Origin of the sequence: Amycolatopsis sp. NBC_00438 (assembly GCF_036026695.1) — a bacterium.
GTDB lineage: Bacteria > Actinomycetota > Actinomycetes > Mycobacteriales > Pseudonocardiaceae > Amycolatopsis.
On record NZ_CP107923.1, the window covers coordinates 6,317,596 to 6,373,332 of the forward strand.

General features: G+C 70.1%; 54 protein-coding genes and 1 pseudogene (2 of these 55 cut by a window edge). 21 read left to right on the forward strand and 34 right to left on the reverse strand.

Annotated elements, in window-relative coordinates; all coding sequences use genetic code 11:
- Nucleotides 1–1,490, forward strand: partial view of a dihydroxy-acid dehydratase gene (gene ilvD, locus OG494_RS28175; protein WP_328443720.1) — the 3' portion only. Its footprint begins 355 nt before the window's first position; the window shows 1,490 of its 1,845 coding nt (coding positions 356–1,845); its start codon lies off the left edge, out of view; its stop codon occupies nt 1,488–1,490.
- A 34-nt stretch (nt 1,491–1,524) separates the two neighbouring features.
- The gene (locus tag OG494_RS28180) at nt 1,525–1,668 is read left to right on the forward strand and encodes a hypothetical protein (protein ID WP_328443722.1); all 144 of its coding nucleotides are present in this window, start codon (nt 1,525–1,527) and stop codon (nt 1,666–1,668) included.
- Nucleotides 1,669–2,293: 625 nt separating this feature from the next.
- Here OG494_RS28180 and OG494_RS28185 read toward each other — a convergent pair.
- Both OG494_RS28185 and OG494_RS28190 read right to left on the reverse strand, forming a co-directional pair.
- Nucleotides 2,294–2,872 (reverse strand): DoxX family protein, encoded by a 579-nt coding sequence (locus tag OG494_RS28185; RefSeq protein ID WP_328443724.1) that lies wholly within the window; start codon nt 2,870–2,872, stop codon nt 2,294–2,296.
- Nucleotides 2,873–2,922: 50 nt separating this feature from the next.
- Nucleotides 2,923–3,831 carry a 2-hydroxyacid dehydrogenase gene (locus tag OG494_RS28190; RefSeq protein ID WP_328443726.1) on the reverse strand — a complete coding sequence of 303 codons (909 nt, stop codon included), beginning with the start codon at nt 3,829–3,831 and terminating at the stop codon, nt 2,923–2,925.
- A gap of 65 nt (nt 3,832–3,896) precedes the next feature.
- Here OG494_RS28190 and OG494_RS28195 point away from each other — a divergent pair, with 65 nt between their 5' ends.
- Nucleotides 3,897–5,105, forward strand: coding sequence for a PQQ-dependent sugar dehydrogenase (locus OG494_RS28195; RefSeq protein ID WP_328443728.1), 1,209 nt, complete (start codon nt 3,897–3,899; stop codon nt 5,103–5,105).
- A gap of 427 nt (nt 5,106–5,532) precedes the next feature.
- Here the strand turns inward: OG494_RS28195 and OG494_RS28200 are convergent, their stop codons facing one another.
- The 8 genes from OG494_RS28200 to gatC all read right to left on the reverse strand — a co-directional run bounded on the left by OG494_RS28200 (nt 5,533) and on the right by gatC (nt 13,810).
- On the reverse strand, nt 5,533–6,672 hold the full coding sequence (locus tag OG494_RS28200; protein WP_328443730.1) for a Gfo/Idh/MocA family protein: 1,140 nt from the start codon (nt 6,670–6,672) through the stop codon (nt 5,533–5,535).
- Nucleotides 6,672–7,424: a cupin domain-containing protein gene (locus tag OG494_RS28205; protein ID WP_328443732.1), complete on the reverse strand. Its 753-nt coding sequence runs from the start codon at nt 7,422–7,424 to the stop codon at nt 6,672–6,674. Before OG494_RS28205 ends, OG494_RS28200 begins: the two co-directional genes overlap by 1 nt.
- Before the next feature lie 10 nt (nt 7,425–7,434).
- On the reverse strand, nt 7,435–8,352 hold the full coding sequence (locus OG494_RS28210; protein WP_328443734.1) for a PmoA family protein: 918 nt from the start codon (nt 8,350–8,352) through the stop codon (nt 7,435–7,437).
- On the reverse strand, nt 8,349–9,446 hold the full coding sequence (locus tag OG494_RS28215; protein ID WP_328443736.1) for a Gfo/Idh/MocA family protein: 1,098 nt from the start codon (nt 9,444–9,446) through the stop codon (nt 8,349–8,351). The genes OG494_RS28210 and OG494_RS28215 overlap by 4 nt, the downstream gene beginning before the upstream one ends.
- 503 nt (nt 9,447–9,949) lie before the next feature.
- The gene (locus tag OG494_RS28220; RefSeq protein WP_328443738.1) at nt 9,950–10,486 is read right to left on the reverse strand and encodes a hypothetical protein; all 537 of its coding nucleotides are present in this window, start codon (nt 10,484–10,486) and stop codon (nt 9,950–9,952) included.
- A gap of 8 nt (nt 10,487–10,494) precedes the next feature.
- Entirely contained in the window at nt 10,495–12,000 is a 1,506-nt protein-coding gene (gatB, locus tag OG494_RS28225) for an Asp-tRNA(Asn)/Glu-tRNA(Gln) amidotransferase subunit GatB (RefSeq protein WP_328443740.1), read from the reverse strand.
- Nucleotides 11,997–13,514, reverse strand: a complete 1,518-nt coding sequence (gatA, locus tag OG494_RS28230) for an Asp-tRNA(Asn)/Glu-tRNA(Gln) amidotransferase subunit GatA (RefSeq protein WP_328443742.1) — start codon at nt 13,512–13,514, stop codon at nt 11,997–11,999. The genes gatB and gatA overlap by 4 nt, the downstream gene beginning before the upstream one ends.
- Nucleotides 13,511–13,810: an Asp-tRNA(Asn)/Glu-tRNA(Gln) amidotransferase subunit GatC gene (gatC, locus tag OG494_RS28235; RefSeq protein ID WP_247061885.1), complete on the reverse strand. Its 300-nt coding sequence runs from the start codon at nt 13,808–13,810 to the stop codon at nt 13,511–13,513. Before gatC ends, gatA begins: the two co-directional genes overlap by 4 nt.
- 236 nt (nt 13,811–14,046) lie before the next feature.
- Between gatC and OG494_RS28240 the strand changes: the two genes are divergently transcribed.
- Entirely contained in the window at nt 14,047–14,700 is a 654-nt protein-coding gene (locus OG494_RS28240; protein ID WP_328443744.1) for an amino acid-binding protein, read from the forward strand.
- A gap of 245 nt (nt 14,701–14,945) precedes the next feature.
- Here the strand turns inward: OG494_RS28240 and OG494_RS28245 are convergent, their stop codons facing one another.
- From OG494_RS28245 to OG494_RS28260, 4 genes are all read right to left on the reverse strand, one after another.
- Nucleotides 14,946–15,440, reverse strand: a complete 495-nt coding sequence (locus tag OG494_RS28245; protein ID WP_328443746.1) for a GNAT family N-acetyltransferase — start codon at nt 15,438–15,440, stop codon at nt 14,946–14,948.
- Nucleotides 15,433–17,613, reverse strand: coding sequence for an NAD-dependent DNA ligase LigA (gene ligA / locus OG494_RS28250; protein ID WP_328443751.1), 2,181 nt, complete (start codon nt 17,611–17,613; stop codon nt 15,433–15,435). Before ligA ends, OG494_RS28245 begins: the two co-directional genes overlap by 8 nt.
- A gap of 11 nt (nt 17,614–17,624) precedes the next feature.
- Entirely contained in the window at nt 17,625–18,323 is a 699-nt protein-coding gene (locus OG494_RS28255; RefSeq protein ID WP_328443753.1) for a hypothetical protein, read from the reverse strand.
- Nucleotides 18,324–18,407: 84 nt separating this feature from the next.
- Nucleotides 18,408–19,445 (reverse strand): methionine synthase, encoded by a 1,038-nt coding sequence (locus OG494_RS28260; RefSeq protein WP_328443755.1) that lies wholly within the window; start codon nt 19,443–19,445, stop codon nt 18,408–18,410.
- A 134-nt stretch (nt 19,446–19,579) separates the two neighbouring features.
- Here OG494_RS28260 and OG494_RS28265 point away from each other — a divergent pair, with 134 nt between their 5' ends.
- From OG494_RS28265 to OG494_RS28285, 5 genes are all read left to right on the forward strand, one after another.
- Nucleotides 19,580–20,404: a phospholipid scramblase-related protein gene (locus OG494_RS28265; protein ID WP_328443757.1), complete on the forward strand. Its 825-nt coding sequence runs from the start codon at nt 19,580–19,582 to the stop codon at nt 20,402–20,404.
- Nucleotides 20,405–20,508: 104 nt separating this feature from the next.
- The gene (locus tag OG494_RS28270; RefSeq protein ID WP_328443759.1) at nt 20,509–21,552 is read left to right on the forward strand and encodes an MBL fold metallo-hydrolase; all 1,044 of its coding nucleotides are present in this window, start codon (nt 20,509–20,511) and stop codon (nt 21,550–21,552) included.
- Nucleotides 21,553–21,575: 23 nt separating this feature from the next.
- Nucleotides 21,576–21,977 (forward strand): GNAT family N-acetyltransferase, encoded by a 402-nt coding sequence (locus OG494_RS28275; protein ID WP_328443761.1) that lies wholly within the window; start codon nt 21,576–21,578, stop codon nt 21,975–21,977.
- Between the two features lie 10 nt (nt 21,978–21,987).
- A complete protein-coding gene (locus OG494_RS28280) occupies nt 21,988–22,440 on the forward strand; it encodes a GNAT family N-acetyltransferase (protein WP_328443763.1) in 453 nt (150 codons plus the stop codon).
- Between the two features lie 265 nt (nt 22,441–22,705).
- Entirely contained in the window at nt 22,706–23,911 is a 1,206-nt protein-coding gene (locus OG494_RS28285) for a DUF222 domain-containing protein (protein ID WP_328443765.1), read from the forward strand.
- A gap of 5 nt (nt 23,912–23,916) precedes the next feature.
- On the opposite strand, the gene mnmA is transcribed toward OG494_RS28285, so the two are convergent.
- From mnmA to OG494_RS28305, 4 genes are all read right to left on the reverse strand, one after another.
- A complete protein-coding gene (gene mnmA, locus OG494_RS28290; RefSeq protein WP_328443767.1) occupies nt 23,917–25,008 on the reverse strand; it encodes a tRNA 2-thiouridine(34) synthase MnmA in 1,092 nt (363 codons plus the stop codon).
- A 4-nt stretch (nt 25,009–25,012) separates the two neighbouring features.
- Nucleotides 25,013–26,206: a cysteine desulfurase family protein gene (locus OG494_RS28295; protein ID WP_328443769.1), complete on the reverse strand. Its 1,194-nt coding sequence runs from the start codon at nt 26,204–26,206 to the stop codon at nt 25,013–25,015.
- Nucleotides 26,207–26,270: 64 nt separating this feature from the next.
- The gene (locus tag OG494_RS28300; RefSeq protein ID WP_328443771.1) at nt 26,271–27,638 is read right to left on the reverse strand and encodes an MFS transporter; all 1,368 of its coding nucleotides are present in this window, start codon (nt 27,636–27,638) and stop codon (nt 26,271–26,273) included.
- 45 nt (nt 27,639–27,683) lie between these two features.
- Nucleotides 27,684–28,967 carry a response regulator transcription factor gene (locus tag OG494_RS28305; protein ID WP_328443773.1) on the reverse strand — a complete coding sequence of 428 codons (1,284 nt, stop codon included), beginning with the start codon at nt 28,965–28,967 and terminating at the stop codon, nt 27,684–27,686.
- 158 nt (nt 28,968–29,125) lie between these two features.
- On the opposite strand from OG494_RS28305, the gene OG494_RS28310 reads away from it, so the two are divergent.
- Nucleotides 29,126–30,028 (forward strand): NADP-dependent oxidoreductase, encoded by a 903-nt coding sequence (locus OG494_RS28310; protein WP_328443775.1) that lies wholly within the window; start codon nt 29,126–29,128, stop codon nt 30,026–30,028.
- A 507-nt stretch (nt 30,029–30,535) separates the two neighbouring features.
- Here the strand turns inward: OG494_RS28310 and OG494_RS28315 are convergent.
- The 4 genes and pseudogenes from OG494_RS28315 to OG494_RS28330 form a co-directional block, all read right to left on the reverse strand.
- Nucleotides 30,536–31,414 (reverse strand): annotated as a pseudogene (locus OG494_RS28315) (lysophospholipid acyltransferase family protein); the annotation flags it as partial.
- Complete coding sequence (locus OG494_RS28320; RefSeq protein WP_328443777.1) at nt 31,411–32,193, reverse strand: GNAT family N-acetyltransferase; 783 nt, start codon at nt 32,191–32,193, stop codon at nt 31,411–31,413. The gene OG494_RS28320 and the pseudogene OG494_RS28315, both read right to left, overlap by 4 nt.
- Before the next feature lie 159 nt (nt 32,194–32,352).
- Nucleotides 32,353–33,312, reverse strand: a complete 960-nt coding sequence (locus OG494_RS28325) for an electron transfer flavoprotein subunit alpha/FixB family protein (RefSeq protein WP_328443779.1) — start codon at nt 33,310–33,312, stop codon at nt 32,353–32,355.
- Between the two features lie 29 nt (nt 33,313–33,341).
- Nucleotides 33,342–34,127, reverse strand: coding sequence for an electron transfer flavoprotein subunit beta/FixA family protein (locus OG494_RS28330; RefSeq protein WP_328443781.1), 786 nt, complete (start codon nt 34,125–34,127; stop codon nt 33,342–33,344).
- Between the two features lie 243 nt (nt 34,128–34,370).
- Here OG494_RS28330 and OG494_RS28335 point away from each other — a divergent pair, with 243 nt between their 5' ends.
- Entirely contained in the window at nt 34,371–35,216 is an 846-nt protein-coding gene (locus OG494_RS28335) for a DegV family protein (protein WP_328443783.1), read from the forward strand.
- Here the strand turns inward: OG494_RS28335 and OG494_RS28340 are convergent.
- Nucleotides 35,194–35,619 carry a hypothetical protein gene (locus tag OG494_RS28340; RefSeq protein ID WP_328443785.1) on the reverse strand — a complete coding sequence of 142 codons (426 nt, stop codon included), beginning with the start codon at nt 35,617–35,619 and terminating at the stop codon, nt 35,194–35,196. The two genes, OG494_RS28335 and OG494_RS28340, sit on opposite strands and share 23 nt — an antisense overlap.
- Nucleotides 35,620–35,671: 52 nt before the next feature.
- On the opposite strand from OG494_RS28340, the gene OG494_RS28345 reads away from it, so the two are divergent.
- The 4 genes from OG494_RS28345 (at nt 35,672) to OG494_RS28360 (ending at nt 38,905) form a co-directional block, all read left to right on the forward strand.
- Complete coding sequence (locus OG494_RS28345; protein WP_328443787.1) at nt 35,672–36,445, forward strand: class I SAM-dependent methyltransferase; 774 nt, start codon at nt 35,672–35,674, stop codon at nt 36,443–36,445.
- A complete protein-coding gene (locus OG494_RS28350) occupies nt 36,442–37,953 on the forward strand; it encodes a glycoside hydrolase family 57 protein (RefSeq protein WP_328443789.1) in 1,512 nt (503 codons plus the stop codon). Before OG494_RS28345 ends, OG494_RS28350 begins: the two co-directional genes overlap by 4 nt.
- A gap of 16 nt (nt 37,954–37,969) precedes the next feature.
- On the forward strand, nt 37,970–38,458 hold the full coding sequence (locus OG494_RS28355) for a glutathione peroxidase (RefSeq protein ID WP_328443791.1): 489 nt from the start codon (nt 37,970–37,972) through the stop codon (nt 38,456–38,458).
- Nucleotides 38,459–38,674: 216 nt separating this feature from the next.
- A complete protein-coding gene (locus tag OG494_RS28360) occupies nt 38,675–38,905 on the forward strand; it encodes a hypothetical protein (protein ID WP_328443793.1) in 231 nt (76 codons plus the stop codon).
- Nucleotides 38,906–38,953: 48 nt separating this feature from the next.
- Here the strand turns inward: OG494_RS28360 and OG494_RS28365 are convergent, their stop codons facing one another.
- Complete coding sequence (locus OG494_RS28365) at nt 38,954–40,183, reverse strand: YbiU family protein (RefSeq protein WP_328443795.1); 1,230 nt, start codon at nt 40,181–40,183, stop codon at nt 38,954–38,956.
- Between the two features lie 89 nt (nt 40,184–40,272).
- On the opposite strand from OG494_RS28365, the gene OG494_RS28370 reads away from it, so the two are divergent.
- Entirely contained in the window at nt 40,273–41,391 is a 1,119-nt protein-coding gene (locus OG494_RS28370) for an ROK family transcriptional regulator (RefSeq protein WP_328443797.1), read from the forward strand.
- A gap of 174 nt (nt 41,392–41,565) precedes the next feature.
- Here the strand turns inward: OG494_RS28370 and OG494_RS28375 are convergent, their stop codons facing one another.
- Nucleotides 41,566–43,329, reverse strand: a complete 1,764-nt coding sequence (locus OG494_RS28375) for a glycoside hydrolase family 2 protein (protein ID WP_328443799.1) — start codon at nt 43,327–43,329, stop codon at nt 41,566–41,568.
- A 123-nt stretch (nt 43,330–43,452) separates the two neighbouring features.
- On the opposite strand from OG494_RS28375, the gene OG494_RS28380 reads away from it, so the two are divergent.
- Nucleotides 43,453–44,730 (forward strand): glycosyltransferase family 4 protein, encoded by a 1,278-nt coding sequence (locus OG494_RS28380; RefSeq protein ID WP_328443801.1) that lies wholly within the window; start codon nt 43,453–43,455, stop codon nt 44,728–44,730.
- A gap of 12 nt (nt 44,731–44,742) precedes the next feature.
- Here the strand turns inward: OG494_RS28380 and OG494_RS28385 are convergent, their stop codons facing one another.
- The 3 genes from OG494_RS28385 to OG494_RS28395 all read right to left on the reverse strand — a co-directional run bounded on the left by OG494_RS28385 (nt 44,743) and on the right by OG494_RS28395 (nt 46,306).
- A complete protein-coding gene (locus OG494_RS28385) occupies nt 44,743–44,868 on the reverse strand; it encodes a hypothetical protein (protein WP_328443803.1) in 126 nt (41 codons plus the stop codon).
- A gap of 126 nt (nt 44,869–44,994) precedes the next feature.
- Nucleotides 44,995–45,774: a class I SAM-dependent methyltransferase gene (locus OG494_RS28390; protein ID WP_328443805.1), complete on the reverse strand. Its 780-nt coding sequence runs from the start codon at nt 45,772–45,774 to the stop codon at nt 44,995–44,997.
- 73 nt (nt 45,775–45,847) lie between these two features.
- Nucleotides 45,848–46,306, reverse strand: coding sequence for a nuclear transport factor 2 family protein (locus tag OG494_RS28395; protein WP_328443807.1), 459 nt, complete (start codon nt 46,304–46,306; stop codon nt 45,848–45,850).
- 98 nt (nt 46,307–46,404) lie between these two features.
- Between OG494_RS28395 and OG494_RS28400 the strand changes: the two genes are divergently transcribed.
- On the forward strand, nt 46,405–46,938 hold the full coding sequence (locus tag OG494_RS28400; RefSeq protein WP_328443809.1) for a TetR/AcrR family transcriptional regulator: 534 nt from the start codon (nt 46,405–46,407) through the stop codon (nt 46,936–46,938).
- Here the strand turns inward: OG494_RS28400 and OG494_RS28405 are convergent.
- The 6 genes from OG494_RS28405 to aceA all read right to left on the reverse strand — a co-directional run bounded on the left by OG494_RS28405 (nt 46,929) and on the right by aceA (nt 52,326).
- Entirely contained in the window at nt 46,929–47,795 is an 867-nt protein-coding gene (locus OG494_RS28405) for a hypothetical protein (protein ID WP_328443812.1), read from the reverse strand. The genes OG494_RS28400 and OG494_RS28405 overlap by 10 nt on opposite strands.
- A gap of 10 nt (nt 47,796–47,805) precedes the next feature.
- Nucleotides 47,806–48,297 carry a SigE family RNA polymerase sigma factor gene (locus OG494_RS28410; RefSeq protein WP_328443814.1) on the reverse strand — a complete coding sequence of 164 codons (492 nt, stop codon included), beginning with the start codon at nt 48,295–48,297 and terminating at the stop codon, nt 47,806–47,808.
- A 164-nt stretch (nt 48,298–48,461) separates the two neighbouring features.
- Nucleotides 48,462–49,007, reverse strand: coding sequence for a DUF899 family protein (locus OG494_RS28415; RefSeq protein WP_328443816.1), 546 nt, complete (start codon nt 49,005–49,007; stop codon nt 48,462–48,464).
- Between the two features lie 5 nt (nt 49,008–49,012).
- The gene (locus tag OG494_RS28420; RefSeq protein ID WP_328443818.1) at nt 49,013–49,210 is read right to left on the reverse strand and encodes a DUF899 family protein; all 198 of its coding nucleotides are present in this window, start codon (nt 49,208–49,210) and stop codon (nt 49,013–49,015) included.
- Between the two features lie 140 nt (nt 49,211–49,350).
- Nucleotides 49,351–50,958 (reverse strand): malate synthase A, encoded by a 1,608-nt coding sequence (gene aceB, locus OG494_RS28425; protein ID WP_328443820.1) that lies wholly within the window; start codon nt 50,956–50,958, stop codon nt 49,351–49,353.
- Nucleotides 50,959–51,048: 90 nt separating this feature from the next.
- On the reverse strand, nt 51,049–52,326 hold the full coding sequence (gene aceA / locus OG494_RS28430) for an isocitrate lyase (protein WP_328443822.1): 1,278 nt from the start codon (nt 52,324–52,326) through the stop codon (nt 51,049–51,051).
- Nucleotides 52,327–52,555: 229 nt separating this feature from the next.
- Here aceA and OG494_RS28435 point away from each other — a divergent pair, with 229 nt between their 5' ends.
- The 3 genes in view from OG494_RS28435 to OG494_RS28445 are tightly spaced (at most 44 nt apart) and all read left to right on the forward strand, a layout consistent with a single transcriptional unit that may run on beyond the window.
- Nucleotides 52,556–53,980, forward strand: coding sequence for a short-chain fatty acyl-CoA regulator family protein (locus tag OG494_RS28435; protein ID WP_328443824.1), 1,425 nt, complete (start codon nt 52,556–52,558; stop codon nt 53,978–53,980).
- 44 nt (nt 53,981–54,024) lie between these two features.
- Nucleotides 54,025–55,281, forward strand: coding sequence for a threonine ammonia-lyase IlvA (gene ilvA / locus OG494_RS28440; protein ID WP_328443826.1), 1,257 nt, complete (start codon nt 54,025–54,027; stop codon nt 55,279–55,281).
- Nucleotides 55,282–55,302: 21 nt separating this feature from the next.
- Nucleotides 55,303–55,737, forward strand: the 5' portion of a protein-coding gene (locus OG494_RS28445; RefSeq protein WP_328443828.1) for an NADAR family protein. 135 nt of this gene lie beyond the right edge of the window; the window shows 435 of its 570 coding nt (coding positions 1–435); it begins with the start codon at nt 55,303–55,305; its stop codon lies beyond the right edge, outside the window.

Below are 55,737 nucleotides of genomic sequence, written 5' to 3' on the forward strand. Positions count from 1 at the left end.
TCTCCAACTGCGACAAGATCACCCCGGGCATGCTCAACGCCGCGATGCGGCTGAACATCCCGGTCGTGTTCGTCTCCGGCGGGCCGATGGAGGCCGGCAAGGCCGTGGTCGTGGGCGGCGTCGCGCAGGCCCCGACCGACCTGATCACCGCGATCGCCGCGTCGGCGAGCCCCGAGGTGGACGAGGAAGGCCTCGACATCGTCGAGCGTTCCGCGTGCCCGACGTGTGGTTCGTGCTCCGGCATGTTCACGGCGAACTCGATGAACTGCCTCACCGAGGCCCTGGGCTTGTCCCTGCCGGGCAACGGCTCGACGCTGGCCACGCACGCCGCGCGTCGCGCGCTGTTCGAGGAAGCCGGCCGGACGGTCGTCGAGCTCTGCAAGCGCTGGTACGAGCAGGACGACGACTCTGCGCTGCCGCGCTCGATCGCGTCGAAGGCGGCGTTCGAAAACGCGATGGCCCTCGACATGGCGATGGGCGGCTCGACGAACACGGTGCTGCACATCCTCGCCGCCGCCCAGGAGGGCGAGGTCGACTTCACGATCGCCGACATCGACGCGATCGGCCGCCGGGTGCCCTGCCTGTCCAAGGTGGCGCCGAACTCCGACTACCACATGGAAGACGTCCACCGCGCCGGCGGAATCCCGGCGATCCTGGGCGAGCTGTACCGCGGCGGGCTGCTCAACACCGGCGTCCACTCGGTGCACTCCCCCGACATCGAGTCCTGGCTTTCCGCCTGGGACATCCGCGCGTCGTCGCCTTCCGACACCGCGGTCGAGCTGTTCCACGCGGCACCGGGCGGCGTCCGCACGACACAGGCGTTCTCGACGTCGAACCGGTGGTCGTCGCTGGACACGGACGCCGCGGGTGGCTGCATCCGCGACGTCGAGCACGCGTACACGAAGGACGGCGGCCTGGCGATCCTGCGCGGCAACCTCGCCGAGAACGGCGCGGTGATCAAGTCCGCGGGCATCGACGAGGAGCTGTGGCGCTTCGAAGGCCCGGCGCGGGTGCTGGAGAGCCAGGAGGAGGCCGTGTCGGCGATCCTCAAGAAGGAGATTCAGCCGGGCGAGGTCCTGGTCATCCGCTACGAGGGTCCCGCGGGCGGCCCGGGCATGCAGGAAATGCTGCACCCGACGGCGTTCCTCAAGGGTTCGGGCCTGGGCAAGAAGTGCGCCCTGATCACCGACGGCCGCTTCTCCGGAGGTTCGTCGGGCATCTCGGTGGGCCACATCTCCCCGGAAGCGGCGGCGGGCGGCCTGATCGCGTTGGTCGAAAACGGCGACCGGATCCTGCTGGACGTCCACGAACGCCGGCTGGAACTGCTGGTGGACCCGGAGATCCTGGCGGAGCGCCGGTCGAAGATGGAGACGTCCGAGCGCCCGTGGCAGCCGAAGGACCGCGAACGCCCGATCACGGCGGCCTTGCGCGCGTACGCCCGCATGGCGACATCGGCCGACACGGGCGCGGTCCGCGACCCGAACAAGTAACCGCGCCGAGCGCGAGCCGGCGGAGGCGCGGAGCGTGATCGCCATCCTGCGCAAGAAGGCCAAGACCGGCGCGGAAGAGCGGGATCGCGCGGCGCGCGAAGTGAAGGCGCTGCACGGCCGCATCGAGGAGCTGTCGACGGTCGACGTCGCCTGCCTGCAGGAGCCTGGCTTGAGCTAACGAAGGCCGCTCCCGTTCCGTCAGGGCGGTCGACGTCGCCTGCCTGGCTTAAGCCAACGAAGGCCGCCCCCGTTTCGTCGGGGGCGGTCGACGTCGCCTGCCTGCCTGGCTTGAGCCAACGAAGGCCGCCCCTGTTTCGTCGGGGGCGGCCTTCGCGCTGCCGCAGTGTCGCCTTCGCCGTTCACCTGGCCGGCCTTCGCCCGTCGGCTACGCCTTTGCGGAACCCCGGAGATGGCCTTCGCATTGGCGAAAGCGTTCTTCACCGCTCCCGGCGGCAACTTTCGCGCTGTCGCGGACGGCTTCAGCCATTCCCGGCGGCCGGCCTTCGCGCGATCAGGCACTTGCCCAGTCGGTCACCGCAAATTCGAACCGGCGGCCACCGCTCCCAGCCGACCGTCGCCGATGCCGGGGTGTCTTCCTATCCACCGGAGCCGACCTCCGCGGAACCGCCCCCGTCGCAAGATCGCGTTGAGCTCCCCCGCCTGCGGGGGTACCCCCGTTTTCCACGCTACCGGCGACCACTGACAACTCCCGGCGCACGCAGCCAAGTTGTCCACAGCCCGCAAACCGGATCAGCAGTTGTCCACAGTCCGCGATCCAGGCCAGGACGTTGTCCCCAGGGTCCTCAGCGGGTCAGCACGATGACCACGACCGAGGCCGCCGCGGCCAGCAGTAGCGAGACCAGCCCGAGCGGCAGCGGCCGCCGTCGCCACGGGGTGTTCCGCTCCAGCGAAATCGGCCCGGCCCCGGTGAACAGCAGGCTCAACGCGGAAAGACCGAGTACCAGCTCGAACTCGAAGCCCTGGCCCTGCCCCTCGAAGAACCCGCCGTGGAACTTCGCGTAGACCGCGTTCGCGGCCACCCCCAGCAGCCCCGCCGCGGCCAGCGGCGTGAACAACCCGACGACCACGAGCGCACCGCCGGCGAGCTCCGTGACGCCGGTGATCCACGACAGCAGCGTCGTCTGCTTGTGGTAGCCGAACGTCTCCAGCACCCGCGCGAACCCGCCGATACCGGGCCCGCCGAACAGGCCGAACAGGTGCTGCAGGCCGTGCGCCCCCATGGTCACGCCGAGCGCCAGCCGCAGGATCAGCAGGCCGAGCCCGAGCCCGCCCTGGCGGGGGCCGTCGTCGGCCGGCCCGTTGTCCTCGACACCCGACAGGACGCTGGTGGGCTGCTGCGAGAAGTCGTCTGCACTGGTCACGCGCGAAGGGTAGGGGATCCGCGCGGGCCTGGCGAGGCAGCGCGCCGCGCTCAGTACTCCCCGTGCACCAGGTTGTCCGGCAGCTCGCCCCCGGCGTAGCGCGCGATCTCGGCCGCGGCGACGGCGTACGACCGCCCGCGCACGCCGCGCACGGTCCCGCCGACGTGCGGGGTCAGCAGCAGCCCCGGCGCGGTCCACAGCGGATGACCGGCAGGCGGCGGCTCGGGATCGGTGACGTCGAGCGCGGCCCGCAACCGGCCCGTGGTCAGTTCGGCGACCAGGGCGTCGGTGTCCACGACGCTGCCGCGCGCCACGTTGACCAGCACCGCGCCGTCCCGCATCTCAGCCAGGAACTCCGCGTCGACCATCCCGCGGGTACGCGAGGTCAGCGGCACCATCAACACGACGGCGTCGTGCAGGCCGAGCAGTCCGGGCAGTTCCTGCACGCCGTGCACGCCGTCCCGGGCGGTCAGCCCGACCATGGTGCAGCGCGCGTCGAACGGTTCGAGTCGCCGCCGCAGGTGCTGCCCGAGGTCGCCGGCCCCGATCACGAGGACGCGCTTGCCCTGCAGCGTGTCGGCGGTCTGCCGCGCCCAGCGGCCCTCGCGGCGCGCGTCGGCGAAGACGTCGAGTTTGCGATAAATCGACAACAGCACGGCGACGACCCACTCGGCGGTGCTGCCGCCGTGCGCGCCGCGGCAGGTGGAGAGCAGGACGCCGTCGGGCACCTTGCCGACCCAGTCCTCGGCGCCGGCGGACAGCAGCTGGATCAGCTTCAGGTTCGGCAGCGCACGCCACAGCTCGTCGCCGGCGCGGTGTTTGCCGGGGATGAGCACCTCGGCCTTCGCGGCCTCGGGCGGCACCGGCTCGCCCGCCTGGTAGCGCACCGGGAGCACCCGCGGCACCTCGGCCAGCACGGACAGCCCTTCGTCGTCGGGCACCAGCACGGTCAGCGTCATGATCGCCACGGTAATGGAGGAGTACTCACCCATGGTTCACGTACCGGCCCCTAGGCTGGGGGATCATGCGAACCCGGTACCGGTCGGCTCTGCTGGCGATCCTGGCCTGCGGCGTCGTGCTGCCCGCCGGCTGCGCGCGGTTCGACGACACCGCGGCGGGCCAGACGTTCAGCCCCGCACCCGTGGCCAGCCCCGAATCCCCGCCCGAGATCCAAGGCCCCGGCTCGGACTCCGGCGGCGACGGCCAGCAGAGCCGCCCAGGTCAGCAGGCCACGACGATCCCGCCGCCGCAGGGTTGCAAGGATTTCGACCAGACGGTGATCGCGACCTGCCTCGACACAGTGGCCGCGGTCGCCGGCCTGCCGGGCGACGGCTCCACGCCGAGCGCGCTCGCGGGCGAGCGCAAGAGCGGCCGCGTCCTGCTGGCCACGGCGGGCAAGGACGCCACGGAGTTCGCGAAGCTCGACGTCCAGGCGGCCGGCGACGGCGGCCTGACCGGCCTCGCGCTGTCGCCGTCGTACGTCGAGGACCAGCTCGTGTTCGCGTACGTGACGACGGCGACGGACAACCGGGTCGTCCGCTTCGCGAAGGGCCAGACGCCGAAGCCGGTGCTCACGGGCATCCCGAAGGGCGCGACCGGCAACCGTGGCGCGCTGGGCACGGACAACCGCGGCGCGCTCCTGGTCGCGACGGGCGACGCGGGCAACCCGAACGCGGCGGCCGACCCGTCGTCGCTGGCGGGCAAGGTGCTGCGGATCGACACGTCCGGCAAGGCCGCGGCGGGCAACCCGAACGGCGCCATGGCGGTGGCATCCGGCCTCCACGCCCCGGGCGGCCTGTGCGCCTCGGCCGACGGCGGCCGCGTCTGGGTCACCGACCGGCTGGCCGACAAGGACGCGCTGTACCGGATCCAGACCGGCCGACCACTCACGGCTCCGGCGTGGACCTGGCCGGACAAGCCGGGCGTAGCGGGTTGCGCGGATTTCGTCGACGCCAACGGCTCGGTCTCGGTGGGCACGTCCTTGGCCGGAAACCTGCAGAACCTCCCGGTCACGGCGGAGGGCGCGGTCAGCGGCAAGCCGACGGTCAGCCTAGACGGCAAGACAGGCAAGCCCCCGATCACGTACGGCCGCCTCGCGGGGATCAGCATGATCAACCCGCAGCTGGCGGTCGCGGGAACGGTCAACAAGGACGGCGGCACCCCGGTCTCGAGCGACGACCGAGTGGTCCTGATCACCCCAGCCACCTCCGGCGGCGGCAACGGCAAGGACTGACCAATCCCGCTGACCTGACCACTTCTCAACTGGAGCCGCGGTCGTTGTCGCTCCCGCTACAACACCACCTGGACCGCGCCCGGCAATCCGCTGACCTCGAGTTCAGCCGCCCAGCCGACTACGTCCCCAATACCCGCGCCCACCCACCTCAGCCAACGCCCACCGGATCCCAGCCCAGCCGCCTTGTCGCCCAACCGACCACATCATCGGTAGCGGTCCACTCACCTCGGCCGACGACCCGCCAGGTCGAGGTCAGCCGCATTGTCGCCAACCGACCACATCACCAGCAGCGCCCCCCGCCTCGGCCGGCGACCTGCCGCTACAGATCAGCCACGTCGTCGCCCCACAAGCCACATCGCCGGCACCCCCGCCACTCAACTCAGCCGGCCGTCGTCAATTCACCGCCCACAATCCCCGCAGCATCCGGTCAGGTCAGTGGCTTCAACTCGACCCGCCGTCCCTCCGCGGACGACGCCAGTCCAGCCTCCGCGAGCTGCAGTCCCCGCGCGGCCGAGAAGAAGTCGTAGCGGTGTTGCCGTCCGGCGACCACGTCCCGGACGAACTCCTCCCACTGCGCCTTGAACCCGTTGTCGAACTCGGCGTTGTCCGGCACCTCCGCCCACTGGTCCCGGAACGCCTCGGTCGCCGGCAGGTCCGGGTTCCACACCGGCTTGGGCGTCGCCGACCGGTGTTGCACCCGGCACCGCCGCAGGCCGGCCACCGCGCTGCCCTCGGTGCCGTCGACCTGGAACTCGACCAATTCGTCGCGAAAGACCCGCACCGACCACGACGAGTTGATCTGCGCGATCGCCCCCGACTCGAGCTCGAAGATGCCGTACGCGGCGTCGTCCGCCGTTGCCGCGTACGCCTCTCCCTGCTCGTCCCAGCGGCGCGGAATGTGCGTTGTCGCTTTCGCGGTCACTGCCGAAACCCGGCCGAAAAGTTTCTCCAGCACGTAGTTCCAGTGGCAGAACATGTCCAGCACGATTCCGCCACCGTCCTCCGCACGGTAGTTCCAGCTCGGCCTCTGCGCATCCTGCCAGTCGCCCTCGAAGACCCAGTAGCCGAATTCGCCGCGAACGGACAGGATCCGCCCGAAAAAGCCGCCTTCCACCAGTCGCCGCAGTTTTCGCAGGCCGGGCAGGAACAGTTTGTCGTGCACGACGCCGTGACAGATCCCGGCGTCCCGAGCGAGACCCGCCAGTTCCAGCGCCGCCGTCAACGTGTCGGCCAGCGGCTTCTCGGCGTAGACGTGCTTGCCCGCGGCGATCGCCGCCCGCACCGCCGGCTCGCGCGCCGACGTCAGCTGCGCGTCGAAGTAGATCTGCACGTCCTCCAACGCCGTGTCGACGTCGGTGGTCCACGACGTCAGGCCGTGCCGCTCGGCGAGCTCTTTGAGCTTGACAGCGTTGCGCCCGGCGAGGATCGGCTCGAGCTGCGCGCAGGTGCCGTCCGGCAATGCCACTCCGCCCTGTTCGCGGATCGCCAACACCGACCGCAGCAGGTGCTGGCGGTAGCCCATCCGGCCGGTGACCCCGTTGAGCAGCACTCCGATGGTCTGGTTCATCAACTACCGGCCTTCCACGTCGAGATTTCGTCCCCGCCGTACGGCGCGGTCACCCCGGGGATGTCGTATTCGGCGCGCCGACCGCACATGCCGTAGCCGTCGGGGTTCGACGGCGTCGCGACCCGCACTCCCGACCGCTCGAGATGACTCCCATCGCCGTCGGCGAGCGCCTTGAGGTGGGCGCCGGTCAGTTCGGCGGCTTTGAGCGCCCCCGCTTGCCACCGCGGCACCCACTCCCCGACCTTCGGGGCGACGAGCGCGACCGCCGCCCGGTGGAACGCCCGCAGTGGCTCCGGGTCGCCGTCGAGCAGCGCCTCCCGAAGCGGCAGGTAGCCGCGAATCGCCAGGTCACGACGCTGCCGGGCGGCGTCGTCGGTTTTCGGCGACGCCGCGGCCTCGGCGTACGCGGCAGGGTAGTCGAGCACCGTGGGCGGAAAAGTGAACACGGCGTCACCGGCCTCGGGCAGGCCACTGTTCTGCATGAGCACGGTGACGCGCAGGTCGCCGCCCCGCACCATCCGGTGCACGGTGCCCGGCGCGAACCACACGATGACCCCGGCCTCCAACGGCGTCTCGGCATAGCCGCCGACACTCAACGTCTGCACCGCGCCGCGCCCACCTGTGACGACGTACGCCTCGGTGCAAGCGAGGTGCAGGTGCGGGCTGCCACCGCAGACGCCGTCCTCGGCCGCCCAGTCGTAAGCGCGCAGGTGGGAGACACCAATGCCACCCGGAAGAGGGAATTCGTCCATGGCTTGCCTTTCAGAACCCGTGCGTGCCGAGGTAGGCGGTGACGCGCTCGCGGTCCCAGGCCCCATCGGCGACGACCACCCGGTAGCGGTAGGAGAAGCTCTCCCCCGGTGGCAGGGAGAATTCTTCGAAGAACGCCCACGAGATCGCCACGGTCGGTGTGTCCCGGGAACGGACGAACCAGTGCGACTCGTGGATCGCGCCGTCGTTCTCCGGCGCGTGCGCGAACACGAGCGTCGAATGCGCGTCGACGTCGTCGTGTTCGCCGACAAAGGCCAGCCAGGGCGCCTGCCGGCCCATCATCTCCTCGCCGCCCAGCTCACCGGGCCCGAGGATGCGGCCACCGCTGAACTCGCGCGGCCCACGCCAGTGCAGCCCGGTGTACCCGGCCATCTCGCGGCCGGCGGTGGTCGGGCTGCCGAACGCGAGCGGGGTGTCACGGATGTTGGTCAGCTCGATCGCCCAGTCGATGGCCCAGGCGCCTTCGTCCGGCTCGACCGAGTGGACGACGATGTCGCGCCGCTCCCGAGCCCACTCCTCACCACTGTTGGCGACCCAGGTGAGCTGCTCGGTGAAGGTCAGCCGGTCACCGTCGACGGTGAATCCGGCGAACGCGTCGTGCCGCATCGAGCCGACACGATCGGGCAGGTCCTGGTACCAATCGCCGGGTACGTAGGTGTGGCCGCCCCAGAAGTTCTGGCCGGACAGGTGGCTCGACGTCATCTGCAGGCCCTTGTGCCAACGGTGGTCGGCGGGGCGGTACCCGCTGACGCGCCGCCCACCGAGGGTGCGCAGCGGGTGGGTGTAGGGCTTGCGGGACTCGTAGGCCACCGGGTCGGGCTTGTACACATAGGACATCAACTGGACTCCGCCGGCCTCGACGGCGACGTGGTCGCCGTGCCGGTGGGTGACGGTGATCGCCGCGCTCATTTCGTCTCCACTCCCTGGCTGACGCCGGCCATCGACCGGTAGTAGTCGTCACCTGGCCCGATCTCGCCCCGGCGCACCCCGGTCCCGGTGGAGGCCGACTTGTAGAGCGCCGCGACGAGTTCCAGCACACGCCGCCCGTCATCCCCGCTGCACGGCGGCCGCCGACCGGCCCGGTACGCGGCCAGGACGGGCGCGAACGCGGCGGTGTGCGAACTGGCGACGTCGCCGGGCGGGCTGGACCAGCGCGTCGTCCGATCGGCGACCACGTGCGGCGCCGGGGTGTAGCGCCAGTCCTTGCCGCTGTAGCCGTAGAGGTGGGTGAGCTCGACGGTCGCGTTTTCGCAGTCGATCCGGATCCGGCTCACTTCGTCCGGGGACAGCACGCTGTTGACGACGGTCGCCAGCGCGCCCGACTCGAACCGGACGAGCGCGGTGGAGACGTCCTCGGTCTCGACGTCGTGCACCAGCCGCGCGGTCATCGCCCGCACCTCGGCCCAGTCGCCGAGCAGGTGGAGCAGCAGATCCATCTGGTGGATCCCGTGCCCCATGGCCGGACCGCCGCCCTCGCTCGCCCACTTCCCCCGCCACGGAACGGCGTAGTAGTCGGCGTCGCGGTACCAGGTCGTCTGGCAGTGCGCGACGAGCGGACGACCGAGCTCCCCGTCCGCGAGAAACGTCCGGAAGCGCCCGGCGGCCGAACCGGACCGGTGCTGGAAGACGAAGGAGGCATACGGCCCGCCATCCCGTTCGACGGCGGCGATCTCGTCGTACTCGGCGAGCGACCGGCAGGGCGGCTTCTCGCACCACGCCCAGGCGCCGCTCTCGAGAACCTTCCTGACCTGCTCGACGTGCAGTCCGGGCGGAGTACAGATCGAGACGAGGTCAGGTTCCTGCTCAGCTAGCAGTGTGTCGAGGTCTTGATACGGCTTGGCGCTCGCGGCCTCGGCACAGAACGCGGCGGCGCGCGTTTCATCGACGTCCGCGACGGCCACCACTTCGACGTCATCGCGATGGGCTTCGTATGCGGCCCAGTGACTTTTCGCGATCCCGCCGGCTCCGACGACGGCCACCCGTAAGCGCTTTCCGCTGCGCAAACCCGGACCCCCTCCGCTCGCCGGCGATGTCCAAAAGACGACCTCCGCGCGCGCCGATGCCCCGAGCGCGACTCTTCGACCGTCGCAGAAAGCGCTTTCTCACGCAACAGGCCGCCGCACTGTCAACGTTGTCAGCGCCGGGGGCTCAACCGGAACGGACGAGATCTCGCACAGAGGCGGACAACCCGGCCACTGCACGTAGACTCTTGCCACCGCAGGCAGCATCGCGAACCAAGACCAGCAGGCTTTGCTGTCACGCATCGCGTCGAGCAGGCCTGCGGACTTGGGCCACAAACCGACGTCGGTCAGACCAGCGAACCTCGCCGCCACAGGCCGACTGCAGACAGATCAGCGACCTCATCACTGCAGACTAAGTCAGGCAGATCAGCTGATCTTGCACTCGCCGACCGCCCGACGTCTCGGCGTTCAGGGCCGCGACAGCCAACTCGTGAGCGGCAGGACCGAGCCGACGAGGCGATGTCACCGGTCGGCCTTCCAGCAAGTCAGCGGCTCTTGTCTCGCAGACTGCGCTTCCGCGGCTGCTTGCCTTCGGCGCGCATCGCCCGCACGTCCAGGAAAGCGACCACCCCGGATGCGAGCGCGGCGAACATCCCCAGGAACCGGCCGAAGCCCGGGCCGATGGCGATGCCGGCAGCTTCGAAGATGCCGCGCTGGTCGGCGTCGAACTCCCAGTCGAGCGTTAGCCAGCCGATCACCATCAACAGCACCGACGCCGCGGCGACCACCAGCCACAGGTGCGGCAGGCCACTGACCCGCACGGTCCGGACTCGCCCGAAAACGACCACGACCAGTCCGGCCAGCAGCAACGGCAGCGGCGGGCACCAGGCGAAGAAGCTCGAGTCCCACGCGTCGCGGACGACCTGGTCGTGCGGCAGCTGCGAAAGGATGACCTCGATGTCCGGCTTGTTGGTGCTGAGCGTGGTCCACGGCAGGAACGTCGAACCCAGCGCGAGCAGCCCGGCCACCAGGCCGAGCCACTCGCGCCAGGTGACGCTCTTGACGAAAAACGGCTGTGTCATGAAAGCGGTCAGGAACCGACGCGTTCGATGATCAGCTCGCGGACCCGCTTCGCGTCGGCCTGCCCCTTGGTCGCCTTCATGACCGCGCCGACGATTGCGCCCGCCGCCGCCACCTTGCCGCCGCGGATCTTCTCCGCGACGTCCGGCTGCGACGCCAGGGCCTCGTCGATCGCCGCGAGCAGAGCCGAGTCGTCCGAGACGACCTTCAGCCCACGCTTCTCGACGACCTCGCGCGGCGAGCCCTCGCCGGCCAGCACTCCCTGGACGACTTCCTTGGCCAGCTTGTTCGTCAGCTCGCCGGACGTCACCAGCCCGATGACCTCGGCCACCTGGGCCGGACTGATCGCCAGGTCGGCCAGTTCGACCTCGCGGGCGTTGGCCTCCTGGGCGAGGGTGTTGACCCACCAGCCACGCGCCTCGTCCGGCTTCGCGCCGGCCTCGACCGTGGCCGCGACGAGGTCGACCGCACCGACGTTCAGCAGGTCACGCAGGGCTTCGTCGGAAAGCGACCACTCCTGCTGGATCCGCTTGCGACGCTCGGACGGCATCTCCGGCAGCGTCCCGCGCAGCTCCTCGACCCATTCGCGCGAAGGCGCGATCGGGACCAGGTCGGGCTCCGGGAAGTACCGGTAGTCCTCCGCGGTCTCCTTGGTGCGGCCGGGCGACGTCGAGCCGTCGGCCTCCTGGAAGTGCCGGGTTTCCTGCTTGATCGTGCCGCCGTCGGCGAGGATCGCCGCCTGCCGGGTCATCTCGTACCGCACGGCGCGCTCGACGCTGCGCAGCGAGTTGACGTTCTTCGTCTCGGTGCGGGTGCCGAACTCGGTCGCGTCCTTCGCCATCAGCGAGATGTTCGCGTCGCAGCGCAGCGAGCCCTGGTCCATCCGGACGTCGGACACGTCGAGCGCGCGCAGCAGATCGCGCAGCGCCGACACGTACGCCCGCGCGACCTCGGGAGCCCGCTCGCCGGTGCCCTCGATCGTCTTGGTGACGATCTCGATCAGCGGCACGCCGGCCCGGTTGTAGTCGAGCAGCGAGTGCTCGGCACCGTGGATCCGGCCGGTGGCGCCACCGACGTGCAGCGACTTGCCGGTGTCCTCTTCCATGTGTGCGCGCTCGATCTCGACGCGCACGACCTCGCCGTCGTCGAGCGTGACGTCGAGGTAGCCGTTGAAGGCGATCGGCTCGTCGTACTGCGAGGTCTGGAAGTTCTTCGGCATGTCCGGGTAGAAGTAGTTCTTCCGGGCGAACCGGCACCACTCGGCGATCTCGCAGTTCAGCGCGAGGCCGATCCGGATCGCGCTCTCGACGGCCTTGCCGTTCACCACCGGCAGCGCGCCCGGCATGCCGAGGCAGGTCGGGCAGACCTTCGTGTTCGGCTCGCCGCCGAACTCGTTGGCGCACCCGCAGAACATCTTGGTGTTCGTGCTGAGCTCGACGTGGACCTCGAGCCCGAGCACGGGGTCGAAGCGCTCGATGACGTCGGCGTAGTCCATCAACTCGGCCACGGCAGTCACTTCGTTCCTCCCAGCTCCGGGACCTTGTGGACCAGCGAGCCACCGGCAGCGGCGTCGCGGGCGGCCTCGTACGCGGCGCCGACCCGGTAGAGCCGGTCGTCGGCGAGCGCCGGGGCCATGATCTGCAGGCCGACCGGCAAGCCGTCCTCGTCGGACAGGCCGCTCGGCACGCTCATCGCGGCGTTGCCGGCCAGGTTCGACGGGATCGTGCACAGGTCGGCGAGGTACATCGCCATCGGGTCGTCGACGCGCTCGCCGATCTTGAACGCCGTGGTCGGCGTGGTCGGCGAAACGAGGACGTCGACCTTCTCGAAGGCCGAAGCGAAGTCGCGCGTGATCAGCGTGCGGACCTTCTGCGCCGAGCCGTAGTAGGCGTCGTAGTAGCCGGACGACAACGCGTACGTGCCCAGCATGATCCGCCGCTTGACCTCGGCGCCGAAGCCCTTTTCACGCGTCAGCGACATGACCTCTTCGGCGCTGTGCGTGCCGTCGTCGGCGACGCGCAGGCCGTAGCGCATGGCGTCGAACCGGGCGAGGTTCGACGAGCACTCGCTCGGCGCGATCAGGTAGTACGCCGGCAGCGCGTAGGTGAAGTTCGGGCAGGAAACCTCGACGACCTCGGCGCCAAGCGCACGCAGCTGGTCGACCGCGGCCTGGAAGGACCGCAGCACACCCGGCTGGTAGCCGTCGCCGCCGAACTCCTTCACCACGCCGACGCGGACGCCGGACAGGTCGCCGTTCGCACCCTGGCGGGCCGCCGCGACGACCGGCGGGACCGGCGCGTCGATGGACGTCGAGTCCATCGGGTCGTACCCGGCGATGACCTCGTGCAGCAGCGCGGCGTCGAGCACCGTGCGGGCGCACGGCCCGGCCTGGTCGAGCGACGACGAAAACGCGACGAGGCCGTAACGCGACACGCCACCGTAGGTCGGCTTGACGCCGACGGTGCCGGTGACCGAGCCGGGCTGCCGGATCGAGCCGCCGGTGTCGGTGCCGATCGCCAGCGCGGCTTCGAAGGCCGCGATGGACGCCGACGAGCCACCGCCGGAACCGCCCGGGATGCGGGCGTGGTCCCACGGGTTGTGCGTCGGGCCGTACGCCGAGTTCTCGGTCGACGACCCCATGGCGAACTCGTCCATGTTGGTCTTGCCGAGGATGACGACACCGGCCTCGCGCAGCTTGCGCGTCACCGTCGCGTCGTACGGCGGGATCCAGCCCTCGAGGGTCTTCGACCCGCACGTCGTCGGGATGCCCTCGGTGGTGAGGACGTCCTTCAGCGCGAGCGGCACGCCGGCCAGCGGCGACACGGGCGCCTGGCCTGCGGCGATGCCCTCGTCGACGGCCTTGGCCGCGGCCAGCGCGCCCTCGGTGTCGACGTGCAGGAACGCGTGGACGTGGTCGTCCACCTCGGCGATCCGGTCCAGGTGGGCCTGGGTGACCTCGACCGCGGACACCTCGCGCGTGTGGATCTTCTCCGCCAGTTCCGCGGCGGTCAGCTTGATCAGCTCGGTCACTGCTCTTCCCCCAGAATCCGCGGCACCCGGAACCGGCCCTCTTCGGCGGCCGGCGCACCGGCCAAGGCCTGCTGCTGGGTGAGCCCGGGACGGACGACGTCCTGCCGGAAGACGTTCGTCAGCGGCACGGCGTGCGACGTCGGCGGCACGTCCTCGGCGGCGACCTCGCTCACCTTGGCCACCGAGTCCAGGATCTGGTCGAGCTGGCCGGCGAAGACGTCGATCTCGTCATCGGTCACGGCCAGCCTGGCCAGCTTCGCGAGGTGCGCGACCTCGTCTCGGGAAATGTTGGGCACGCGGGTGACTCCCGGGTTGTGCTGTGCGGGTTGTCTCGGAAGCTGCAAGTCTATGGTGGCGGCGTGGGCGGACTCGACTGGGTTACGCCCGGCGCAAACCGAGTGCCGTCCGGCGACACCGACGTCCCGCCCGGCGGACAGTGGGTCCCGCGAGCCGGGTGGGTCTGTCACAATCGGCGACCGGCATCGAGCGTCCCACGGCAAGGCTGGGACGCCAGAGGTGAGAGGGGCGCGTGGTGTCGTTCCTGATCCGGGTCCTCCTTCCGGACAGCCCGGGAACCCTCGGCGCGGTCGCCACGGCGCTCGGCACGGTAGGCGCCGACATACTCAGCGTGGACGTCGTCGAACGCGGCACCGGAGTGGCGGTGGACGACCTGGTCGTCGAGCTCCCCTCGGGCCGTCTCCCCGATGCGCTGATCACAGCGGCGGAGAGTGTCGAAGGCGTCGAAGTCGACGCGGTCCGCCCGTATGCGGGCGTGCTCGACACCCACCGCGAGCTCGAACTCGTCGAAGAGATAGCCGCGCGGCCGAAGACCGGTCTCGACATCCTGGCCGAGGGCGTGCCCCGCATCGTGCGCGCGGGCTGGGCGATGGTCGTCGAATACGCCGAGACCGGCGCCGTCCGGCTGGCGTCGTCGAGTGCCGCCCCGGAGACCCCCATCACAGACCTGCCCTGGCTGCCGCTCGGGCGCGCGACGGTGCTCGACAGCGAGGAAGCCTGGATCCCGGAAACGTGGAAGGAACTGGGCACCGAGCTGGCCGCGACCCCACTGGGCAAGCCGGGCCGGGCGCTGCTGGTGGCCCGCCCCGGCGGACCGAACTTCCGCGCCGCCGAAGTCGCCCGGCTGGCTCACCTGGCCGGAATCGTCGCGGTCGTCCTCGACGGCTGACCGCGTAGTCCGAAATCCGACGACGGCATCCCACCCGGCCGGGTGGTCTTGCTCTGCCGTCGACAGCCGGCGGCCTGATCGCCGTTCGGCCGATTTCGGCGACGGCATTCCGTGCCGGATCCTCGCGGCGATCCCATACCGGGCCGACCGCGCAATTGTCGAAAAGGGGCGACGTCTCCCTCGAGACGTCGCCCCTTTTCGGCAACGGACCCGCGTCGCCCACGACCTAGCGGACGAACGCCCGGTCAGACGTCGATCTGGTACGCGATCAACGTGATGTGCGGGAACGGCCGCCAGTCGCGTTCGGGCAGGCGTGTGAACCCGAGGCGTTCATAGAGCCGGTGCGCCGCGCGCATCCTGTCCAGACTGCTCAGCACCACCCTGCGGAGCCCCAGCGTCCGCGCGCGATCGAGCACGGCCCGCGTGAGCGCCTCCCCCACACCGCGGCCACGCGCCGACGCCGCGACGGCGAGCATCCGGAACTCCAGCTCGCCGGGGCGCGCAATCTCCGCATACGCCGAGCCCGGCTGAACGATCGTCACGCAGCCGAGGACGTCCCCGGCCTCACCGACGGCGACGAGCACTTCGGCCAGCTCGACCCGGCGCGCGATGTCACGCAGTTCCGCGTCGTAGCCGACGTCGCCGGCCAGATGACCATCCACGTCGTAGGCCTGGACCGTGACCTCGCCCGCCGCGAAGTACTCCTCCGGCCGCGGCGGCCGGATTTCGACGTCACCCATCCGTCTCCCCAGACTCGTCCTCGGCGGTTTCGTCGCCCACCGGCAGCGCCACCTCCCGCGCCGCCTCGGGCCCCTGCGCCAGCAGGACGCGGAAGCCGGCCTCGTCGAGCACGGGCACCTTCAGTTGGACCGCCTTGTCGTATTTCGAACCAGGCGAGTCCCCGACGACGACGAACGCCGTCTTCTTCGACACCGACCCGGCCGCCTTGCCGCCGCGGGCCATGAGGACCTCCTTGGCCTCGTCGCGGGAGAACCCGTCGAGCGAGCCCGTCACCACGATCGACAAGCCTTCGAGGTTGCGCGGGATCGACTCGTCGCGCTCCTCTTCCATCCGCACGCCGGAACGTCGCCACTTTTCGACGATCTCGCGGTGCCAGTCGACTTCGAACCACTCCTGGGTCGCGCGCGCGATGGTCGGGCCGACGCCGTCGACCTCCGACAGCTCCTCTTCGGTGGCCTCTTCGATCCGCTCGACCGAGCCGAACTCGCGAGCCAGCGCCTGCGCGGCGGTCGGTCCGACATGCCGGATCGACAGCGCGACGAGCACCTTCCACAGCGGCCGGTCCTTCGCCGCGTCGAGGTTGGCGAGCAGCTTTCGCGCATTGGCGGACAGCTCGCCCGCCTTGGTGCGGAAGAGCTCGACCTCGGACAGGCTGTCCTCGTTCAGGTCGAAGATGTCACCCTCGTCGGCGACCACCCTCGCGTCCAGCAGCGCGACCGCCGCCTCGTAGCCGAGGACCTCGATGTCGAAGCCGCCGCGGCCGGCCAGGTGGAAGAGCCGCTCCCGCAGCTGCGCGGGGCAGAACCGGGTGTTCGGACAGCGGATGTCCTTGTCGCCTTCCTTCTGGTAGGCGAGCTCGGTGCCGCATTCCGGGCAATGGGTGGGCATGACGAACTCGCGCTCGTCGCCCGTGCGCGCGTCCACCACGGGCCCGAGGACCTCGGGGATGACGTCGCCGGCCTTGCGGATGACGATCCGATCGCCGATCAGCACACCCTTGCGTTTGACCTCTTCCCCGTTGTGGAGGGTGGCGCGCGCGACGGTCGACCCCGCGACCGTGACCGGCTCGGTGACCGCGAACGGCGTCACGCGCCCGGTGCGGCCGACGCCGACCTGGATGTCCAGCAACGTGGTGATCGCCTCTTCGGGCGGGTATTTGTACGCGATCGCCCACCGCGGTGCCCGCGACGTCGTGCCCAGCCGCCGCTGCAGCGACACCTGGTCGACTTTGATGACGACGCCGTCGATCTCGTGCTCGGCGTCGTGCCGGTGTTCGCCCCAGTAGGCGATGTGCTCGGTGAGCTCCTCGGCCGTCGTCAGGACCATGCTGTGCGGCGACACCGGCAGGCCCCACGCGGCCAGCGCGTCGTACGCCTCGGACTGGCGCCGCGGCTCGAACCCCTGGCGTTTGCCGAGCCCGTGGCAGATCAGCCGAAGCCGGCGCTCCTTCGTGATCTTGGGGTCCTTCTGCCGCAGCGACCCGGCCGCGGTATTGCGCGGATTCGCGTACGGCGGCTTGCCTGCTTCGACCATCTTCGCGTTCAGCTCGAGGAAGTCCTCGACGCGGAAGAAGACCTCGCCACGCACCTCGACCAGCGCGGGCACCGGGAACTGGTCGGTGCCCGTGAGCGTCTCGGGAACCTGCTCGAGCGTGCGCATGTTCAGCGTCACGTCCTCGCCCGTGCGGCCGTCACCCCGGGTGAGCGCCCGGGTGAGGTGGCCGTTTTCGTACAACAGGTTGATCGCCAGGCCGTCGATCTTCAGCTCGGCCAGGAACTCGGTGCGCCCGACCTCCTTCTCGACGCGTTCGACCCACGCCAGGAACTCGTCCCGGTCGAACACGTTGTCCAGGCTGAGCATGCGCTCGAGGTGGTCGTACGCGGTGAACTCGGTCGAGAACGTGCCCCCGACCCGCTGGGTCGGCGATTCGGGCGTGACCAGCGCCGGGTGCGCGTCTTCGATCGCCTGCAGCTCGCCGAGCAGCTCGTCGAACTGCCCGTCGGAGACGATCGGCGAGTCCAGGACGTAATAGCGGAACTGGTGGTTGCGAAGTTCTTCCGCGAGCGCGCTGTGGCGTTCGCGCACGTCGGCCGGGACGTCGGTGACGTCCTCGGCGGCCTCCGGGGCGTCCACCGCCGCGATCTGGTCCTGGGGAAGGTCTGTGCTGCTCACGGGTGGTGAGCCTAGTCGGCGGCACCGACATTTCCGGACGTCCCGGCGCCGAGCCCGCGAACCAGTTCACGGAACTCCAAAAGAGTGATCGCGCCCGCCGGCTCGGTCTCCGCAGTCTCGACACGCCGTAGTCGTTCAGCCGCCAGCCGTTCACCCAATGTGGCGTCGAGGGGCAAGAACGTCATGGTCAGCCGGGCGGCCTCGTCGAGATCCCGGAACCCGGGGTGGAAGACGGCGACGTCGACGACGTCCTCGTCCACCTGCGCGACGACCCGGACGTCGGCCAGCGAGATCCGGTGCTCGCCGAGGTTGACGGTGACCTCGGTCGGATCGGGCACAGGCGGGACCGAGTCGTGGTACTCCCAGATGGCGTCGTCCGGCGGCGCGGCGGCCCGCCACGCGTCGGTGTACGGCCGCACTTCCGGGTCCTCCTGACCCGTCACGACCAGGGCGTAGATCGACCGGCGACCACGTTCGAGCGAGAAGTGCAGCCGCGGGTGCAGGGCCTCGACCAACTGGCAGAGCTCGTGTTCGACCCGGTGCGGCTCGCCCTCGCCGAGCGCCGCGCTGACCATCGGGAGCAGGTCGTACCAGCCCTGCCAGAACGTCTCCGCGGCGACCGCCGGGTCCTCCGGCACGTGCTGCTCCGGCCACGCGGTGCGCGGGTCGGGCGGATCGGCGGTGGTGCTTTTGCGGCGGAACAGGCGCATGGCTATCGGTGGTCCTCGTTCGGTCGGCTTCCCCGACACGCTACTTGGCGTGCCGCGCCGACGTCGGCGAGTTGCCGGATTCCGTCACCACCCTTCCGGTGGCTCCACGAAGGCCTTGCCCAGGTCGCGCGACAGCGCGAGAGCCCGGCGCATCCAGTCCGGTGTCGCGCCGGCGAGACCGCAAGCGGGGGTCGGCACGGCGCGTTCGGCCAGGACGCTGTGGTTGAAGCCGAGCCGGCTCGCCAGCCGGAACGGCGCTTCACCGACGTCCTTCAGGCTCAGCGGCGCGGAGGGGGCGGTGGTCGGGATCGCGCCCATGAACAGCGTCGCCCCGCCGTCCCACACCTCGCCGATCTCGTCGAGGAACGCGGCGGACGAGCCGTCGAGAGCCCGGAGGTCGAACGCCAAGGCGTCCGCGCCGGCCTCGCGCAGCAGCCCGAGCGGTGGTTTCGGGGCGCAGCAATGCACGATCACGGGCTGACCAGTGATCGTGCGCGCGCCTTCGATGACAGTGGCGAGCAGGTCACGGGCTTCGGGTTCCGGCACAGCCGCGACGTTCCCGTAGCCGGACGGCGTCGACAGCCCACCGGCCAGCACCGTGGGCAGCGACGGCTCGTCGAACTGCACGACCACGGGCGCGCCGGTCCTGGACCGGACCTCCGCGACGTGCTCGGCGAGGCCGTCGAGCAGGGAAGACGTGAAGTCCCGCAGCGCGCCGCGATCCGTGAGCACCCGGTGGCCGCGGGGCAGCTCGATCCCGGCACCGAGCGTCCACGGCCCGGCGACCTGGACTTTGAAGACCGGTGGCGTGACACCGGCCTTCTCCTTGGCTTCCTGCACCGCGTCCAAGTCCCAGCGGAGCAGGTCGACGGCCCGGCGGTGTTCGTGCCCCGGCCGAGCCGCGACGCGGTAGCCGCTGGGCACGACCTCGACGGCCAGGTCCACCAGCAGCGCCGCCGTCCGGCCGAGCATGTCCGCCCCGACGCCGCGGGCCGGCAATTCCGGCAGGTGCGGGAAGTCCGGCAGCTCGCCGAACACGACCGCCGCTGCCTCCACGGGGTCCGTGCCGGGCATGGAGCCGATCGCCGTCGCGGCACCGCTGGGCCAAACTCGTTCGCTCACAACCTCGGATTGTGGTCGACCATCGGCCGCCGACGCCGACCGGGCCACCGCACAGCACCCCGCGGAGGCAGACATACGCCGCATTTCCCGTTACCTGGCCCGTGGGCGCGTCCGCGCGGATAGGCTGCCCGGTCATGACGAGTTCGCCACCGCAACCGGGTTGGTACCCCGACGCGCGGGACCCGCGGCTGCACCGCTGGTGGGACGGTCAGGCCTGGACCGCCAACACACGTCCGGCCCACCAGCCACTGCCAAGCGACTCCGAGCCGATCGAGCTGGACATCGAACGCGCGCACGACCCGTCGCGAATCCAGAACCAGGTCAACCGCGCCACCCGCGGCCGCGACGGCAGCACGCGCAACGGCGGCGGGACGTTGTTCACCGAGCCGGTCTTGGTCGTGAACCAGCGCGCCAAGCTGATCGAGATGGCCAACGAGTTCGGCGTCTTCGACCAGAACGGCACCCGGATCGGCGGCGTCGTCGAGGTCGGTCAGAGCACGCTGAAGAAGGCGATCCGGCTCCTGACCAACTACGACCAGTTCCTGACCCACAAGTTCGAAGTCCGCGACGCCAATCACAGCACGGTGCTGAAGGTGACGCGGCCGGCCAAGGTGTTCAAGTCCCGATTCCTCGTCACCCGGGCCGACGAGTCCCCGATCGGCGAGATCGTCCAGGAGAACGTCTTCGGGAAGATCCGTTTCGGCTTTGTCGTCGACGGACGTTCGGTCGGCGGGATCTTCGCCGAGAACTGGCGGGCCTGGAACTTCTCGATCCGGGACCACGCCGGCACCGAGGTCGCCCGGGTGACCAAGACCTGGGGTGGCTTCATCAAGGCCGCCTTCACCACCGCCGACAACTACGTGGTCGAGATCCCTCATCCGTTACCGGATCCCCTGGCCAGCATGGTGGTCGCCGCGGCCCTCACGATCGACACCGCCCTGAAGCAGGACACCAACTGATCTAGTGACCGGCGTCTCATCTTCTCCAGGTGGACAGCGGGCCCGGCACAGCTCAGGGTGAAGAAAGGCCGGGACGCCGGAGTCTCGCCGGGACGGAGGTCACCGTGGAACCGTTGCCGGAAAGCAGCGACCGGATCTGGACCGAACCCGGGATCTACGAGGTGTCTTCGGGCGTCTACCGAATCCCGCTGCCGCTGCCCAACGACGGTCTGCGCGCAGTGAACGTCTACGCGGTCACCGACGGCAAGAAGCTGGTCCTGGTCGACTCCGGCTGGGCCCTCGACGTCGCCCGCCAACAGCTGACGGACGCCCTCGGCGGGATCGGCGCCGAACTCGCCGACGTCAGCGAGTTCCTCGTGACCCACATCCACCGCGACCACTACTCGCAAGCGGTAGTACTCCGCCGTGAGTTCGGTTCGAAGATCGCGCTCGGCCAAGACGAAGAGCCATCGCTGAAGGTTTCGGGCAACCCCGACCGGCTGCCGATGGAAGCCCAGGTCGACCTCCTGTTCAAGGCCGGCGCCGGCGAGGTCGTCGAAGCACTGGGCCGCGAGTTCGGCACCAACCGGCGCCACCGGGAAGCCGATCTCTGGGAAGCGCCTGACGAGTGGCTGACGCCGGGACGTCGATCGATCATGCCGGGGCGCGAATTCGACATCGTCGCCACACCGGGACACACGAGCGGACACGTCGTCTTCGTCGACGACACGGCCGATCTGCTGTTCTCCGGTGACCACGTCCTGCCGCACATCACCCCGTCCATCGGATTCCAGCCGGTGCCGGCCGAGTTACCTCTGAACGACTTCATGGATTCGCTGCGTCTGGTGCGTTCCATGCCTGACCGCCGCATGCTTCCCGCTCATGGCCCGGTGTCGGAGAGCGTGCACACTCGCGTCGACGAACTGCTGGAACACCATCGTGAACGCCTCGAAACCATGGGCGGGCAGATTGCTGCCGGCGCGAGCACGGCGTTCGAGGCCGCGCACCGAGTCGGCTGGACCCGCCGAAAGCGCAAGCTGTCCGAAATGGACTCGTTCAACCAGATGCTCGCGGTCCTGGAAACCGCGGCACATCTCGACCTGCTGGCTTCGCAGGGCAAATTGACCGCACAGACCATCGACGGAGTCCTGCACTACAAGGTGCTCTGAGGACTTCCTGCACACTGGGTGCAATGGATGTCATCAGACGTGCCAGGGCGGCGGACATCGAGGCGCTCGCGCGCTTGTTCGACGCACCAGGCGGACCGCTGGCAACCGCACTCCACGAGCTCACGAGCACCCCGCACGTCACGCTGGTCGTCGCCGAGGACGACAAGGGCATCGTTGGATCTGCGCAACTGACGGTGATGCGTGGTCTGGCCTGGGACGGCGCCACCCGTGGTCTGCTGGAAGGCATCCGCGCCTCCCGGCGAGGGGTGACGAGCGCGCTTCTGAGCTGGGGTGTCGACGAGGCCCGCCGACGTGGTTGCACCCGCCTCCACCTGGACTCCGGGCTCGCCCGCGCCGACCTGCGAGAGTTCTACGCGCGTTTCGGGTTCGAACACAGCTATCAAGGGTTCACGCGCGCACTGTGATACTGGCGGCGTGACCGACTACACCATCCGCACAGCACGGCGTGACGACGTCGAAGCGATAGTGCACATGCTGGCGGACGACCAGCTCGGCGCGACCCGCGACGACCCAGCCGATCTTGCCCCGTACCTGCAGGCATTCGACGCTATCGATGAGGACCCCAGCCAGCTCCTGGTCGTTGTCGTGGCCGATGACGAGGCTGTCGGAACCCTGCAGCTGACCGTCATTCCCGGCCTGGCGAGGCGCGGAGCACTTCGTGGCCAAGTCGAGGCCGTCCGGGTCCGGGCCGATCATCGGGGCTCCGGCCTCGGTGCCGACCTTCTTCGCTGGGCGATCGACGAGTCGCGGCGGCGCGGGTGCGCCCTTGTGCAGCTCACGTCGGACACCTCCAGAACGCAGGCACACCGGTTCTACGAGCGCCTCGGTTTCGAGCCGAGCCACACGGGGTTCAAGTTGAAACTCTGAAAACCGGACGACTCGACCATCCACATAGGACAAAGTGCGGGTCACTGCTCCTTCGACACCGGCACACCATAGGTCAACATACGTCGACCATTCCCGAATCCCTCTCGGCAAGTCAAGCCACGGAGGGCACGAACGGCCCGTTCGTGCCCTCCGCCGCAATTTCGCCGAAAACTGCCGTACGGTCACGCTCATGTCACCTTCGCGCCCACTTCGCAAACTCGACCCTGCAAACGATTCCCGGAATGCCCAGGACAAGCCTCCCTTCATGCTGCAGTCGGTTCGTGCGAACCCGGATACGTTGCAGTGCTTGAAAGACGACCAGGTCGTCGACCTGATACGCGACACCGATGCCGAGATCTCCAAGCTGCAAGCACTTCAACTGAGAGCGATCGCGGACCTCAGCGTGCGCCGGAGACGGGCACCCAGCACGGCTTCCGAAGTGGCCTTGGCCCTGTCCATAACGGAACACCGTGCCGGCACCATTGTTTCCGCGGCCAACGCGCTGATCGCCCGGCTTCCCCGCATGCTCAACCTCATGGACGACGGCAGGCTGGACCTCTATCGCGCCATGAAGGTCACGGACGCGACCGCTTGGGTTTCCGGTGACTACGTGCGCATCGTCGACGAAGCACTCGAAGACCGGGTTCCCGGACGGAACGCCACCCAGGTCCGTCGGGCGGCTGCCTATGCCGCTGCGAAAGCCGACCCGGTAGGTGCTGCGAGCCGCACCGAGCAGAAACTCACCGAACGACGGTTCGCCCTGCACCACCAAGACGCCGCGGTGACCCATCTGTCGATCAACAACGCTCCAACCGAGAAGGCGACCGCAGCCTACGCCCGCATCGATCGGGCGGCTCGCGCTCTGAAGACCCCCGAAGAAGCACGAACGCTGGACCAGCTCCGAGCTGACGTCGCGATGGATCTGCTGCTGAGCGGTACAGGTGGGCCGAGCGTGCGAGCCGAGGTGTTCTTGCACATCGACCTGGCCACCTATCTGAGCTTGAACGATCTCCCGGCGACCTTGGCCGGCCGGGGCCCGATCGCCCCCGCGGTCGCCCGCAACATCATCAGCGGGCCCGACACGACGTTGCGGCGAGTTCTCACCGACCCGCGCACTGGCCAAGTGGTCGAGCTCTCGCCGACGCGTTATCCGCTCGACCAAGCGCAGGACGAGTTCATCCGCGTCCGCGATCAGGAATGCCGACAGCCCGGGTGCACGCGGCCTGCCCAGAGTTGCGGGATCGAACCGACTCGCGCGTCAGGCAAGGCTGAAGCGGTCGCGCACCAGCCAGTCACTTTCTGCTCTCGCCACCGCAAGCTGAAGAGCCAGCCGGGGTGGGCCTACGAGGTAGCTCCCGACGGGACCGTGAATGTTGCGACGCCGACCGGCAGGGTTCGCTCGACAACACCGCCATCAATGCATCCGATCCACCGACGAGCGAACCGGTCCTCGAAAAAGCCGCGGAAATGACGAGGTCAGCGCGTGCCTGAGATCTTCGCACTACCCAAGACGATATCGCCGCCGTCAGAGTCCGGCCGGTAAAGCACGACGACCTGACCAGGGGCGACTCCACGCAAAGGTTCACGCAGCTGCACCGACATGGTGTCCGAGTCCACCTCGGCGACCGCGTCGACGATTCCGCCGTGAGCCCGAACCTGGACCACACACTCAGTCGGCTCCGTCAGCGGACGACCACTGGGCCAGATCGCGCGGTCGGCGTCGATCACGTCGATCCCGAGGTCGGCCACGGAACCGACCTTGACGGAACCGGACACCGGCTCCAGGGACAGGACGTAGCGAGGACGCCCGTCAGGCGCCGGAGCTTCGATACCAAGACCCTTGCGTTGCCCCACAGTGAAACCGTGTACGCCGGTGTGCCGGCCGAGTACCGCGCCGGTTTCCGCGTCGACGAGCTCGCCCGGACGCTGCCCCAGCCGGTTCTCGAGGAATTTCTTCGTGTCGCCGTCCGGAATGAAGCAGATGTCGTGACTGTCCGGCTTGTTCGCGACGGACAATCCTCGCTGTTCTGCCTCGGCCCGCACCTCGGTCTTCCAAGAGTCGCCGAGCGGGAACATCGCGTGGCTGAGCTGCTCCGCAGTAAGGGAGGCAAGTACGTAGGACTGGTCCTTACCGCTGTCCGCGCTGCGGCGCAGCTCCGGCACACCATCAGCTACGGACAAACGTGCGTAATGGCCGGTTGCGACCGCGTCGAAGCCGAGTGCCATCGCCTTTTCGAGGAGAGCTTCGAACTTGATCTTCTCGTTGCAGGTGACACAGGGGTTCGGCGTGCGGCCGGCGGCGTACTCGCCGACAAACGTCTCCACGACTTCTTCGGTGAATCGCTCGGCGAAGTCCCAGATGTAGAACGGGATACCGAGGATGTCAGCGGCTCGCCGGGCATCGTGCGAGTCTTCGATCGTGCAGCAGCCGCGCGAACCGGTGCGCAGGGTGCCAGGTTTGGCCGACAGGGCCAAGTGCACGCCGACGACATCGTGCCCGGCATCAACCGCGCGCGCCGCGGCGACCGCCGAATCCACTCCTCCGCTCATCGCGGCCAAAACCCGCATTGCCCTACACCTCTTGCTTCTGGGTCTGCTTGCGCATTCCGGCAAGTCCGGCTTGCCTCGCGCGTGTAACTACTCCGCCGATCTCGGCTGCGACTGCATCGACGTCGGCGGCGGTGGACGTGTGGCCGAGAGAGAATCTGAGCGAACCGCGAGCAGCGGCCGGGTCAGCGCCCATAGCGAGAAGCACGTGGCTCGGCTGGGCAACGCCTGCAGTGCACGCGGATCCTGTCGAGCACTCGATGCCCTTGGCGTCGAGCAGCATCAGCAGGCTGTCGCCGGCGCATCCGGGGAACGTGAAATGGACATGGCTAGGGAGCCGTTCGCCCTTTTCGCCGTTGAGGACGGCGTCGGGCACCTCTCGGCGGACCGCTTCAATGAGCCCGTCGCGCAGTTCCTCGACGCGCTTCGCGTATTCGGTCCGGGCGGAGATGCTGGTCCGGACAGCAGTCGCGAACCCCACGATCGCCGGGACATCCAAGGTGCCGGAGCGGACGCTGCGTTCCTGGCCGCCACCGTGCAGCAGAGGCACGCATGTCACGTCGCGACCGAGCAGGAGGGCTCCCACACCGAACGGGCCACCGAGCTTGTGGCCCGTGAACGTGAGCGCAGCTGCGCCGCTGGCGGCGAAGTCGACCGGCACAGCGCCGACCGCCTGGACCGCGTCTGTGTGCAGCGGGATGTCGAACTCGGCGCACACGGCGGCCAGTTCGGCGATCGGGTTGATCGTGCCGACCTCGTTGTTGGCCCACATCACCGTCACCAGCGCGACACTTTCGGGATCCGCGGCGATGGCGGCGCGCAGGACGTCGGGCGACACCCGGCCCTGGCTGTCCACATCCAGCAAGGTGATCTCGGCATCGCGGGATTCGAGCCACTCGACAGTGTCGAGCACCGCGTGGTGTTCGGCGGCACCGCACAAGATGCGCCGGCGCTGCTTCTGCTCGTCGTGACGAGCCCAGTAGATGCCCTTGAGTGCGAGATTGTCGCTCTCGGTGCCGCCGCCGGTGAAGATCACTTCGGATGGGCGGGCGCCCAGTGCGTCGGCGATGGTCTCTCGGGCTTCCTCGACCATCCGGCGGGCTCGGCGGCCCGAGGAATGCAGCGCTGAGGCGTTGCCCACGGTGGACAGCGCCTCGGTCATCGCCGCTATGGCTTCGGGCAACATCGGTGTGGTCGCCGCGTGGTCGAGATAGGTCATCGCCCCTTCAGGGTAGTCCGCTCCAGCGCGTGACGAAGCGCACCCTGACCCTCGAAGTGGGCTGTCACACCTTCGACGGCCAGCGCCCGGTCAGCCGGACGCCCAGGAGGGCGAGCCCTACCGAGGCGACCGTGAGCAGGGCCATCGCCGGCGACGGGTCGAGAACGGAGCCGACCACGCCGAGAAGGACGCCACCCAGGCCGATGAGCAGTGCCGAGCCGACCCAGTCCGCGAGCTGCATCGCCGAGGTGTTGAACCCCCGCTCGCCCTCGGGCGAGTAGCGGAGCAGGAGGACCGAGGTCGCGGGCATCGCGATCCCCATTCCCGCGCCGCCGACCGCGCAGGCCACGAAGGCTGTCCAGCCGGGGAACCAGGGCTGTGAGACCAACCCGAAGCAGATCAAGCCGGCCGTGACGAGCCAGAATCCGGTGCGTAGGGATGCCTCCCTCGACCAGTTGACGTAGCGGCCCTGGGCGGCAGATGCCGCGGACCAGCCCAGTGCCGTGATCGTCAGGGGCAAGCCGGCGAGGGCCGGGCTGTAGCCGTGGACCGCGCTCATCGTCAGGGGCAGGTATGCCTCCATCCCGGCGTATGCGCCCGCGATCAACGCGCGGGAGGCGACGACCGTGGGGAGGCCTCGGCGAGAGGTCAGTGTCCCCGTCGGGAGCAGTTTGCGGAGGGCGTAGCCGAGGGCTACCAGCCCGACTGTGCCGTAGCCGAGGGCGAGGAGGGACTGGTGCTGCGCGGCCCAGGTCAGGGCGGCAATGCCCAGGGCGGCGATGAGCGCTTGGAAAACGCCTGCGCGGGGGCCGCCCGCGGCGGGGACGTGCGCGGGCAGGCGGCGGACGACCACCAGCAACATGGCCACGCCCACGACCACGAGCGGGACCAAGCCCAGGAACACCCAGCGCCAGCCGACGCTGATGGTCAGGAATCCGGCCACGGACGGGCCGATGACCGCGGGCAGGACCCAGGCGGCGGCGTTCGCGGCGTAGATCACCGGGCGCTCATGATCGGTGAACGTCAAGGCGATCAGGAGCGAGACCGAAACCAGGAGCAGTCCCGATCCGAAGCCCTGCAGGGCGCGGCCGAGCAGGAGGGTCGGCATACCCGTCGCCGTTCCTGCGACGAGCAGGCCGGCTGCGAACAATGCCGGGCCTGCGAGCAGGGCCGGTGCTGGGCCGCGGCGGTCGCCGATGCGGCCCGACAACACCGTGGCGACGACGCTGGAGATCAGGAAGATCGTGAACGGCCATGAGTACAGGGACAGCCCGTGCAGGTCGGCGACCAGGGTCGGCATCGCCGTCGCGACGCCCATGTTCTCGAAAGCGACCAGGGTGACCACGAGCAGCAGCGCGATCGTCGTCAGCCGGTGTTCCGGGCTCCAGAGCACACTGCGGCGGACGGGCGCGGGGTCGATGGTCGAGGTCATGATCAGCAGCGTGCAACCTCCAGCCCGCTGGAGGTCAAGCCGATTTCACGCGGAGTGGCGCGTCGCCGGCTCCAGGCGCAGGTCGCGAGCGAGGGCGGCGGCCTCGCCGCGGGAGGTCACGTCCAGCTTGTCGAGGATGTTGCGGACGTGGAACTTCACCGTGTGCTCGCTGAGCTGCAACTGCTCGGCGATCTGCCGGTTGCGCAGGCCCTGGGAGATTCCCGACAACACCTCGATCTCGCGCGGGTTGAGCCGGTCGAGCGGGCGCAGTTCCGGCGGTTCGGCCACGCCGAGGGGCAGGACGGCGGTGACCGTCGTCCCCCAGCCCGGGACGGCGTCGACCTCCCAGTGACCACCCAGCGTGGTGAGCCGTTCGGTCAGGCCGCCCGCCGGGACAGCCGCGGCGACCTCGGGGCTGTCGTCGCGGACCGTGATGCGGACGACCGAGCCGTCCAGGCGCCAGGACGCCCGCAGGCGCGTGGTCGCCGGGCGGTTTAGGGCGGCGAGCACCAGGCCGCGGGTCAACGTCCGGGCCGTGTGGGCGATGTCTTGCGCGAGCGAGCCCTCGCCGACCGGACCGACCAGGTCGACGTGGACGTCCGTGTGCCGCGCCAGGTCGGCGAGCTGGTCCTTGAGCACGGCGAACGCCGCGCCCGCCGACTCCACGGACATGGCCTGGTCGCGGTCGACGACGCCCTTGAGCTCGAGCAGGGCGTCGGCGGCCAGGTCGACCGCCGTCCGGCGCGCGGCGGCGTCCGGGAGCCGGCCGGATCGAAGCACCGCCAGGAGGGTCGACAGGGTCGTCGTGTGGGTCTGGCCGAGGTCGGTGATCGCCTGGGCCCGCGCGGTCGCCGCGGCGAGGTTGCTGGCCAGGACCTCCGGACCCGGGTCGGTCGCACGCTGGCCCGCGTCCGTGCTGAGGATGTGCCACAGCCGGGCGGCCAGCTCCAGCTCGGCGGCCGGCGGCTCCGGGGCCGAGAGCACCACGGCCAGCACCGCGCCCTTGCCGACCGGTGGTGACGACGCGAGCAGGACGAGAGGGCGTTCGATGCCGCCCAGGACGCCCTCGACAACCAGCGCGGTGCCCGGCTCGCTGCGGTCGACCAGCCGTTGCAGCTCGACGCTCGTCACCGCTTGGGCGACTGCCGGGTCGCCGACGACCTTGAGCGGGCTGCGCGGGCAGTCGCCCGTCTGCATCGCCGCGGCGCGGTGCGGGATCAGCACCCCCAGCTCGATGGAGAACTGGGTGAGCAGCTGGGGGCGCGGCGCCGACAACAGCCGTTCGACGACGTCGAGCACGTGTCGCGGATCCGACCAGGAAGCGTCCATGGTTCCAAAGTAGGCGCGCTCGTACGCCGACGGACTGCTCGTCCGGCTAGTGAACACTGCTCGTCCGAGTGGTTCGGTGTGCCCGACGGGCGAGTTGACTCGGTGACGAGGACATTCGAGCATCGAAGGTCCCGAAAACGAGGAGCGCAGACGACACCATGCGAGCGATCACCTTCGCCGGGTACGGCGGACCGGACGTCCTGAAGCTGTCCGAGGTTCCGGTGCCGGAGCCCGGTCACGGGCAGGTGCGGCTGGCTGTGCGGGCCGCCGGGATCAACCCGATCGACTGGAAGATCCGCAGTGGCGGGATGGCGCAGAACTTCCCGGTCGACTTCCCCCACACCCCCGGGCTTGAGGTGGCCGGGGTCGTCGACGCCGTCGGCGAGGGCGCCGCCTTCTCCGTGGGCGACGAGGTCTTCGGCTGGTCCGAGACGGGCGCCTACGCCGAATACGCCTTGGCGAAAACGCTTGCGCCTAAGCCCACGGGCCTCTCGTGGGCAGACGCCGCGGCGTTGCCGGTCGCTGGTGAGACAGCCCTTCGCGTCCTGAACCTGCTCGATGTCCGCGAGGGCGAGACGCTGCTCATCCACGGCGCCAGTGGCACAGTGGGCCGGTTCGCGGCGCAGGCCGCCCTCGCGAAGGGGCTGACCGTCATCGGCACCGGCGGCAGCCGGAGCCTCGACGATCTGAAGTCGCTCGGCGTCATCCCTGTCCTGTACGGCGACGGCTGGGTGGAGCGGGTCCGCGAAGCCGCGTCGGGCTCGGTCGACGCCGTTTTCGACACCTCCGGGCACGGCGTCCTGCCGGGCTCGGTCGAGCTGCGGGGTTCGCAGGAGCGGATCGTCACGATCGCCGACGCCGCGGCGTTCGAGCTGGGGCTGACCTTCTCCAGCGGCGGCGAGCAGTCGCGCGAGGTCCTGGAGGGGATCGCCGGCTGGGTGACCGACCGCGGGGTGACCATCGCGCAGGGCAAGAGTTACCCGCTCGCCGATGCGGCGGCGGCCCAGATCGAGAGCGAAGGCGGGCACCCGGGCGGGAAACTGACGCTCGCCGTCAGCTGACGGCGAAACGGGCCTGTCGCCGGACATCGGCAGCAGACCCGTTCGTGAGCCGACCAGGGCCTGTCGCCGGATCGCGGCGACAGGCCCGGATCACTTCGCGGGAGACGAAGCCGGGGAGAGCGCGACCTGACCAGGCACCGCCCGAGTGGCCACTTCATCGTGTTCCGCACCGGCGGGCCGATGAGCCGGCGCGCGCTCGTCGGCAGCTCGGGCCGGCACGGTCTGCGTGGACACGGCTCGCGTGGGCCCAGCCTTGGCCGCCGCCTCGGCAGACACGGCCCGAGTGGCCACGGCCTGCGCGGCCACAGCATGGACAGACACCGCTCGAGCAGGCGCAGCCTGGACAGACGACACAGCCTGCGCGGCCGCAGCAGACACGACCGGCGTGGTCACAACCTGACCAGACGTGGACCGAGCAGGCCCGGCTTGGGTGCCCATCGCCCGGGACGCCGTCACGTCGAACGGCGTGACCACGACTCCGGGGGACGCCACGTCGAATGCCGTGGCCTGCGCCGATGCGGCGAGGACCGGCACAACCTGCGGGCGAGAAGCCCGTCGCCGCTGAGCCGGGATCTGCACCGTTCCCAGCGCGGAATGGACCGCCGCTTCGGCCAGCTCGGCCAGCTCGCGGCGCGTCTCCGCGCGGCCCGGCGCGATTTCCGGGCAGATGTGGATTTCGAGCACCAGGCCCCGCAGCGCCGCGACCCGGCGCAGGGACGCGATCAGCGACTCCGGGCCGATGAACGCCGGGTGGCTGGTCTCGCGGCCGTCGGCCAGGCGGTAGCGCAGGGCGATCGGGCGGACCGGGACGCCGCCGTCGATGGCTGCCTGGAACGTCGCGGTCGTGAACCGGCCGGACGCCAGGCCGCACCACGTCGTGCCTTCGGGGGTGACGCTCACGAGCGAGCCCGAGCGCAGCGCGTCGGCCAGCTCGGCCATCGTGGCGGGCAGCGTCTTGAGCCGCTCGCGGTCGAGGAAGATGCTGCCGCCGCGACGGACCAGCCCGCCGAGCACCGGCCAGCCCGCGATCTCCTTCTTGGCCAGCGCGCGCATCGGCCGCAGCGCGTTGATCGCGACGATGTCCAGCCAGGAGATGTGGTTGTTGACCACCAGCGCACCACGGCCGGCGGGCGCGGTGCGGAAGTCGTCGCCGCCCCGGATGTCCAGGCGGACGCCGAACGCGCGCAGCACGCCCCGGAAGATCAGGCGGACCAGGCGCTCGCGGCCGCGGGCGACCAGGAGCAGCGGCGAAGCCAGCATTGCCGCGCCAACGACCACGATCGCCGCGGCGAACCGCAGCACCCGGCGCGGGAGGCCGACCACCGGGTCGCCCTCGGTGAGGCAGCCGTCGCCACACGGCGACGTCGGCATCCAGGCGTGGCTCATGCCTGGGCTCCGAGGAAGAACTTCAGGTAGCGCTCGTCGACGTTGTGCAGGTCGAGCACGACGAAGAAGTCCGCGACACCGAAGTCCGCGTCGAGCGCCGGCGGGCCGTGGACCTTGGCGCCGAGCCGGATGTAGCCCTTGATCAACGGCGGCAGCGTGGCCCGCGCCGGGCGCTCGATCGCGGAGGTGTCCCACGGGATCAGCGGCGAGACGCGCGTCGCCTCGTCCGAGTAGTGCTTGGTGCGCAGGACGTCCCAGACGCCGGCCGCGAACGAGCCGCCGTCCACCAGCGGGACCGACGCGCAACCGGCGAGGTAGCGATGGCCGGACAGCAGCATGTACCGGGCGATCCCGGCCCAGACCAGGCTGACAACGGCGCCGCTGCGGTGGTCGGGGTGCACGCACGAACGGCCGGTTTCGACCAGGGAGGGCCGCCGTTCGTCGAGCGCGCTCAGGTCGAACTCGCTGTCGGCGTAGAGCTTCCCGGCCTGGACGGCGCGGTCCGGCGGCAGCATCCGGTAGCAGCCGACGATGTCGCCCGTGTTGTCGTCCCGGACGACGAGGTGGTCGCAGAACTCGTCGAACTCGTCGACGTCGAGGCCGGGGCGCGGGGAATGCAGCCGCGCGCCCATCTCCTCGGCGAAAACCTGGTGCCGCAGGCGCTGCGCCGCGACCACTTCGTCGTTCGCGTGGGCGACCAGAAGGGAGTACCGAGGGGCGTCCGCGGGGAGCGCGGAACCCGCCTGATCAGTGCTGACGAGGAGCTGTGACGTCGTCATGGTCAAGGTGTACCCGTGCGCAGGAAACCGCGGAGAGTGCCATCCGATGACCGATTAGTGCACGTTCAGTTAATTGCGGGTTCTCAGGCTTCTCTCAGGTCCTGAAAACGCACGAAGGGCCTTCCGGGAACATCCCGGAAGGCCCTTCGTGAGAGCGGATCAGCCCTTGCGCTTCGCGACCGCTTCGGTCAGCTGCGGCGCGACGTTGAACAGGTCGCCGACGATGCCGAAGTCGGCGATCTCGAAGATCGGAGCCTCCGGGTCCTTGTTGACGGCGATGATCGTCTTCGACGTCTGCATGCCGGCGCGGTGCTGGATCGCGCCGGAGATGCCGAGGGCGATGTACAGCTGCGGCGACACGGTCTTGCCGGTCTGGCCCACCTGGAACTGCGCCGGGTAGTAGCCGGAGTCGACGGCGGCACGGGACGCGCCGACGGCCGCACCGAGCGAGTCGGCCAGCTTCTCGACGACGTCGAACTTCTCCGCCGAGCCGACACCGCGGCCACCGGAGACCACGATCGAGGCTTCGGTCAGCTCCGGACGGTCACCGCCGGTCACCGGCTCGACGCCGGTGATCTTGGTGGCCTTCGCCGCGTCGGTTGCGGGGATCTCGACGGTCTCTTCGACCGCCGCACCCTCGGCGGTCTCGGCCTCGACGGCACCCGGGCGGATGGAGACGACCGGGACGCCCTTCGACGACTTGGACTTCACCGAGAACGCGCCGCCGAAGATCGACTGGTCGATCACGCCGTCGCCGTTGACGCCGACGGCGTCGTAGATCAGTCCGGAGCCGAGCCGGACGGCCAGGCGCGCGGCGACCTCCTTGCCCTCACCGCTGGCGGTGACGAGCACGGCGGCCGGGGAGGCCTGCTGCGCCAGCGCGGCGAGCACGTCCACCTTTGGCGTGACCAGGTAGTTCGCGGCGTCGTCGCCTTCGGCGACATAGACCTTGGCGGCGCCGTGCGCGGCCAGGGACTCCTTGGCCTTGGCGGCGGTGCCGGTCGGGCCGACGACGACGGCCGACGGCTCACCGAGCGCGCGGGCCGCGGTCAGCAGTTCCAGCGTGACCTTCTTGACCTCACCGTCGACGTGGTCGACGAGGACGAGTACTTCAGCCATGTTCTTGTTTCCTCCTCGAAGAGCCGTTGTCAGATGAGCTTCTGGCCGACCAGGTACTCGGCGACCTTGGTGCCGCCGTCACCCTCGTCCTCGGTCTTCTCGCCGGCGGTGCGCGGCGGCTTCGGCGAGGCCTCGGTCACGGTGGACCAGGCGTTGGCCAGGCCAACCTCGCCTGCGTCGACACCCAGGTCGGCGAGGGTGAAGGTCTCGACCGGCTTCTTCTTGGCGGCCATGATGCCCTTGAAGGACGGGTAGCGCGGCTCGTTGATCTTCTCGCCGACGCTGACCACCGCGGGCAGGGTCGCCTCGAGGTGGGTGAGGCCGTCTTCGGTCTCCCGGACGGCCTTGATGGTGGTGCCGTCGACGGTGACCTCACGCGCGTAGGTGACCTGCGGCAGGCCGAGCAGCTCGGCGAGGATCGCCGGGACGGCGCCGCCGCGGCCGTCGGAGGACTCGTTGCCGGCGATGATCAGGTCGTAGTTCTCGACCTTGGCGATCGCGGCGGCGATGACCTTCGCGGTGGCGATGGCGTCGGAGCCGTGCAGGGCCTCGTCGGAGACGTGGATGGCCTTGTCGGCGCCCATGGACAGCGCCTTGCGGATCGCGTCGGTCGCGCGGTCGGGGCCCACCGAGAGCACGGTGACCTCGCCCTCGCCGGCTTCCTTGATCTTCAGGGCTTCTTCGACGGCCTTCTCGTTGATCTCATCGAGGACGGCGTCGGCGGATTCGCGGTCAAGGGTGTGGTCGGCCCCGCTGAGCTTTCGCTCCGAGTAGGTGTCCGGTACCTGCTTGACCAGGACGACGATGTTGGTCATGGGTCTTCTTCGACCTCCCGGTTGTGGCCCGCGGGCGCGCCACGGGTCAGTGCTCTACTGGCCGGTAGATTAGGGCCATTCCGCCGCCAGGACCCGCCGAGGTGACGCCATTCACCTGGATGCGCAAACTACTGGGACCATCGTCCCGGTAGTCGACCGGTTACCCCGTCTGAACCGCCGTTCGTCCGATCGGACCAACTACGGCCTACTCCTGGTGGGTCCCAGGGGTTAACCTCCGGCACCATGCCAGCGCGCATCGCCGTCATCACCGACTCCAGTTCGTGCCTTCCCGACCTCGTCGCCGCCCGCTGGGCCATCGGCGTCGTGCAGATCCAGCTCAACACGGGAAGCCACTTCGACGACGAAAACCGCTTCGACCGCGGCAAGGTCATCGACACCATGAGAGCCGGTCAGCTGATCACCACGGCGCCCCCGGACCCGGGGGCGTTCTTCTGGACCTACCAGGAGGCCGCGGCCTCCGGCGCCACCGCGATCGTCAGCGTCCACCTCTCCGGCCGGATGTCCGACACCGTCCGCGCGGCCCGGGAGGCCGCCCAGCAGGTCCGCATCCCGGTGCACGTCCTCGACAGCCGCACCACGGGGATGAGCCTCGGCTTCGCCGCCATCGCCGCGGCCCGGGCGGCCGCCGCCGGCGGGGACGCCGCCCGCGTCATCGAAGCCGCCGAACGCCGGTGCTTCACGAGTACCGAGTTCATCTACGTCGACACGCTGGAGTACCTCCGCCGCGGCGGGCGGATCGGCGCCGCGCAGGCGACCATCGGCACGGCGTTCTCGATCAAGCCGCTGCTCACGGTCAAGGACGGCGAGGTCGCGCCGCTCGCCCGCGTTCCCGGCACGCGGCGGGCGCTGGCCAAGATGGTCGAGCTCGCCGTCCGGAAGTCCGGCGGGTTCCGCGTCGACATCGCCGTGACGCGGTTCGGCGCCAGCGATCACGAGCTCGAGATCGGCCGGCAGATCGAGCGCCGCGTGTCCGGGATGGCCGAGAGCATGGTGGTCGAGGCGAGCACGGTCATCGGCGCGCACCTCGGCCCGGGCGCGCTCGGCATCACCGTGTCGCCGGTGGACTGACCCGGCGTCCGGGGATCAGCAGCAGCGCGATCGGCACCACCGCGCCCAGACCGGTCGTCGCGATGATGAGAACCTGATCAATTTGATCAAAATGCGACACGTGGCCGAGGTGGTAGAAGAAGTGCGGCAGGCCGAACAGCAGCGCCGCGACGCCGGCCAGCCGCGCCACGGCTGTGGTGCCGATCACGGCGGCGCCGATCAGGAGGGCCGCGAGGGCCAGATTGAGGCCGCCGAAGTCGCGCAAGAGGTGCTCGTTGAAGGGCCCGTCCATCGAGACCCAGCCGGCGCGGAAACCGGGAAAGTCCTGGTAGAAGCCAGTCGGGGTGACCAGTGGCCAGATTCCGATCACGGCTTCGACGACGCCGGAGAACACGAGGAGTACGCGGGTGATGGTCCGTTGCATGACCGCGGAACGAGACGGCCGTGCCGGACGTGACACCGCTAGGGTCGCGGAGGTGACCACCCCAGCCACCCGGGCCGAGGCGCTGCACCTGACCGGCGAACGGACCGTCCCCGGCATCGACGTCGAGAATTATTGGTTCAGGCGCCACGAAGCCGCGTACGTCGCACTGCTCCCCCACTGCGCCGGCGCGACGGTGCTCGAAGCCGGTTGCGGCGAGGGCTACGGCGCCGGTCTTCTCGCGACCACGGCCCGCCGGGTGCTCGCACTGGACTACGACGTGCCGACCACCGAGCACGTCGCCCGCCGCTACCCCGAGGTCGCCGTCGCGCGAGCCAATCTGGCATACCTGCCACTGCGGGACGCCTCGGTGGACGTCGTGGCCAATTTCCAGGTCATCGAGCACCTCTGGGACCAGGCGGGGTTCCTCGCCGAGTGCCGGCGGGTGTTGTCGCCAGGAGGAAAGCTGCTGGTCACGACCCCGAACCGGCTCACCTTCACCCCGGACAGCGACACTCCGCTGAATCCGTACCACACCCGGGAGCTGGCGCCGGCCGAGCTGGCCGGGCTCCTCACCGACGCCGGTTTCGAGGTCGAGACGCTGCACGGCCTGCACCACGGCGAGGCCGTCCGCGCGCTCGACGTCCGGTACGGCGGCTCGATCATCGACGCGCAATTGGACGTCGTCATGGGTGAGCTGCCCGGGCAGGCCGTCTGGCCGGCGGAGCTGCTCTCCGACGTCGCCGCGATCGAGGCCACGGGGTTCGACATCCACGGCGACGACCTCGACGCCGGCCTGGACCTGATCGCCGTGGCGGTGCGCCGATGACCGACGACTACGAGGGCACGTTCTGCCTCGTCCTGCACAGCCACCTGCCGTGGCTGCCGCACCACGGGACCTGGCCGGTCGGCGAGGAATGGCTCTACCAGGCGTGGGCGCATTCGTACCTGCCGATGGTCGACCTGCTCGAACGGTTCGCTGCCGAAGGCCGCCGTGACGTGCTGACGCTCGGCATGACGCCGGTGCTCGCCGCGCAGCTCGACGACCCGTACAGCATCCGCGCCTGCCACGACTGGCTCGGCCACTGGCAGCTGCGCGCCCAGCATGCGTCGACGCTGTGGCGCGGCGACCCGATCCTGCGCGAGCTGGCCGCGGCCGAGCACCAGAGCGCGGTCCGCGCGGCCGAAGAACTCGGAACGCGCTGGCGGCACGGCTTCTCCCCGATCCTGCGGTCCCTGGTCGACAACTCGACCATCGAGGTGCTCGGCGGGCCGCTGGCCCACCCGTTCCAGCCGCTGCTGGACCCGCGGGTGCGGGAGTTCGCGCTGAACGCGGGACTCGCCGACACGGCGTTGCGGATCGGCTCGCGGCCCGAGGGGATCTGGGCGCCGGAGTGCGGCTACGCGCCTGGCCTGGAAAACGACTACGCGGCCGCGGGCGTTCGCCGGTTCATGGTCGACGGGCCGTCGTTGCGCGGCGAGACCTGGGCCGCGCGGCCGGTCGGCGACAGCGATGTCCTCGCCTTCGGGCGCGACCTCGAGGTCACCTACCGCGTCTGGTCGCCGAAGGCCGGCTACCCCGGCCACGCCGCGTACCGCGACTTCCACACGTGGGCGCACGAGGTCGGCCTCAAGGCGTCGCGCGTCACCGGCAAGACCGTCGAGCCGGCCGACAAGGCGCCGTACGATCCGTCGCTCGCCGCGGACGTGCTGGGTCTGCACGTCAAGGATTTCGTCGACACGGTCGTGACGCGGCTGCGGTCGCTGAAGGCGCAACACGGGCGCGAGTCGCTCGTAGTCGCCGCGTACGACACGGAGTTGTTCGGGCACTGGTGGCACGAAGGACCGGCCTGGCTGGAGGGTGTGCTGCGCGCGCTACCCGAGGCCGGGGTGCGGGTGACAACGCTCAAGGGCGCACTCGAAGCCGGGCACGTCGGGCCGTCGATCGACCTGCCCTCGTCGTCGTGGGGGTCGGGCAAGGACTGGCGCGTCTGGGACGGCGAGCAGGTCCAGGACATGGTCGAGGCCAACACGGCGTTGCAGAAGCGGCTGCTGGACCTCGTCGCCGATTTGCCGACCACGGCTCGGGACGCCGTCGCCGACCAGGCCGTCGCCGAGGCGATGCTGGCGCTGGAAAGCGACTGGGCGTTCATGGTCACCAAGGACTCCGCCGCCGACTACGCGCGGCGCCGGGCCGCGGTGCACACCGAACGCTTCGACGCGCTGGCCGGGGCGTTGCGCCGCGGCGACCGCGCGCGAGGCGAAGAGCTGGCCGCGGCCTACCGCGCCGACGACGGACCGTTCGGGCACCTCGACGCCCGGGCGCTCAAGCACTAGAGAGAGGACCCATCGGATGGGGATCCACGAAATTCCGGTTAAGACGCTCGACGGGCAGGACAGCTCGCTGGCCTCGCTGGCCGGCAAAGCGCTGCTGGTGGTCAACGTCGCGTCGAAGTGCGGCCTGACCCCGCAGTATTCCGGCTTGGAGCGGCTGCAGGAGCGTTTCGGCGCCCAGGGCTTCTCCGTGGTCGGTTTTCCGTGCAACCAGTTCGCCGGGCAGGAGCCGGGCAGCGCGGACGAGATCCAGACGTTCTGCTCGACGACCTACGGCGTCACCTTCCCGCTGTTCGAGAAGATCGACGTCAACGGCGACGACCGGCACCCGTTGTACTCGGAGCTGACGAAGACGGAGGACGCCGAGGGCGCGTCCGGCGACGTCCAGTGGAACTTCGAGAAGTTCCTCGTCGGCGCCGACGGCGAGGTCCTGGCGCGGTTCCGGCCGCGCACCGAGCCCGAGGACGAGGCGGTCGTCAAGGCCATCGAGGCGGCCCTGCCCGCGTGACGGCGGCCCGGGACGTGCTCCCCCGGCGTCCCCGGAATTCACCGGATCGACGGGTTTCAGCGGCCGTTCGGGTATCACGGAAACGCGCCTGAAAACGGTTGCCGTGATCCGGACGGTCGAACCCCGGGTGATCAGCCTGCCGCTTTCCCCTCTCCGCACCGAATACTTTTCACGACGCCCATTCCGGCGTCGTCGTGTGCGAGGAAGGGATCACCGATGAGCACCTCCAGACGCCGGGCCGCGCTGGCCGCGTTCCCCGTGGCACTCGGGCTGCTGCTGGCCGGACCGGCGGTGGGCACCGCGTCAGCCGCGTCGGCCGCACCGGTCGCGTCGCAGTCCGACGCGGCCGGCCAGGCGCGCCACTGCCTGCTGTGCGTCGGCCACCACCATCACCACGGGCACATCAACATCCTGGGCATCCACCTGGGACTCTGGTTGCATCTGTAGATCCCGGCTCCGCCGTGCCGGGGCGGTGGCCGCCCGCCCCGGCACGTTTCACAACCCGAGCTGGGCGCGTCCGACATCATTGAGATCGTCGACCGAGGCGCGGCCGGTCCAGTTCACTTCGTAGTCTTCCGGCGCGAAATCGCCCGGGCTCTTGCCGGCCAGGAATGCGCGGCCGCACCTTTCGGCGTACGCGGCGTTCTTCGCGCAATGCGGGCTCGCCGGGATGTACATGACGTTTCCCCAGCGATCCGGATTGGTGCCATCGGCGACGGCGTGGATGACGTCGCCGTGCCACCAGACTGTGTCGCCCGGTTCGACGGCGGGGATCGAGGTCAGCGCGGGCAGCAGGTCGTCGTGGTATTTGTCGCTGACGGGCAAGGCCTGGCCGTTGGCCGCGCCGCAGAGGTCGTCGTCGGGGATGTCGTCCTGAAGGGCGCGAAGCAGGACGTACGCGATAGCCGACGGGATCGGCACCACCTGCAGGACGCCGTCGCCCGGTCGCATTTCCGACAACGCCGTCCAGCCCTGGAAGGTCCGGAAAGCCGAGCACATGACTGTGGACGGGAACTCGTCGACTTCGGTGCGGTGGGCGCCGTCCCACGGGTCGTACTTCTGCCAGTTTCCGGTGAAGACGTGGCGGAACACCTGCTGGTAGGCGGGCAGAAGCCAGCGTTCGACCGAACCGGAGTCGGTGTGGGCCGACAACCCGAGCGACGCCGAGCCGGGCGCGCGGCGGCGGATGCGGTCGGGGTAGGCCGTGTCGCGATCGGGGTCGAACCAGATGCGGCCTTCGGATTCGTGCCGCCAGAAGGAGTTGAGGAATCGCCGGACGGCGACCATGTGCTCGTGCTGGCGAGCTTGGATCTGCGGCTTCGACCAGTAGACCGGGTAGATCTGCGGCTGACCGGAAGCGAGCCCGGCGAAGACGTCGTCGGCCGGGCCTTGGTAGGTGCCCGCGAAGTCGTTGCCGGCGAGGTACGCGGCGAGCTCGGCGTCCCAGCCTTCGGCCGTTTCGCGCGCGAAGGTGCCCTTGACGACGGCGCAGCCGCGTCGCCGGACAGCGTCCACGGTTCGCTGCGGCACGGTCCCGTCGGCGATGTCGCGGAACCGGACAACGGGGAAGGCTTCCTGGTCGGCGGCCACGGTGTCGACCTCTCGCCGCATCCACTCCCGGACTTCGGCGAACGCGCCGGCGACGTCGCCGACCCGCGCGCGCAGTTCGCTCTTGGTCCGCGTGATGGCCTCGGACATGTTCACAGGCAGTTCTGTGGTGGTCATCGGTGTCCTTCGCGATCTTTTGGTTAGGACTCCTTACTAGAATGTCCTCGCTACGGTAACCCCGTCCCTTCCCGGCCACAAGAGGTGCGATGTCCGACCCCGACCGGCCGCTCCCGCGCCTGGCGATGCTGCGGGCCATGACCGACCGCGCGGTGCTCGACCACGTCTTCGTCCACCAGCGGACCACGCGCGCCGAACTGGCAGCGACCACCGGGATCTCGAAGCCGACCATCTCCGAGTCCGTCCGCCGGCTGGAGAAGGCGGGTGCGCTGCGGGCCACCGGCACCGACCAGACCGGCCGCCGCGGGCGGATCGCGACGTTCTACGAACTGGCCGCGGACGCCGGACGCGTCGTCGCCGCGGAGGTCAACCAGCAGGGCATCCGCACGGTGACGGCCGACCTGACCGGTGCGGTCCTGGCGACCGGCCGCCACTCGCCGGATGGTCGCCCGATGACCACGGCGGTCCGCGCGGCCGTTGCCGCCGCGAGCGACGGCGGGCCGGGGCCGATCCGCGCGACGGCGGTCTCGGTGGCCAACCCGGTCGACCCCGTAACGCACGAGGTTGTCGCGCTGTCCGGGTCGCCGTTCCCGGAGGGGACAATCCGGGCCGGCGAGCTCGGCCGGGACGTCCTGCTCGACAACGACGTCAATTTCTCGGCGCTCGCCGAACGCCGGGAAGGCGCGGCGCGGGACGCGAAGAGCTTCGCCTACGTCTATGTCGGGGCCGGGCTCGGCGTCAGCCTGTACGTCGGCGACCAACTGGTGCGCGGCGCGCACGGCCTGGCGGGCGAAATCGGCTACCTGGACAGCTCCGGCGCGACGCTCGCCGAGGCACTGGCCGGCCAAGGTTTCGGCAGGCCGGAGGCGCCGTCGCTGGACGTCGACAGAATTCTGACCACACTCGACCAGGCGGCCGAGGGCGATGCCGTGGCCGTCGAGGCGCTACGGCTGCTCGGCGCGACGCTCGGCCGGGCCGTGGCCGCGATCTGCACCATCGTCGACCCGGACGTCGTCCTGCTGGGCGGCCCGGCCGGCAGCCGCCCGGGACTCGTGGCCGAAATCCGGCGGACGGTCACCGCGGCCGCGCCGGGCCCGGTCCGGGTGGAGGCGGGCGCGGTGACGGACTCGGCGGCCCTGCGCGGGGCGCTGTTGTCCGCCCTCGACCACGGCCGCGACGCCCTGCTCGCGGTCGTCGCCGAGACCTAGCCACGATCGCGGCCTCCGGTTGCCGAAAAGCGGACGACCGCCGACGACATCCGGACAGTGCCGAAAGTCGGACGTCGGCCGGGGACGGCACGGCGGGCAGGCGGCACGACGGCACGACGGGCCAAAGACGAACGACAGCTCGGCGGCGGCACGGTGTGCGGCCGTTGCCGGAAATCAGCCGGAACCCGCGTCGATCACCGCGCGGACGCGCTTCGCCACGATCGCCGGGTCGACTTTCAGCACCTGGCGGTCGTACGTCAGCAGGCCGTTGACCTCGTTTTCGACGTCGGTCATCTGGGTGTAGATCGCGCCGGACAGGCCGCGCTCCGCGACTACTCGCTCCAAGCGGACGCTCACCTCCGCGTAGCACTCGGTGAGCCCCTCCGACGTCAGTGTCATCTCGTACGCGTTCGGCGGGCCGGGCCAGCGGTGGTCGTCGAGGACCAGGCCGAGGCCGCCGTACTCGCCGTCGACGATCGCGCGAGCGTCGTGGACCGTCGGCTCACCCGGGCCGACGTACGTGTGGTCGTCGTAGACGTCACCCGCGCCGGTGTCAGGACGTGAGAAGCAGCAGTTGACGCCGCTGTTCGCGATCACCAGCCGGGACGGGTCGAGGGTCTTGACCAGTTCCGCGACACGGGCCGTGTCGTACTCGCCCCAGCCCTCGTTGAACGGCACCCAGCCGACGATCGACGGGACCGCGCGCAGCTGTGTGATCATTTTGATCAGTTCGGCTTCGAACCGCTCGCGTGCCTGGGGGACCGGGTCCGGCGCGATGCCGGGCGGGCCGTCGAATGACACCGTCAGCGACGGCATGTCCTGCCAGACGACCAGCCCCAGCTTGTCGGCCCAGAAGTACCAGCGGGCCGGCTCGACCTTCACGTGTTTGCGGACGAAGTTGAAGCCCAGGTCTTTCGTCTTTTCGAGGTCGAAGCGCAACGCGTCGTCGGTCGGGGCGGTCGAGATGCCGTCGGGCCAGTAGCCCTGGTCAAGCGGGCCGTGGAGGAAGGTGATCCGGCCGTTGAGGGCGATCCGCGGCCGGCCTTCGGCGTCGGGGACCAGGCCGATCGTCCGGAGGCCCGTATAGGCGCCGACCTCGTCCAGGACCGCGCCGTGGTGGTCGAGCAGCCGGACTTCCATGGTGTAGAGGTGCGGGTCGTCGGGGGTCCAGAGGTGTGGTTCGGGAACGTCCACGCGCACCGACGTCCCCGCCGCGCCCGAGCCGCGCGCCACCTCGCCGCCTGTGGACGAAAGGACGACCACGACCTCGTCGCCGCCCGTGACCTGCGGGAACACCGTCACGCCGGTGAGGTCCGGGGTCAACTCCAGCCGTTCGACGCGGGCCGCGGGCACCGGCTCGAGCCAGACCGTCTGCCAGATGCCCGACGACGCCGTGTAGCAAATTCCGCCAGGCGCGTTGCGCTGCTTGCCGACCGGGAAGGGCTCGATGTCGGTGCGGTCCTCGGCGCGGACGGTCAGCTCCTGTGGACCCGCCGACCGCAGGACGTCGGTGATGTCCGCGCTGAACGCCGTGTAACCGCCCTCGTGGGTCGCGACCAGCTGGTTGTTGACCCAGACCTGGGCCTTTTGATCGACCGCGCCGAAGTGCAGCAGGACACGGTCGCCGCGCCAGTCGTCCGGGATCTCGACGAGGCGGCGGTACCAGAGGACCTCGTCGCGCCGGCCGATTCCGGACAACGCCGACTCCGGCGGGAACGGGACCAGGATCCGCTCGGCGTAGCCCGACGGCCGGGGCTCCGTCGCCGCCGCCGGCCAGCCCGCGTACTCCCAGACGCCGTTGAGGTTCAGCCAGCGAGGCCGGGTCAGCTGGGGTCGCGGGTACTCGGGCAGCGCGTTGTCCGGGCCGACATCACCGGACCACGGGGTCGGCAGGACGGGGTCGAGCCGCCGCCAGCCGGTGTCTTCGGGAGCAGTCATCCCGGCCGATGATGACAGAGCCGTGCCCGCGAGCCAGTGATCGACGTCACATCGAGGTGGGCTCACGAGGCCGCGTTCCCCGGGCTCCGTCGAGGCCTTGCGACTCGCGAGTAACCTCTGCCCATGCGTGTGCTGATGCTGTCCTGGGAGTACCCGCCCGTGGCCATCGGTGGCCTGGCCAGGCACGTGCACGCGCTCGCCTGTCACCTGGCCGAGCAGGGTCACGAGGTCGTCGTCCTGTGCCGGCACGCCGCCGGGACCGACGCCGGGACGCACCCGCGCACCGACCGCGTCGTCGAGGGCGTGCGGATCATCCGGGTGGCCGAAGACCCGATGCATGTGACCTTCGAGCGCGACCTCGTCGCCTGGACCCTCGCGATGGGGCACGCCATGGTCCGCGCCGCGCAGGACCTGCTGCGGAGCTGGCAACCGGACGTCGTCCACGCGCACGACTGGCTGGTCGCGCACCCGGCCATCGCGATCGCCGAGGCCGCGCGGGTGCCGCTGGTCGGCACGGTCCACGCCACCGAGGCCGGCCGGCACTCCGGCTGGCTGTCGCACCCGCTGAACCAGCAAGTTCACTCGGTCGAGTGGTGGCTGGCCAACCGCGCGGACGCCGTGATCACCTGCTCGCAGGCCATGCGCCGCGAGGTCGCGCACCTCTTCGAGATCGAGGCCGGCGACGTCACGGTGATCCACAACGGTATCGAAGAACGCGGCTGGCAGGTGCCGGCCGACGAAATCGCCCACGCGCGCAAGGCCTACAGCCCGGCCGGCGCGCCGCTGTTGCTCTATTTCGGCCGGCTCGAATGGGAGAAAGGCGTCCAGGACCTGCTGGCCGCACTCCCCCGCATCCGACGTCGGCACCCTGGCACGCGGGTGGTCGTCGCCGGGAAAGGACGACACTTCGACGAACTGGTCGAGCAGTCGCGGAAGCTACGGGTGCGGCGCGCGGTCGACTTCGTCGGGCACCTGTCCGACCGGGACCTGCGTGCGGCGCTGGCCGCGGCCGACGCCGTCGTCCTGCCCAGCCGGTACGAGCCGTTCGGGATCGTCGCGTTGGAGGCCGCGGCCGCGAAGGCGCCGCTCGTGGCGTCGACCGCCGGAGGGCTCGGCGAGGTCGTCGTCCACGGTGAGACCGGGCTGGCGTTCAGTCCCGGCGACGTCGGCGCGCTGGCCGACGCGGTGACAGCAGTGCTGAACGACGCGGACGCCGCGGCGCGGCGGGCCCAGGCCGCGCAGGCACGGCTGGCCGCCGACTTCGACTGGGGCCGGATCGCCGAGGCGACCGTCGAGGTCTACCGGCGCACGAAGCCGGGCGAGCCGGTGGAGCTGCCGCGGCCGAAGATCGCCACCGGCAACGCGTTCGAACCGGTCGCGGCCGGGATCCCGGAACTGTAGGTACCGGCCGGCTCAGAAGTGGCGGACCTGGACGCGGTCCGGGCGCGCCGCGGGCGAGGCCGTAGCCGCGGCGGCGACGGACGCGAAGGCGATAAGGGCCACAAGAGCGACGAGGACGGCGCTCAACCTGCTGGTCATCGGGACTCCTCGGGGAGCAGTGGCGCGATGGGCACCACGCTGCGAGCATCCGCGCCACCTCCCGGCGAAACAATAGGGAGAACACCACGGGCGGCTACGCAATCGCCTTCCGTGACCGGTTCGCCGTCAGCGGACGCCGGTCAGGATCCGGACCCGGACGCGTTCACGCAGAGGGCCGTGGGGCTCGATCGCGCGCCGGACGCGCTCGGTGAACTCCGGCCTCGCCGCCGGGGCCGGGAGCTGCTCCGGGCTCATCGCCGAAAACACGCCACCGACGATCTCCTCGACGGTGAGCGTGGCCGAGTAGTCGACAACTCGCAGGTCGACGGTATATCCCGCGGCCGAGAGCGCCTCGCGGTAGCGCTCCTGGCTCGACGCGTCCGTGCCGCACGTCCGGTGCAGCGGGACGCCGAGATGGTCGGCCATGAGCTGTCGTAGCGCGGCCGACCACGCGGTGTCCTGGAGCCACAGGGGCTCGCCGTTGGTCACCACGGCGACACCGCCGCCCGCGCGCAGGAGCGGGCGCACCGCCGCGAACAGCCGCTCGTGGTCCATCCAGTGCAACGCCTGCGCCACCGTCACCGCGCCCAGCCGGCCGGGACCGAGGGCCGTCGTCAGGGCACCGAGGTCGGTGTCCGCGCCGAGCACCCAGCCGATGTTCGGCTCGGCCGTCGCCCGGCGGGCTTCGGCCAGCATGTCCGGTTCCGAGTCCATGCCCAGCACGGCGCCGACGCGCGGCGCCAGGACCCGTGTGAGCTGGCCGGTGCCGCAGCCGAGGTCGAGAACGACGTCGTCGCGCATGAGACCAAAGACGCCGACCAGGGCATCTGCGACTTCGGGTGGGTAGCCGCGGCGGAACCGCTGGTAGTAGTCGCTCACTTCGCCGCCGAACGCCGGTGCCGTCATGACCCCCGAGGATGCCGACGGAACCGTCCGAGCGGGCGGGTTCCGCTCACGGCGGACCGTGGGCGAAAGACGGCTAGAAGACCGGCAGCAGGACGCCGTACTCGGACTCGGGGCGCGGGCCGAAGATGCGGCGGTCGGCCTCCGCGATCGGGACGTCGTTGATGCTCGCCTCGCGGCGGAGCATCAGGCCTTCGTCGCTGAACTCCCACAGCTCGTTGCCGTAGCTGCGGAACCACCGGCCGTCGGCGGTGCGGGACTCGTACTGGAAGCGGACGCCGATGCGGTTACCGCGAAACCCCCACAGCTCCTTGCGCAGGGCGTAGTCCAGTTCACGCTCCCACTTCGCGGTCAGGAACTCGACGATCCGCGCGCGGCCGACGACGTGCTGGTCGCGATTGCGCCACACCGAATCCTCGGTGTAGGCCAGCGAGACGCGCTCCGGGTCGCGGGTGTTCCACGCGTCCTCGGCCGCCTGGACCTTCTGGCGGGCGGTGTCCTCGTCGAACGGCGGGAACGGCGGGCGCGGGGCCATGGACGTCTCCTTCCGGGACCGGAACCGAGAGAACGTTCGTTCTCCCGGCCTCCCGCTAGAATAGAGAACGCCCATTCTCCGCACCAGAGGCAGGTGACATGGATCCCACGGAGGCGACCGACCGGCTGCTGGAAGCCGCCGAAGAACTCTTCTACGCCCACGGCGTGCAGGCCGTCGGAATGGACGCCATCCGCGCGCGCTCCGGCGTCTCGCTCAAACGGCTCTACCAGCGCTTCCCGGCCAAGAACGACCTGGTCGAGGCCTACCTCCTGCGCCGAGATGAACGCTGGCGGCGGTCGTTGCGCGAATTCGTCCACGTCCGCGGCGACGACCCGCTCGCCGTCTTCGACTGGCTGCACGACTGGTTCCGCGAGCCCGGCTTCCGTGGCTGCGCGTTCGTCAACTCGTTCGGCGAGTTCGGCGAACCGGCGCCCGGGATCGCCGCCGCGATCCGCAAGCACAAGGACGAACTGCGGGCCTACCTGCGTGGTCTCGTTCCTGACCACGGCGTCGCCGACCAGCTGTTTTCGCTGGTGGAGGGCGCGACCGTGCTCGCCGCGATCACCGGTGACCCGGGCGAGGCGAGCACGGCCCGTGCGGCCGCGAAGGTCCTCCTCGCCGCTCAGGGGTAGAGCGTCAACCCCGGGTCGAGTGCCACCTCCGTCAGCTGGGCGAGGCTCAGCGGCGGCGCCGGCATCTCGGGCTCGCCGTCCAGTTTCGCGCTTCCGGCGACGTTCTGTGCCTCCACGATGACCCCGGTCCCGTCGGGCTTGGTGACTGTCGAGCGGTCGACCGTGGGACCGCCGGGGCTCGTCATCGTCGATTCGACGACGATCTCGCCGTGCGGCCCGGTCGTCTTGGAGCACGACCCCGTCATGTCGTTCGGCGGGTTGGAGCACTCGGTCGGGGGGCCGTTGACGCCACCGAGCCGGGTCACCATGGCCCAGACGTTGCCCCTCCGCGGCCCGTCGGCCGTCGTCGCCGCGGCCATGAAGTAGTCCTCACCGCCGCTGCACACGCCGCCGTCTTTCAGCACCGGCGCGGAGAACACGTGGTAGAAGGTCAGCGGCCCGTGCTGGGTCCCCTTCGGGTATTCGCCCTCGGCGTGCGCGGTCAGCTGCGTCCCCGCGGCGACTCGCTGCTGGACGGCCGCCTTCAACACCGGCGTGAGCCGGGTGGCGACCCCTGCCGGGTTCTGGCTCAGCGGCGGCCCGGTCGGCCGCGGGTCGAACCCGCACGATGCGGGGGTCGGCGGCGCCGACGGCGTGCCACTCGCGCCGGGAACCACCGCCGTCCCACCGGCGCCGCCGGGCACGAACACCAGCGCCGCGCCGACGGCCACCGCCGCGACGCCCGCACCGGCCGCGGTCCACGGGTTCGCCACTCTGCGCACCCGCGCACGGCGACGTTCCCGGTCCAGCACCGCGTCGACGTCCACAGTGGATGGCGGGACAGCGCCGATCGCCTCGTCGAACAGTTCCTTGCTCATGTGCCCTCCCTCAGTTCCGGCCCGCGGCGATCAGCACGCGCAGGGTGTCGAGCCCGCGCGCGGTCTGGCTCTTGACCGTCCCGGCGGAGCAGTCGAGGATCTCGGCCGTCTCCTCGATGGAGAGGTCGCAGTAGTAGCGCAGGACCACGGCCGCCCGGCGCCGCGGCGGCAGCGCGTCGAGCAGTTCGAGCAGGCCGAGACGGGCCACGACGTCGTCGCTCGGCAGCACCGCGGGATCGGGCACGGTCTCGGTCGGCTCTTCGCGCCGCCACGCCCGGCCCTTCTCGTCCAGCCACGTCCGCACGAGGATCCGGCGCACGTACGCGTCGAGAAATTCCATCTGCCGGGCCCGCGGCCAGTGGCGGTACAGCTTCCCGATCGTGATCGACACCAGGTCGTCCGCGAGGTGCCAGTCCCGGCAGAGCAGGTACGCGGTGCGCCGCAGGCCCTCCATCCGGGCCGTGACGTAGTCGCGGTACCCCGTTTCGTCCGAACGTCTCACTCGTCCTCCTCGTCGCCTTCCACTCTGTCCAACCGGGCCGGACGCCGGTGGGGTTGCCCCGGATCGCCGCGAATTCCGTGAGCGGGCAATTTCCGCTCACGCCGGCCCCGTTCCAGGAGGCGGAAAGTCCATCGACAGCGAAGATCGATCCGATGAGAAACCGATCATCGCGTGCTCGGCGCTCCCGCCGCGACCAGGTGCTGGTCAGCGGCCCGGACGTGCGGGGGCTGCCCGCGCGGCGCGAACACGGTGCGGCAAACCGTGCTCCGGGCGTACGCGGTGAAGTGACGTCGTGAGCAGTAGCTGAGCTGTTCGTCCCAATCCGGACCACGGCCGCGCGGGGTGAGGTCGAACAGGCTCCACACCGGCTCGATCGTCCCGGCGTGGCGCGGGTCCTGGCCCGGTTCGGCCGGCTCGTACAGCAGCTCGGAGCCCCAGAAGTGGCGGATCCAGTCGTCGCCGCGGTGGAAGACGTTGAGCATCGGCAGTGCGCTGCCGTCCTCGACTTCGGCGTGATAGTCCCGGCTAGAGGTGGTGCCCGCGCGCGAGAACAACCGCAGTCGGCGCCAGCCTCGTTCGGCGGCGAACGTCAGCAGGTGCTCGATGGGTGCTCGTGCGACAACGGCGAAATCGGCGTGGGGCGAAAAATGCTCCATCGCGCCGTCGAGCTGGTCGAGCAACGCCGTGCAGGACGGGCACGGACCTTGCACGAGGGTCAGGCGCGCGCTGTGTAGTGGTAGACGACCAGAGTGTCGTCGCCTGGCGAGAACAGGTCCGACAGGCGCACTTCGCCGTTGTCGCCTTGGAGGAAATAGTCCTCGGGCACCGGACCGCCGGGCGGCAGCTCACGGCGTTGCAGGCTGTCACGCGCGACGCGGTACTCCGGCGACTCGCCCGGGAAGCGCAGGCTCATGCCCGGGAAGGTACGCCGAAACAAGCGAAACCGGTCCGACGGCGGGGAGCCACCGCCGTCGGACCGGTTCCGGACCACACCATCCCAACATGGGTGTGGTGCCGACGGTCCCTCGTCAGGTAGGGACCGTCGGAGCCCTGCTACCGGGCGTCCGTGAGGTACCGCGCGTAGGCACCGGTGGTGAGGAAGCTCGGCAGTTTCTCGCCGAGCGCGGTCTCGGTGAAGATCTTGTACGCGTCGCCCAGGCGATTGCCGTCGCCGAGTTCCGCGCGCACCGACGCCAGCTCGTCGTCCAGGAACTCCACCGCCAGTTCGCGGGTGAGCGCGGTGCCGTCCTCGAGCTTCGTGCCGTTGCGGATCCACTGCCAGATCTGGCAGCGCGCGATCTCCGCGGTGGCCGCGTCTTCCATCAGGTTGTGGATCGCCGCCGCGCCGGTGCCGTGCAGCCACGCGTCGACGTAGCGCAGCGCGACGTTGATGTTCGCGCGGACACCCGCTTCGGTGACCTCGCCGCCGGCGCTCGCGACGTCCAGCAGGTCTTCCGCGGTGACGTCGACGTCCTCGCGCAGCTTGCCGAGCTGGTTCGGCCAGCCGCCGAGCACGCCGTCGAAGACCTCGCGGCAGACCGGGACCAGACCGGGGTGCGCGACCCACGAACCGTCGAAACCGTCACCGGCCTCGCGTTCCTTGTCGGCGCGGACCTTGTCGAGCGCGGTCGCGGTGACCTCCGGGTCCTTGCTCGGGATGAACGCGGCCATGCCGCCGATGGCGTGCGCGCCGCGCTTGTGGCACGTCCGCACCAGCAGCTCGGTGTAGGCCCGCATGAACGGCACGGTCATGGTGACCTGCGCGCGGTCCGGCAGCACGAAGTCGGCGCCGTGCTCGGCGAAGTTCTTGATCATGCTGAAGATGTAGTCCCAGCGCCCGGCGTTCAGGCCCGCCGCGTGCTCGCGCAGTTCGTAGAGGATCTCGTCCATCTCGAACGCGGCGGTGATCGTCTCGATCAGCACGGTGGCGCGGATCGTGCCGCGCGGGACGCCGAGTTCGCGCTGCGCCAGAAGGAAGACGTCGTTCCACAGCCGCGCTTCGTGGTGGTTCTCGAGCTTCGGCAGGTAGAAGTACGGGCCGACGCCGCGGGCCACCAGCTGGCGGGCGTTGTGGAAGAAGAACAGGCCGAAGTCGACCAGGCTCGCCGACACCGGACGGCCGTCGATGCGGATGTGCTTCTCCACCAGGTGCCAGCCGCGGGGCCGCGCGACGATCGTCGCGGGGTCGTCGCCGATCGTGTACTGCTTGCCGGCCTCGGTGGTGAAGTCGATGTTGCGGCGGATCGCGTCGAACAGGTTGAGCTGGCCGTCGATCACGTTGTGCCACGTCGGCGACGTCGCGTCTTCGAAGTCCGCCAGCCACACCTTCGCGCCCGAGTTCAGCGCGTTGACCGTCATCTTGCGGTCGGTCGGGCCGGTGATCTCGACGCGGCGGTCTTCCAGGCCCGGCGCGGTCGGCGCGACGTTCCACGACTCGTCGTCGCGGATCCGGCGGGTCTCGGGCAGGAAGCCGAGCGGGCGCTCCCCCGACTGCAGCTCCTCGCGGCGCACACGGCGGGCGTCGAGCAGCTCGCGCCGGCGGCCGGCGAACGTGTTGTCGAGCTTGGCCAGGAAGTCGAGTGCCGCCGGGGTGAGGATTTCGGCGAACCGGCCCTCGACCGGCCCGGTGACCTCGATGCGGTAGTTCAGTCGATCAACCATGGGGTGCCTCCGCGAGCAGAGCTGTGCAGGGAAGGGAAGTGGGGGCCGCGGGCGGCGGCGCAGGGGGTCGCCGCCGGCCCGCGAAGTGCGTCAGAACTGGGCTTCCTCCGTGGAACCCTTCAGCGCCGTGGTGGAGCTGGTCGGGTTCAGGGCGGTCGCGACCTGGTCGAAGAAGCCGGTGCCGACCTCGCGCTGGTGCTTCGTGGCGGTGTAACCACGGGCCTCCGACGCGAACTCGCGCTCCTGCAGGTCGACGTAGGCGGTCATGCCCTCGCGGGCGTAACCGTGCGCCAGGTCGAACATCGAGTAGTTCAGCGCGTGGAAGCCGGCCAGCGTGATGAACTGGAACTTGTAGCCCATGTGCCCGAGCTCGCGCTGGAACTTCGCGATCGTGGCGTCGTCCAGGTGCTTCTTCCAGTTGAACGACGGCGAGCAGTTGTAGGCCAGCATCTGGTCCGGGAACTTCGCCTTGATCGCCTCGGCGTACTTGCGCGCCACCTCGAGGTCCGGCTTCGAGGTCTCCATCCAAAGCAGGTCGGCGTACTGGGCGTAGGCCAAGCCGCGCTCGATGCACGGGTCGATGCCGTTGGTGACCTCGTAGAAGCCTTCGGCGGTGCGGCCGCCGGTGAGGAACTTCTGGTCACGCTCGTCGACGTCGCTGGTCAGCAGCGTCGCGGCCTGCGCGTCGGTGCGGGCGACCACGAGGGTCGGCACGTCGAGGACGTCGGCGGCGAGGCGGGCGGCGTTCAGCGTGCGCTCGTGCTGCTTGGTCGGGATCAGCACCTTGCCACCGAGGTGGCCGCACTTCTTCTCGGACGCGAGCTGGTCTTCCCAGTGCACGCCCGCGGCGCCGGCCGCGATCATGCCCTTCATCAGCTCGAACGCGTTGAGCGGGCCACCGAAGCCCGCTTCCGCGTCGGCGACGATCGGGGCGTACCAGTCGATGTCGGTGTTGCCTTCCGCCCAGTTGATCTGGTCGGCGCGGCCCAGCGCGTTGTTGATCCGGCGGACCACGGCCGGCACGGAGTTGGCCGGGTAGAGGCTCTGGTCGGGGTAGGTCTGGCCGGCCAGGTTGGCGTCGGCCGCGACCTGCCAGCCGGACAGGTAGATCGCCTGCAGGCCGGCGCGGACCTGCTGGACGGCCTGGTTGCCGGTGAGCGCGCCCAGCGCGTGGATGTAGTCCTCGGTGTGCAGGAGGTCCCACAGCTTCTCCGCGCCGCGGCGGGCCAGGGTGTGCTCTTCGACGACGCTGCCGCGCAGCTTGACGACGTCCTCGGCCGAGTAGGAGCGCTGCACGCCCGCCCAGCGGGGGTCGTTCGCCCACTTCGCGGTCAGCTCCGCGGCCGCCTGCTTGGCCTGTTCGGTCATCGGACTCTCCCGGTGTTGCGAAGTTTGCGATTGCTCGCCTTGCTTGGCCTGACCCTTGCACGGCAGGGGAAATCCGATCCAGTCGTCCAATTTGCCAATTTGTGCGAAGGGTACGTACGCTCTTTGCAAAGGTTGCGAATCGCTGGTTCGCAACGGCCACGAAAATCCGCGTTCTTGACCGTTCACGTAACCGTTCAGGGCAGGAAACCTTCCGGAAAGGCGGGCACGGATGGAGAAGACTTTCGCCGGAGCGCGGCTGCGGCACCTCCGCGAAAGCCGGGCGATGAGCCAGGCCGACCTCGCCCGTGTGCTGGAGATCTCACCGAGCTACCTCAACCAGATCGAGCACAACTCGCGCCCGCTGACCGTGCCCGTCCTGATGCGGATCACGCAGGCATTCGGCGTGGACACCGAGTTCTTCGCCAACAACGACACGTCCCGGCTGGTGGCCGACGTCAAGGAAGCGCTGCTCGACGAAGCCCTCGGCGTCGACGTGACGACGAGCGAGCTCAACGAGCTGGCGACGAACCTGCCGGCGATCGCCCAGGCCCTGGTCAAGCTGCACCGCAGCTACCGCAACGCCGTCGAGAACACTGCCGCGCTGACCACCGAAAACGGCCTGGGCCTGCACGGAAGCGCGGCGTCGGCGTTGCCGCACGAGGAGGTGCGCGACTTCTTCTACGAGCGCGAGAACTACGTCGCCGAGCTGGACGAACGCGCCGAGAAGATGGCGGCCGACATCCCGTTGCAGCGCGGCCAGGTGCTCAGCGCGCTGAAGGACTGTCTTTCCCAGCGCTACGGCGTCGAAGTGACCAGCGACGGCATCGACGAAGCCGCCGGACAGCAGCACCGATACGAGCCGCTGAGCCGGACGCTGCGGCTCGCGCCGAGCCTGCGCGTCGGGCAGCAGGCGTTCCGGATGGCTTCGCAGATCGCCCTGCTCGAGTACGACGACCTGATCACCGAACTGGCCGACTCGTGGGCGTTTTCCGGCCCCGCCGCGCGCTCGCTGGCCCGCGTCGGCCTGGCGAACTACTTCGCGGGAGCGCTGATCCTCCCCTACGGACCGTTCCTGGCCGCGGCCGAGCGCTTCCGCTACGACATCGAGCGGCTGTGCGACCACTACGGCGTCGGCTTCGAGACCGTCTGCCACCGGCTGTCCACCTTGCAGCGGCCCAAGCACCGCGCGGTGCCGTTCTCCTTCGTGCGTGTGGACCGGGCCGGGAACATGTCGAAGCGGCAGTCCGCGGCGGGGTTCCACTTCTCCCGCGTCGGCGGCGCCTGTCCACTGTGGAACATCTACGAGGCGTTCACCCAGCCGGGCAAGATCCTGACGCAGATCGCGACGCTGCCCGACGGCAAGAGCTACTTCTGGATCGCGCGGACGATTTCGCGCAACATCGGCGGCTACGGCAGCCCGGGAAAGACGTTCACGGTGGGTCTGGGCTGCGAACTGCGGCACGCCGGGCGGCTGATCTATTCGACGGGCCTGGACCTGGACGAACCGGCGGCCGCCACGCCGATCGGGATGGGCTGCAAAGTCTGCGAACGCCCGGCCTGCTCGCAGCGCGCGTTCCCGACGATCGGCAAGCAGCTCACGGTCGACGAGAACACCAGTACGTTCGTCCCGTATCCGGCCGTGCCCAAGGGGTAGGGGCACCCGGTCGGGTTCCGCGCGCGAGTCGTAGATTCAACCAGGTGCACGACATCGACACGGTGACCGCGGCGACCATCGAGAAGGCCGCCGAGCGGCTGGCCGGGGTGGTGACCCGCACGCCGCTGGAGCCGAGCGCGCGGCTGTCGTCCCGGGTGGACGCCCAGGTCTGGGTGAAGCGCGAGGACCTGCAGACCGTCCGGTCGTACAAGATCCGCGGCGCCTACAACTTCATCGTCCAGCTCGACGACCCGACGCGCGCTCTCGGCGTCGTCTGCGCGAGCGCGGGCAACCACGCGCAGGGCGTCGCGTACGCGTGCCGCCGCCTCGGCGCGAACGGGCGCGTGTACGTCCCGGGGACCACGCCACGGCAGAAGCGCGAGCGCATCGCGACGCTCGGCGGCGCGCACATCGAGGTCATCGTCGTCGGCGAAACGTACGAAGACGCCTTCGCGGCCGCCACCGAGGACGCCCTGCGCACCGGCGCGACGCTGGTGCCGGCGTTCGACGACGTCCGGACCGTCGCCGGTCAGGGGACGGTGGCGCTGGAGGTGATCGAGCAGCTCGGCTTCGTCCCCGACGTCGTGGTCGTCCCGGTCGGCGGCGGCGGCCTGCTCGCGGGCGTCGGCAGCTTCCTGCGGGAGCGGCACCCCGACGTCCGGATCGTCGGCGTCGAACCGGCGGGCGCGGCCTGCATGGCGGCGGCGCTTTCCGCGGGGCACCCGGTGCGGCTGCCCGAGCTCGACACGTTCGTCGACGGCGCCGCGGTGCGCATCGCCGGCAGCGTCACCTACCCGCTGATCCGCGAGAGCGGCGCCGAGCTGACGTCGGTCGCCGAAGGCGCGATCTGCACCGAAATGCTGGCGATGTACCAGTCGGACGGCATCATCGCCGAGCCCGCGGGCGCGCTCGCCGCGGCGTCGCTCGGCACGGTCGTCGAGGTCGAGCCCGGCCAGACGGTCGTGGTCGTGGTCTCCGGCGGCAACAACGACGTCAGCCGCTACAGCGAGATCCTGGAACGCTCGCTGATGCACGAAGGGCTGAAGCACTACTTCCTGGTCGGGTTCCCGCAGGAGCCGGGCGCGCTGCGGCGGTTCCTGGAGCAGGTGCTCGGCCCGGAGGACGACATCACGCGCTTCGAGTACGTCAAGCGCACCAACCGCGAGATGGGGCCGGCGCTGGTCGGCATCGAGATCCCACGCTCGGCCGACCTGCCGGGACTGCTGGAGCGGATGGACGCGAGCCCGCTGCAGGTGGAGCGGATCGAGCCCGGGAGCCCCCTCTTCCACTTCCTTCTCTGAGCGCTGTGGTCCACTAGACGGATGGTTGTGAAGGTCGACGGTGTCCGCAGTATCGAAGCGTTGCGCGAAAAGGTCCACGAGGGTGCGGAGCCCGAGTACCTGCTGTTCTACGGCCACGCGCCCTCCAAGACGGGGCGCGCGACGGCGAGCTGCCTGAGCCAGTGGTGGGTGGACCCGTTCGAGGCCGGCGGCGTGCGTTACCCGTCCGCCGAGCACTACATGATGGCGGGCAAGGCCGAGCTGTTCGGTGACCACGAGAAGGCCGAACTGATCCGGCAGGCACCCGACCCCAAGACGGCGAAGGTGCTCGGCCGCGAGGTCTCCGGGTACGACAACGAGACGTGGGAACGGCACCGCTACGACATCGTCGTCGACGGCAACCTCGCCAAGTTCGGCGCGCACCGCGACCTGCGCCGCTTCCTCCTCGGCACCGGTGACGCCGTGCTCGTCGAGGCG

Bases quoted from the DNA above. Each gene is read 5' to 3' on its own strand.
- OG494_RS28275 (WP_328443761.1), top strand. From the start codon at position 21,576: ATGGATGTCATCAGACGTGCCAGGGCGGCGGACATCGAGGCGCTCGCG.
- OG494_RS28255 (WP_328443753.1), bottom strand. From the start codon at position 18,323: ATGCGCCTGTTCCGCCGCAAAAGCACCACCGCCGATCCGCCCGACCCG.
- aceA (WP_328443822.1), bottom strand. From the start codon at position 52,326: ATGACCGAACAGGCCAAGCAGGCGGCCGCGGAGCTGACCGCGAAGTGG.
- OG494_RS28385 (WP_328443803.1), bottom strand. From the start codon at position 44,868: ATGACCAGCAGGTTGAGCGCCGTCCTCGTCGCTCTTGTGGCCCTTATC.
- mnmA (WP_328443767.1), bottom strand. From the start codon at position 25,008: ATGCGGGTTTTGGCCGCGATGAGCGGAGGAGTGGATTCGGCGGTCGCC.
- OG494_RS28200 (WP_328443730.1), bottom strand. From the start codon at position 6,672: ATGAACCAGACCATCGGAGTGCTGCTCAACGGGGTCACCGGCCGGATG.
- OG494_RS28435 (WP_328443824.1), top strand. From the start codon at position 52,556: ATGGAGAAGACTTTCGCCGGAGCGCGGCTGCGGCACCTCCGCGAAAGC.
- OG494_RS28390 (WP_328443805.1), bottom strand. From the start codon at position 45,774: ATGACGGCACCGGCGTTCGGCGGCGAAGTGAGCGACTACTACCAGCGG.
- OG494_RS28220 (WP_328443738.1), bottom strand. From the start codon at position 10,486: ATGACACAGCCGTTTTTCGTCAAGAGCGTCACCTGGCGCGAGTGGCTC.
- OG494_RS28360 (WP_328443793.1), top strand. From the start codon at position 38,675: ATGAGCACCTCCAGACGCCGGGCCGCGCTGGCCGCGTTCCCCGTGGCA.
- OG494_RS28320 (WP_328443777.1), bottom strand. From the start codon at position 32,193: ATGACGACGTCACAGCTCCTCGTCAGCACTGATCAGGCGGGTTCCGCG.
- OG494_RS28190 (WP_328443726.1), bottom strand. From the start codon at position 3,831: ATGACGCTGACCGTGCTGGTGCCCGACGACGAAGGGCTGTCCGTGCTG.
- OG494_RS28300 (WP_328443771.1), bottom strand. From the start codon at position 27,638: ATGACCTCGACCATCGACCCCGCGCCCGTCCGCCGCAGTGTGCTCTGG.
- OG494_RS28325 (WP_328443779.1), bottom strand. From the start codon at position 33,312: ATGGCTGAAGTACTCGTCCTCGTCGACCACGTCGACGGTGAGGTCAAG.
- OG494_RS28305 (WP_328443773.1), bottom strand. From the start codon at position 28,967: ATGGACGCTTCCTGGTCGGATCCGCGACACGTGCTCGACGTCGTCGAA.
- OG494_RS28380 (WP_328443801.1), top strand. From the start codon at position 43,453: ATGCGTGTGCTGATGCTGTCCTGGGAGTACCCGCCCGTGGCCATCGGT.
- OG494_RS28295 (WP_328443769.1), bottom strand. From the start codon at position 26,206: ATGACCTATCTCGACCACGCGGCGACCACACCGATGTTGCCCGAAGCC.
- OG494_RS28400 (WP_328443809.1), top strand. From the start codon at position 46,405: ATGGATCCCACGGAGGCGACCGACCGGCTGCTGGAAGCCGCCGAAGAA.
- OG494_RS28310 (WP_328443775.1), top strand. From the start codon at position 29,126: ATGCGAGCGATCACCTTCGCCGGGTACGGCGGACCGGACGTCCTGAAG.
- OG494_RS28205 (WP_328443732.1), bottom strand. From the start codon at position 7,424: ATGGACGAATTCCCTCTTCCGGGTGGCATTGGTGTCTCCCACCTGCGC.
- OG494_RS28355 (WP_328443791.1), top strand. From the start codon at position 37,970: ATGGGGATCCACGAAATTCCGGTTAAGACGCTCGACGGGCAGGACAGC.
- OG494_RS28420 (WP_328443818.1), bottom strand. From the start codon at position 49,210: ATGAGCCTGCGCTTCCCGGGCGAGTCGCCGGAGTACCGCGTCGCGCGT.
- OG494_RS28285 (WP_328443765.1), top strand. From the start codon at position 22,706: ATGCTGCAGTCGGTTCGTGCGAACCCGGATACGTTGCAGTGCTTGAAA.
- aceB (WP_328443820.1), bottom strand. From the start codon at position 50,958: ATGGTTGATCGACTGAACTACCGCATCGAGGTCACCGGGCCGGTCGAG.
- OG494_RS28340 (WP_328443785.1), bottom strand. From the start codon at position 35,619: ATGCAACGGACCATCACCCGCGTACTCCTCGTGTTCTCCGGCGTCGTC.
- OG494_RS28245 (WP_328443746.1), bottom strand. From the start codon at position 15,440: ATGGGTGACGTCGAAATCCGGCCGCCGCGGCCGGAGGAGTACTTCGCG.
- OG494_RS28195 (WP_328443728.1), top strand. From the start codon at position 3,897: ATGCGAACCCGGTACCGGTCGGCTCTGCTGGCGATCCTGGCCTGCGGC.
- OG494_RS28370 (WP_328443797.1), top strand. From the start codon at position 40,273: ATGTCCGACCCCGACCGGCCGCTCCCGCGCCTGGCGATGCTGCGGGCC.
- OG494_RS28350 (WP_328443789.1), top strand. From the start codon at position 36,442: ATGACCGACGACTACGAGGGCACGTTCTGCCTCGTCCTGCACAGCCAC.
- OG494_RS28365 (WP_328443795.1), bottom strand. From the start codon at position 40,183: ATGACCACCACAGAACTGCCTGTGAACATGTCCGAGGCCATCACGCGG.
- OG494_RS28405 (WP_328443812.1), bottom strand. From the start codon at position 47,795: ATGAGCAAGGAACTGTTCGACGAGGCGATCGGCGCTGTCCCGCCATCC.
- OG494_RS28395 (WP_328443807.1), bottom strand. From the start codon at position 46,306: ATGGCCCCGCGCCCGCCGTTCCCGCCGTTCGACGAGGACACCGCCCGC.
- OG494_RS28330 (WP_328443781.1), bottom strand. From the start codon at position 34,127: ATGACCAACATCGTCGTCCTGGTCAAGCAGGTACCGGACACCTACTCG.
- OG494_RS28375 (WP_328443799.1), bottom strand. From the start codon at position 43,329: ATGACTGCTCCCGAAGACACCGGCTGGCGGCGGCTCGACCCCGTCCTG.
- OG494_RS28335 (WP_328443783.1), top strand. From the start codon at position 34,371: ATGCCAGCGCGCATCGCCGTCATCACCGACTCCAGTTCGTGCCTTCCC.
- OG494_RS28210 (WP_328443734.1), bottom strand. From the start codon at position 8,352: ATGAGCGCGGCGATCACCGTCACCCACCGGCACGGCGACCACGTCGCC.
- OG494_RS28265 (WP_328443757.1), top strand. From the start codon at position 19,580: ATGACGAGTTCGCCACCGCAACCGGGTTGGTACCCCGACGCGCGGGAC.